General features: G+C 69.8%; 34 protein-coding genes and 3 pseudogenes (1 of these 37 running past the window's edge). 25 read left to right on the top strand and 12 right to left on the bottom strand.

The annotated features are described in order from the left end of the window. The 3 genes and pseudogenes from MOV08_RS00190 to MOV08_RS00180 form a co-directional block, all read right to left on the bottom strand. Nucleotides 1-520 carry the 5' portion of a thioesterase II family protein gene (locus tag MOV08_RS00190; RefSeq protein WP_039628514.1) on the bottom strand. Its footprint begins 269 nt before the window's first position, so the window shows 520 of its 789 coding nt (coding positions 1-520); its start codon is at nucleotides 518-520; its stop codon lies beyond the left edge, outside the window. 224 nt (nucleotides 521-744) lie between these two features. Next, a pseudogene (locus MOV08_RS00185) lies at nucleotides 745-924 on the bottom strand (3-oxoacyl-ACP synthase); the annotation flags it as partial. 25 nt (nucleotides 925-949) lie between these two features. Next, nucleotides 950-1771: a thioesterase II family protein gene (locus MOV08_RS00180; protein WP_039628510.1), complete on the bottom strand. Its 822-nt coding sequence runs from the start codon at nucleotides 1769-1771 to the stop codon at nucleotides 950-952. 113 nt (nucleotides 1772-1884) lie between these two features. Here MOV08_RS00180 and MOV08_RS00175 point away from each other — a divergent pair. Further along, nucleotides 1885-2218: pseudogene (locus MOV08_RS00175) on the top strand (helix-turn-helix domain-containing protein); the annotation flags it as partial. A gap of 158 nt (nucleotides 2219-2376) precedes the next feature. On the opposite strand, the gene MOV08_RS00170 reads toward MOV08_RS00175, so the two are convergent. The 7 genes from MOV08_RS00170 to ccrA form a co-directional block, all read right to left on the bottom strand. Continuing rightward, nucleotides 2377-2574, bottom strand: a complete 198-nt coding sequence (locus MOV08_RS00170) for a ferredoxin (protein WP_039628506.1) — start codon at nucleotides 2572-2574, stop codon at nucleotides 2377-2379. Between the two features lie 32 nt (nucleotides 2575-2606). Then, on the bottom strand, nucleotides 2607-3374 hold the full coding sequence (fabG, locus tag MOV08_RS00165; RefSeq protein WP_275305683.1) for a 3-oxoacyl-ACP reductase FabG: 768 nt from the start codon (nucleotides 3372-3374) through the stop codon (nucleotides 2607-2609). Next, nucleotides 3371-9121, bottom strand: coding sequence for a type I polyketide synthase (locus MOV08_RS00160; RefSeq protein WP_052287317.1), 5751 nt, complete (start codon nucleotides 9119-9121; stop codon nucleotides 3371-3373). Before MOV08_RS00160 ends, fabG begins: the two co-directional genes overlap by 4 nt. A gap of 5 nt (nucleotides 9122-9126) precedes the next feature. Continuing rightward, the gene (locus MOV08_RS00155; protein ID WP_275305682.1) at nucleotides 9127-12450 is read right to left on the bottom strand and encodes a non-ribosomal peptide synthetase; all 3324 of its coding nucleotides are present in this window, start codon (nucleotides 12448-12450) and stop codon (nucleotides 9127-9129) included. After that, nucleotides 12447-15719 carry a type I polyketide synthase gene (locus MOV08_RS00150; RefSeq protein WP_275305681.1) on the bottom strand — a complete coding sequence of 1091 codons (3273 nt, stop codon included), beginning with the start codon at nucleotides 15717-15719 and terminating at the stop codon, nucleotides 12447-12449. The genes MOV08_RS00155 and MOV08_RS00150 overlap by 4 nt, the downstream gene beginning before the upstream one ends. A gap of 23 nt (nucleotides 15720-15742) precedes the next feature. Continuing rightward, a complete protein-coding gene (locus MOV08_RS00145) occupies nucleotides 15743-16198 on the bottom strand; it encodes a hypothetical protein (protein ID WP_039628500.1) in 456 nt (151 codons plus the stop codon). Between the two features lie 393 nt (nucleotides 16199-16591). Next, the gene (gene ccrA, locus MOV08_RS00140) at nucleotides 16592-17935 is read right to left on the bottom strand and encodes a crotonyl-CoA carboxylase/reductase (RefSeq protein WP_275305680.1); all 1344 of its coding nucleotides are present in this window, start codon (nucleotides 17933-17935) and stop codon (nucleotides 16592-16594) included. Between the two features lie 1024 nt (nucleotides 17936-18959). Between ccrA and MOV08_RS00135 the strand changes: the two genes are divergently transcribed. The 13 genes from MOV08_RS00135 to MOV08_RS00075 all read left to right on the top strand — a co-directional run bounded on the left by MOV08_RS00135 (nucleotide 18960) and on the right by MOV08_RS00075 (nucleotide 42549). Continuing rightward, on the top strand, nucleotides 18960-19640 hold the full coding sequence (locus tag MOV08_RS00135; protein ID WP_052286352.1) for a hypothetical protein: 681 nt from the start codon (nucleotides 18960-18962) through the stop codon (nucleotides 19638-19640). A 503-nt stretch (nucleotides 19641-20143) separates the two neighbouring features. Then, nucleotides 20144-29458: a non-ribosomal peptide synthetase gene (locus MOV08_RS00130; RefSeq protein WP_275305679.1), complete on the top strand. Its 9315-nt coding sequence runs from the start codon at nucleotides 20144-20146 to the stop codon at nucleotides 29456-29458. 72 nt (nucleotides 29459-29530) lie between these two features. After that, on the top strand, nucleotides 29531-30721 hold the full coding sequence (locus tag MOV08_RS00125) for a cytochrome P450 (protein ID WP_039628494.1): 1191 nt from the start codon (nucleotides 29531-29533) through the stop codon (nucleotides 30719-30721). A 26-nt stretch (nucleotides 30722-30747) separates the two neighbouring features. Next, a complete protein-coding gene (locus MOV08_RS00120; protein WP_039639774.1) occupies nucleotides 30748-30951 on the top strand; it encodes an MbtH family protein in 204 nt (67 codons plus the stop codon). Beyond that, nucleotides 30948-32159 (top strand): MFS transporter, encoded by a 1212-nt coding sequence (locus MOV08_RS00115; protein ID WP_275305678.1) that lies wholly within the window; start codon nucleotides 30948-30950, stop codon nucleotides 32157-32159. Before MOV08_RS00120 ends, MOV08_RS00115 begins: the two co-directional genes overlap by 4 nt. A gap of 772 nt (nucleotides 32160-32931) precedes the next feature. Beyond that, the gene (locus MOV08_RS00110) at nucleotides 32932-33957 is read left to right on the top strand and encodes a ParB/RepB/Spo0J family partition protein (RefSeq protein WP_275305677.1); all 1026 of its coding nucleotides are present in this window, start codon (nucleotides 32932-32934) and stop codon (nucleotides 33955-33957) included. A gap of 393 nt (nucleotides 33958-34350) precedes the next feature. Further along, complete coding sequence (locus MOV08_RS00105; RefSeq protein ID WP_239009845.1) at nucleotides 34351-34638, top strand: hypothetical protein; 288 nt, start codon at nucleotides 34351-34353, stop codon at nucleotides 34636-34638. Between the two features lie 104 nt (nucleotides 34639-34742). Continuing rightward, nucleotides 34743-36524 carry an NAD(P)-binding protein gene (locus MOV08_RS00100; protein ID WP_338057112.1) on the top strand — a complete coding sequence of 594 codons (1782 nt, stop codon included), beginning with the start codon at nucleotides 34743-34745 and terminating at the stop codon, nucleotides 36522-36524. A gap of 896 nt (nucleotides 36525-37420) precedes the next feature. Next, the gene (locus MOV08_RS00095; protein WP_039628488.1) at nucleotides 37421-38410 is read left to right on the top strand and encodes an ABC transporter ATP-binding protein; all 990 of its coding nucleotides are present in this window, start codon (nucleotides 37421-37423) and stop codon (nucleotides 38408-38410) included. After that, complete coding sequence (locus tag MOV08_RS00090; protein WP_039628486.1) at nucleotides 38407-39180, top strand: ABC transporter permease; 774 nt, start codon at nucleotides 38407-38409, stop codon at nucleotides 39178-39180. Before MOV08_RS00095 ends, MOV08_RS00090 begins: the two co-directional genes overlap by 4 nt. Beyond that, nucleotides 39177-39968 carry an ABC transporter permease gene (locus MOV08_RS00085; protein WP_039628485.1) on the top strand — a complete coding sequence of 264 codons (792 nt, stop codon included), beginning with the start codon at nucleotides 39177-39179 and terminating at the stop codon, nucleotides 39966-39968. The genes MOV08_RS00090 and MOV08_RS00085 overlap by 4 nt, the downstream gene beginning before the upstream one ends. An 848-nt stretch (nucleotides 39969-40816) precedes the next feature. Continuing rightward, on the top strand, nucleotides 40817-41968 hold the full coding sequence (locus MOV08_RS00080; protein WP_039628483.1) for an NAD(P)/FAD-dependent oxidoreductase: 1152 nt from the start codon (nucleotides 40817-40819) through the stop codon (nucleotides 41966-41968). Between the two features lie 17 nt (nucleotides 41969-41985). Then, complete coding sequence (locus MOV08_RS00075) at nucleotides 41986-42549, top strand: hypothetical protein (protein WP_039628481.1); 564 nt, start codon at nucleotides 41986-41988, stop codon at nucleotides 42547-42549. Between the two features lie 401 nt (nucleotides 42550-42950). On the opposite strand, the gene MOV08_RS00070 is transcribed toward MOV08_RS00075, so the two are convergent. Together MOV08_RS00070 and wecB are read right to left on the bottom strand one after the other, a co-directional pair. Continuing rightward, the gene (locus MOV08_RS00070; RefSeq protein ID WP_275305675.1) at nucleotides 42951-43895 is read right to left on the bottom strand and encodes a TIGR03560 family F420-dependent LLM class oxidoreductase; all 945 of its coding nucleotides are present in this window, start codon (nucleotides 43893-43895) and stop codon (nucleotides 42951-42953) included. A 117-nt stretch (nucleotides 43896-44012) separates the two neighbouring features. Next, the gene (gene wecB, locus MOV08_RS00065) at nucleotides 44013-45167 is read right to left on the bottom strand and encodes a non-hydrolyzing UDP-N-acetylglucosamine 2-epimerase (protein WP_275305674.1); all 1155 of its coding nucleotides are present in this window, start codon (nucleotides 45165-45167) and stop codon (nucleotides 44013-44015) included. A 441-nt stretch (nucleotides 45168-45608) separates the two neighbouring features. On the opposite strand from wecB, the gene MOV08_RS00060 reads away from it, so the two are divergent. From MOV08_RS00060 to MOV08_RS00010, 11 genes and pseudogenes are all read left to right on the top strand, one after another. Next, a complete protein-coding gene (locus MOV08_RS00060; protein ID WP_078875233.1) occupies nucleotides 45609-46856 on the top strand; it encodes a DegT/DnrJ/EryC1/StrS family aminotransferase in 1248 nt (415 codons plus the stop codon). Further along, nucleotides 46853-48028: a glycosyltransferase family 4 protein gene (locus MOV08_RS00055; RefSeq protein WP_275305673.1), complete on the top strand. Its 1176-nt coding sequence runs from the start codon at nucleotides 46853-46855 to the stop codon at nucleotides 48026-48028. Before MOV08_RS00060 ends, MOV08_RS00055 begins: the two co-directional genes overlap by 4 nt. A gap of 50 nt (nucleotides 48029-48078) precedes the next feature. Then, nucleotides 48079-49179, top strand: a complete 1101-nt coding sequence (locus MOV08_RS00050) for a hypothetical protein (protein ID WP_275305672.1) — start codon at nucleotides 48079-48081, stop codon at nucleotides 49177-49179. Between the two features lie 26 nt (nucleotides 49180-49205). Next, entirely contained in the window at nucleotides 49206-50516 is a 1311-nt protein-coding gene (locus MOV08_RS00045) for an aminotransferase class III-fold pyridoxal phosphate-dependent enzyme (RefSeq protein ID WP_275305671.1), read from the top strand. Nucleotides 50517-50530: 14 nt separating this feature from the next. Beyond that, nucleotides 50531-51520, top strand: a complete 990-nt coding sequence (locus MOV08_RS00040; protein WP_039628469.1) for a dTDP-glucose 4,6-dehydratase — start codon at nucleotides 50531-50533, stop codon at nucleotides 51518-51520. Beyond that, on the top strand, nucleotides 51502-52155 hold the full coding sequence (locus tag MOV08_RS00035) for an HAD family hydrolase (protein ID WP_275305670.1): 654 nt from the start codon (nucleotides 51502-51504) through the stop codon (nucleotides 52153-52155). The genes MOV08_RS00040 and MOV08_RS00035 overlap by 19 nt, the downstream gene beginning before the upstream one ends. After that, a complete protein-coding gene (locus tag MOV08_RS00030) occupies nucleotides 52152-53486 on the top strand; it encodes a condensation domain-containing protein (RefSeq protein WP_275305669.1) in 1335 nt (444 codons plus the stop codon). The genes MOV08_RS00035 and MOV08_RS00030 overlap by 4 nt, the downstream gene beginning before the upstream one ends. Further along, nucleotides 53483-54199 carry a GNAT family N-acetyltransferase gene (locus tag MOV08_RS00025; protein WP_275305668.1) on the top strand — a complete coding sequence of 239 codons (717 nt, stop codon included), beginning with the start codon at nucleotides 53483-53485 and terminating at the stop codon, nucleotides 54197-54199. The genes MOV08_RS00030 and MOV08_RS00025 overlap by 4 nt, the downstream gene beginning before the upstream one ends. A gap of 76 nt (nucleotides 54200-54275) precedes the next feature. Continuing rightward, complete coding sequence (locus MOV08_RS00020; RefSeq protein ID WP_275305667.1) at nucleotides 54276-56123, top strand: HAD-IIIC family phosphatase; 1848 nt, start codon at nucleotides 54276-54278, stop codon at nucleotides 56121-56123. A 5-nt stretch (nucleotides 56124-56128) separates the two neighbouring features. After that, complete coding sequence (locus MOV08_RS00015; protein ID WP_275305666.1) at nucleotides 56129-56392, top strand: acyl carrier protein; 264 nt, start codon at nucleotides 56129-56131, stop codon at nucleotides 56390-56392. 42 nt (nucleotides 56393-56434) lie between these two features. Beyond that, nucleotides 56435-56506, top strand: a pseudogene (locus MOV08_RS00010) (hypothetical protein); the annotation flags it as partial. Between the last annotated feature and the right edge of the window lie 1165 nt (nucleotides 56507-57671).

Raw genomic sequence — 57671 nt, 5'->3', positions numbered from 1 at the left:
CCCGCAGCGCAGGTAGCACCATCGCCAACAGCTCCGGGTCCTCCAGCACCGACGCGGTGGTCCCCCCGAGCAGACGCACCGTTCTCAGCACGTCGGCGTCGCTGCGCATCCGGTCGTGCTTGCCCGGCACCCGCGCCGGGGCGTTCCTGCCGGAGAGGAACAGCCGTACGGGACCGGGCGCTCCTCGGGCTTCCAGCCGCCGTGCGACCTCGTACGCCAGGACCGCTCCCATACTGTGCCCGAAGAACGCGAAAGGCCCTTCGTCCACCTCGTGCACCTCATCGGCGAGTATGTCGGCCAGCCGGCCGATGTCCGAGAGGGGCTGCTCCCGCAGACGGTTCTGCCGACCGGGGTACTGCACAGCCAGGACCCGAACAGCCGGCGTGAGCACACGGGAGAGCGGTACGTACGCGCTCGCCGCACCACCCGCATGCGGGAAACAGACCAGCCGCGTGCTGCCCCCGTCGCGTGACGCCTCGTTGCCCACCGGGCCGAACGTGTAGAACCACTGGCTGCGCATGCCGCCCCCCCCCGATCGTCGTTCCTTGGCGCTCCCGCCCTGGACGGGATCCGAGGGCCATGGTGCGGGCCCTCACTCAAAACCCGTGCAAACCGTGGACAAAGTCCCCGCCCCCTGGTCAACGTCGCTGGTCAGGGAAGCTTGCCGTGTTCAACTGCCCATCAGATCGGGGCGAGGGGTGCCGGGCGCGCTGACCACCGCTGAGCGCGAGGAGCTGGTGCGGCGGCGGCGCCGATCGCCATATCGGCGACGCTCTCGTCCTCGGCGGCGATGTGGCGCGTGGCGATGCCGACGCGGGACCTGATCCATGCGTCGGAGGTGTCGACCAGGGCGGTGAGACCGTCGTTGCTGAGCAAGCGCGTCGGCTGGCGGTGGGCGATCGAGAGTATCTGGCTGCCGGGGATGGTGGCGGTCACAAGTCCTCCAGGGTCACGTTCCGGGAAGCGAAGGGCTACGGGGCGGGCCGACCGGTCGGGCCACGCCCCGATGCGCGTGGGGAAGGTCCTTAGGCGCCACCGCGACCAGGGCGTCAGCGATCGTCGCTATCACGTCGGCCACCGCTGAGTGCAGGAAGAAGTGCTCGCCGGGAAGGACGACCAGCCGCGAGGCAGCGCTGGTCTGCCGCAGCCACCGGTGCAGCTTCTCGCTCGCCACCAGGGCATCGGCGTTGCCGCCGAACACGGTCAAGGGCACCGTGAGCGGCGGTTGCGCGTGGTACTGGTAGGTCTCCAGCAGCGAGAAGTCCGCGCGCAGCGCGGGCAGTAGCAGCTCCATTAGCCCGGCGTCGTTCAAGAGCTCGGTCGGCGTGCCGCCGAGGAAGCGCAGTTCCTCGAGCACATCGACGTCCGGCGCCGCATGGATCGGCTGCCGAGTGCGCGGCAGGTCGGGGGCGGCCGAGCCGGAGACGAACAGGTGCACCGGCTGTGGCAGGCCCCGCCCGCGCAGGGTCCTGGTGAGTTCGAAGGCGATCAGGCCACCCATGCTGTGGCCGAACAGCGCGTAGGGCCGATCCAGGTGCCCCGCGAGGGCGTCGGCCAGCATGTCGGCTATCAACGGCAGCTTGCTGACCGGGGTTTCGCCCCAACGGGCGCCGCGGCCGGGAAGCTCCAGAGGGTGCACATGGACATGGTCGGGGGCCAGATCGCGCCAGGTCCGGTACGCCGACGCGCTGCCGCCCGCGTACGGGAGGCAGAAGAGGCGGACCCCGGCATCGTCCTGCGGCTCTGCCTGGTAAAACCATCGGTTGCGCATGGGGTGCTTCTCCTTCGTCTCACTGAGCTTCTTCAGTCTGGCCACTGATCGGGTTACGGCAGGTGGCCCCGTGACAGGCGAGGCTCCCGGACGGTTGAGCGAAATGGGTCATCATGCTCATCGCCACTCACGAGGATGACCGCCGCTGCAAACTCCGCCCCTCGGGGCGGGCCCTGGTTGCGCTGGTGTACCTGCGCGAGCACACCACCCTCGCGAAGACCGCTGCTGGTTTCCGGATCAGCGAGGCCACCGCCCATGCCTACGTACGCAGCGGGACCGCGCTCCTGGCCCCCAAGGCCCCTCGCTCACCCGCGCCCTGCGGGGCAGGCCAAGCCCGAGTACGTTCCGGTGGACGGCACCATCGCCGAGTGCGACCGGGTCGGTGACAGCGAAGGCGACTACTCCGGCAAGGCCCGACGGCACGGTGTGAACATCCAGGCCGTGACCGGTTCTGCACGCCGTTCAAGCGGCACTGCGGCGCATCTTCCGCCGAGCCCGCTGCAGTCCGAACTGCCTGACGGCAATGACCAAAGCCGTCCTCACCCTTGAACGTCACTGCTGAAGAAGCTCACTGTGGTTCGCCGAGACGCGGACGCCGCCGGCGGTCAGTCGGTCAGAGTCAGGGCACCCGACGGGCATGCCTCCACCGCTGCTCGCGCGGCTTCGGCAACCTCCTGCCCGCACACACCGGCCCGCAGTAGCACGACGGTGCCGTCGTGATCGGACTGGTCGAAGAGATCGGGTGCGGTCAGCGCGCACATGCCCGCGCCGATGCAGCGTTCCGTATCAGCCTGGATATGCAAGGACTTATCCCTGTGCCGTGATGTTCGCGGAGTCAGACGACCACGCCGCCGTCGATCTGGAAGGCCGTGCCGGTGATGTACGCGGCCCGGTCCGAGAGCAGGAACGAGACCAGGTCGGCGACCTCGTGCGGCTCGCCGAACCGCCCCAGCGGGATGCGCTCCTTGAACCGCTCCCGCACCTCGGCCGGCAGGTCCATGACGGGATCGGTGGCGACGAAGCCGGGCACGACCACGTTCGCTCGTATCCCGTACCGGCCGACCTCGCGGGCCAGGGACTTGGTGAACCCGATGATCCCGGCCTTGGACGCAGCGTAGTTGGTCTGCCCGGAGTTGCCGTACAGACCGGCTATGGAGGACATCGTCACGATCGCACCGCGCCTACGTTTGACCATGCCGTTGATGACGGTCCGGCAGACGTAGTACGTACCGTCGAGATTGACCCGCTGGACTTCGGTCCAGTCGTCATCCTCCATCGCCGCCAGCGGACCGTCGCGCAGCACGGCGGCCGAGGTGACCACCGCCGCGATCGGACCGAGGGTGTCCTCGATCCCGTCGACGAGTTCCTCCACCGCGACGCTGTCGCCGACATCGGTCCGGCGGATGTACACCCGCCGGCCCAGCGCGCCGATCTCCTTCTGCAGGCTCTGTGCGGCGGCCGTGTCGGAGACGTAGCACACTGCCACGTCGAAGCCGTCCTGTGCGAGCCGCAGCGCGATGGCGCGGCCGATCCCGCGTGAGCCGCCCGCCACCAGTGCCACCGGGGCGTCCTGGTCCGTGCGGGTCGGGTCGATACCGCTCATGCCATGTCCTCTTGGTCTTCGTCCGCTGAGAGCAGGCGGCGCAGCTCTGCTTCCACTGCCTCGTCGGACAGATCCGCGAGCAGATCCGGGTCGGCATCCGCCTCCGGTTCGTCGCGGCTGAGAACTTCGATGGTGTCCTCCGGGCGGTCTGCTGCGGGGCGGGGGCCCGCATCCAGCAAGTCCGCGGTGTGCGCGACGGTGGGGTGCTCGAAGAAGGCCCGCAGGTCGAGTGCCACTCCGAGGCGGTTCTTGAGGCGGGTGCCGATCTGAACCGCGGCCAGGGAGTGGCCGCCGAGGGCGAAGAAGTCGTCGTCGACGCCGACCCGGTCCAGGCCGAGGAACTCCTGCCAGACTTCGGTGACCTCCCGCTCGCGGGGGGTGCGTGCAGCGACGTACGGCGTGTCCAGTTCCGGGCGGGGGTGGCTGGCACCGGGCGGCGCGAGCTGGCCCATCTCCCGCTCGAGCAGCGCGGGGGTCACGGAGCGGGCCAGATCGCGTACGGCGGCGAAGTCGCGGTGGGAGACGATGAGATGACCGGGGAGACCGGGGGCGGTGAGAAGCCGGGCGAAGACGTCCTTGCCCTGCTGCTCGGTGATGCCTTCGGCGAGGGTGCGCAGGACTCCGCCGGCCGACTCGCGGGGACGGGCCGCGTCCGTCTCCGCGTCGGGCGCGGGCGGCTCGGCGGCGTGCGCTATCTGGTCGCGCAGGCTCCCCAGGTCGTTGATCCGCTTGATGGTGAAGTCGCCGATCCGGGCCAGGAGCCGTCCGTCCGGGTCGAGTATTTCGATGTCGCAGGTGCTGGTCTCGCCCGCGGAGTCCGCGGCCCCCTTCATCTCGACATAGGCGTGGACGGTGCCGGTCAGGCCGTGGAAGAAGCGCAGGCTGCCATAGCTGAACGGCAGGTAGTACGTGTCGGGTGAGTGCACCCGGGCGGTGCCGCCGGCCGCGTCGAGCAGTGCCGGGTGCAGCAGGTAGTGGTCGAGGTCGCCGTGGTACTCCTCGTCGAGCCGCAGGGTCGCCAGCACTCGCTTCGGGCCGACCTGGATCTCCCGCATGCACTCCCAGCGCGGCCCGAAGGAGAACTCGATCGGGCCGCCCTTCTCGAACCGGTCCAGACGGAGCCCGAGCTTGATCGACTCGTCGGTGTCGAGGACCTCCGTCACCGCGCAGCCGGCACGGAGTTCATCCAGGTTGCGCACCGTGTCCGGCTCCGGCTCGAAGAAGGCGACGGTGCCGCGCGCGTGGTCGGTCCAGGTCACGGCCCCCGGCGCACCGGCGCGGCTCTGCACGGCGAAGTGCCACCGGCCGTCACGTTCCTCGATGGTGGTGAAGACCTCGCGGGACTGCCCGTCGGGGACGACCACGGGAATCATGTACTGCACGTCACCGATCTCGATGTCCCGCCCGGCGGCCTGCTCGGCGACGGCGGCCCGGACCAGTTCGAGGTAGGCGGTGCCCGGGACGAGGCCGTGGCCCTGGATGCGGTGGTCGGCGACGATCCAGCTGTCGTCGGTGCTGAAGACCGTGGCGTATGTACAGGAGGTGGCGGTGGAGCGGACCAGGCGCCGCAGCAGGGGGTGGCCGTTGAGCGGGGTGCCTGCGTCGAGGCCGAACCGGGAGTCGAGGCCGGCGGCCATGCCGACGTCCTGCCAGGTGTCCCAGCCGACGGAGGTGACGGGCAGCCCGCTCTGGCGGCGCTTGTACTGCGCCCACGCGTCGAGGAAGGCGTTGGCGGCGGCGTAGTCGCTCTGGCCGGGGCCGCCGAGGACGGCGGTCACGGAGGAGCACAGCAGCATGAAGTCCAGGTCGTCCTCGCGGCAGGCCTGGTCGAGGATGAGCAGACCGTGGGTCTTGGCGGCGAGGACCTGGTCGGCGTCGGCCGGGGACTTGGTGACGATCAGGCCCTGGGAGGGCAGGCCGGCGGCATGGACGACGCCGTTGAGGGGGCCGGCCGCCGCCCGCAGGTCGCCGACGGCCCGCAGCATCTGCTCCGCGTCGGTGACATCGGCGCGCAGCAGGACGACGCGGGCACCGAGGGATTCGAGGTGCCGCAGCCGCCTGATACGGGTGCTGGTGGCGTCGGTGTCGTCGTGGGCGGCGAGATGGGCGTCCCAGTCGGCGGGCGGTGGGAACGTGGAACGGCCCAGCAGTCCGAGGACCGGTCGGTCGGTCGCGGACGCGATGTGCTCGGCGAAGGCAAGACCGAGGCCGCCGAGGCCGCCGGTGACGAGATAGACGCCGCCGTCCCGCAGCCCGGTGCGGTCGCCGTCACCGAGGATGGTCCGGTCGATCCAGTCCACCCGGTCGAAGCAGCGCGCCCACAAGTGACGGCCGCGCAGGGCGAGTTCGGTCCCGGCGTCGGTGCCGGTGAGGGCAGTGAGCACGGCGCGGACGGCGTCCTTGCCCGGGGCATCCGGGTCGGTGCCGGTGATGTCCAGGACTCGGCAGGCGGTGTCGGCGGTCTCCTGGGGGATCACCGTGGCCGCACCGAGCAGCAGGGCGTGCTCGGGCTGCAGCGGTTCGTCGCCGGTGACGTCGTACACGCCGCCGCAGAGTAGGTCGACAACGACCGGGGCAGGCAGCCGCTCGGCGCCCAGGGCCTGGGCGAGGGCGATCAGGCTGTCGAAGCCGGTGCGGCGCGCGGCGTCCAGCCGTTCATGGGTGGGCGCCGCGCCGTCCGCGGGACCCTCGGCGGCGCCCCATAGGTGGACGAAGCGGAAGCGCTGCCCCTCCCGGACCGCGAAGGGGGGCGCGGCCAGGGACGAGACGAGCGCGGACAGGTGGTCTCGGTCGGCAGGGTCCAGGATCCAAGAGCCCTCGCCGGTGCGTTCCATGGAGGTGCCCGCAGTGACGTGCACGACGCGGTCGCCGGCGGCCGCCAGGCGGTCGGCGAGGGTGTCGCCGAGGGCGAGTCCGGCGCCGAGGATCACCCATGTGTCGCCGGTGGCCGCGGCCGTGCTCCGGGCGGGCAGGGCGAGCCGCTGCCACCCGGGGGTGTAGAACCAGCCGTCCGCGGTGGTGGTGGCGGGCTCCGCGGCGCGGGGGAGGCCGGCGGGCTCGACCCAGTAGCGGCGCTGCTGAAAAGCGTAGCCGGGCAGCCGCACCGGGCGGTGTCGGTCCGGGCTCTGGATCGCGGCCCAGTCGACGGCGGCACCGGCGCTCCACACCGCGCCGAGGCCCGCCAGCAGGTGGGCGTCGTCGGGGGTGTGCTCGCCCGGGTGGCGAAGCGATCCGGCGATGGGGCGGCCCGGCGTCCAGGCCTGGTGAGCGCGGGCGAAGTTGGTGAGGTTCTGACCGGGGCCGACCTCCAGCGGGATGAGGACGGGGTCGGCGAGTAGCAAGTCGAGGGCGTCGCGGAACCGTACCGGCTGGCGCAGGTGGGTGCCCCAGTAATCGGGGCTGGTCGCCTGCTCGGTGGTGATCCAGGTGCCTGTGACGTTCGACAGGAACGGGATCGCTGGGGGGTGCAGGGCAACGGTGCGGACCTCGTCGGTGAACGCGGCGGCGGCAGCGTCCATGTCGGGCGAGTGGAAGGCGTGTGAGGTGTGCAGGCGGCGGCAGCCCACGCCCTCGTCCGTGAGCCGCTGCTCGAGGGCGTCGACGGCCTGCGGGGTGCCGGAGACCACGGTGAGCGCGGTGGAGTTGACAGCGGCCAGCGTCAGGCCGTCTCCGAGGCGGGCGATGGTCTCCTCCTCGGAGAGGAAGACGCTGAGCATGGCGCCGCCGGGCATCTCCTGGGCCAGCCTGCCGCGGGCGGCGACCAGGCGTACGGCATCCTCCAGACAGAACACGCCCGCCAGGCAGGCGGCGGCGTACTCGCCGACGCTGTGGCCCAGCATGGCGCGAGGCTGGACGCCCCAGGACTGCCACAGCCGGGCCAGGGCGTACTCCACGCAGAACAGCGCGGGCTGGGCGAGGCGGGTCTGCCGCAGCCGCTCGGCGGCCTGCGGGGTGTCCCCGTCGAGCACGAGGGCGTGCAGATCTTCTCCCAGATGGGGGGCGAGCAGCTGCGCGCAGCGGTCGAACTCGGCGGCGAAGACGGGTTCTTGGGCATACAGGCCGCGAGTCATCCCCGGGTACTGGGCGCCCTGCCCGGGGAAGAGGAACGCGACGGGGGCGTCGTCGGGCGCGGCAGCAACGGACGTGCTCTGCGCGAGCCGGCGCAGAGCGTCGACGGCTTCCTTAGTGGTGCGGGCGACGGCGGCGCCGCGGTGGGCGAACTCGGCCCGGCGGTGAGCCAGGGTGTGGGCGACGGCGTCGAGGGGGGTGCCGGGGTGGGCTGCGAGGTGGTCGGCCAGGCGCTCGGCGGCACCGGCGAGCGCGGGTGCGGACTTCGCGGACAGCGGCAGCAGCCGGGCCGCAGGCTCGCTCGTGGCCCTCTCCCGGTCGCTGGCGGCCGATGCATCCGACAGCCCGGCGGGGGCCTCCTCCAGGACGACGTGGACGTTTGTACCGCCGATGCCGAAGGAGCTGACGCCGGCCCGGCGCGGCTCGTCCGTGCGCGGCCAGGGCTGCAGTTCGGTGTTGACGTAGAACGGGCTGGTGTCCAGTTCGAGGCCGGGGTTGGGCCGCTCGTAGTGCAGGGTCGGCGGGATGGCCTCGTGCTTGAGGGCGAGGACGGCTTTGATCAGACCGGTGACGCCCGCGGCGGCATCGAGGTGGCCGACGTTGCTCTTGACCGACCCGATGGCGCAGGTGCCCCGGCCGTCCGTGCCGGCGCGGAAGGCGCGGGTGAGGGCGGCGATCTCGATGGGGTCGCCGAGGGGAGTGCCCGTGCCGTGGGTCTCCACGTACCCGACGGTGGCCGGGTCGACCTCGGCCAGGGCCAGGGCCTCGGCGACGACCTCGGCTTGGCCGTCGATGCTCGGCGCGGTGTAACCAGCCTTGAGGGAACCGTCGTTGTTGAGGGCGGTGGCGAGGATGACCGCTTCGACGGCGTCGTCGTCGGCCCGGGCGTCGGCGAGCCGACGCAGCACGACGATGCCGACGCCGTTGCCGGGTACGGTGCCGGCCGCGTCGGCGTCGAACGCACGGCAGGTGCCGTCGGGGGAGAGGATGCCGCCGGACTCGTACGGGTAGCCGTCGCGCAGCGGGGACGAGACGGAGACGCCGCCGGCCAGGGCGATGTCGCATTCGCCGTTGATGAGGCTCTGGGAGGCGAGGTGCACCGCCGTCAGCGACGTGGAACAGGCGGTCTGGACGGTCACCGCCGGGCCCTTCAGGTCCAGCTTGTAGGCGGCGCGGGTGGCCAGGAAGTCCTTGTCCGAGGAGAGCATCACCTGGTACATGCCGGACGCGTCCAGGACCCGCTGGTTGTTCATGAGGTTGAACAGCAGATAGCTGTTGAGCCCGGAGCCGGCGAAGACGCCGATACGGCCGTCGCAGCGGGCCGGGTCGATGCCGGCGGATTCCAGAGCGTGCCAGGCGCATTCGAGGAAGACCCGATGCTGGGGGTCGAGGAGCTCGGCCTCGCGGGGGCTGTAGCCGAAGAAGCCCGCGTCGAACAGGTCGGCACCGTCCAGCACGCCCTTGGCCTTGACGTAGTCGTCCTGGCGCAGGAGCGCCGGCGCGACGCCGGAGTCGGCCAGTTCCTCGTCGGAGAAGCGGGTGATGCCCTCGCGGCCGTGCTCGAGGTTGGCCCAGAAGGCATCCACGTCATCGGCGCCGGGGAAGCGGCCGGCCATGCCGATGACGGCGATGCGGTCGAGGCCCTGGTCCTGGCCCTGGTCCTGGTGTGGCTGTGACACTTCGATCACCTGTCTCGGCGGGAGGAAGCCCGGCGTTCGGCTGCTTGCTGCCGCCTGTTGCGGGATTGACGACGGTTCTGTGCGCGCTCCTTGGCGTCGCGCGCTGCGGTCTCGGTTCCGGTACGGGAGCCGCTGAGGTACGCGGCGAGCGCCCCGACGGTGGGGTGCTGGAACAGTTCGACCATGGTCAGTTCGTGGCCGAGGGTGGCCAGGCCGGTCCGGAACTCGGCCATGAGCAGGGAATGCCCGCCGAGGTCGAAGAAGTTGTCCCGCATCCCGACCCGCTCGACGCCCAGCAGGCTGCGCCACATGTCGGCGAGCGCGTGCTCCAGGCCGTCCTTGGGCGCGACGAACCGGATCCCCAGGTCGGGCCGGTCGGCGCGCGGCTCGGGCAGGGCCTTGCGATCGGTCTTGCCGCTGGGGGTCAGCGGCAGGGCGTCGAGCACCGTGAAGGAGGCCGGGACCATGTACTCCGGTAGGTGCTCGCGCAGATGGGTGGCGAGGGCCCCGGCCGCGGGCGCGGCGGCGCCCGCGGCGGTGACATAGGCGGCCAGACGGACGTCACCGGGGGAGTGCTCACGGGCGACCACGACGGCTTCGCGCACCGTGCCGTGCCGGGTCAGGACGGCCTCGATCTCCCCGAGTTCGAGGCGCTGGCCGCGGAGCTTGACCTGGTGGTCGAGGCGGCCGAGGAATTCCAGCGCGCCGTCGGCGCGGTGCCGGGCGAGGTCGCCGGTGCGGTAGATGCGGGCCCCGGGGACGAAGGGGTCGTCCATGAAGCGCTCGGCGGTCAGGTCCGGGCGGTTCAGATAGCCGCGGGCCAGGCCCCGGCCGCCGATGCACAGTTCGCCGGGGACACCGGCCGGGACCGGGCGGCCGTTGCGGTCCAGGACGTACACACGGATGTTGGCGATGGGGCGGCCGATGGGCACCGGGCGGGTGTCGTCCCCCGGGCGGCAGTGCCAGGCGGTGACGTCGATGGCGGCCTCGGTGGGCCCGTACAGGTTGTGCAGCTCGGCCCGGTGCAGGTCCAGGAAGCGGTCGTGCAGGTCGCGGGGCAGTTCCTCGCCGCTGCAGAAGACGCGGCGCAGACCGGCGGAGTGCTCGGCGGGTTCGGAGAGGAAGAGCTGCAGCATGGAGGGGACGAAGTGGAGGGTGGTGATCCGCTCGGCCGCGACCGTCGCGGCGAGGTAGGAGCTGTCGCGGTGCCCGCCGGGCCGGGCCATGACGAGGGCGGCGCCGGTCATCAGGGGCCAGAAGAATTCCCACACCGACACGTCGAAGGAGAACGGTGTCTTCTGCAGCACCCGGTCGGTGGCGTCCAGACCGTAGGCGTCCTGCATCCACAGCAGCCGATTACGCAGGGCGGCGTGGACGTTCATCACGCCCTTGGGCCGGCCCGTCGACCCGGAGGTGAAGATGACGTACGCCAGGTCCTCCCCGTCCACGACCACGCCGAGATCGTCCGGGCACTGCTCGGCCAGCTCGGCGGCGAGGTCCTCCATACGCAGCACGGGACAGTCGAGGGCGGGCAACTGGTCGGCCAGGTCGCCGTGGGTGAGCACCACGGGGGGCTGGGCGTCCTCGGCGATGGCGGTCAGCCGGGCGGGCGGCAGGCTGGTGTCCAGGGGGACGTACGCCCCGCCCGCCTTGAGGACGGCGAGGAGGGCGACGACGAGATCGAGAGAGCGCTCCATGGCGACGCCGACGAGGACGTCCCGGCCCACTCCGCGGCCGCGCAGCAGGTGGCCGAGGCGGTTTGCGCGCTCGTTCAGCTCGGTGTAGGTCAGGGAGGCGCCGGCATACCGGACGGCTTCGGCGCCGGGCGTGCGGCGCACCTGTTCCTCGATGCACTCGTGCACCAGGCCGTCGGGCCACTGCTGGTCGGTGGCGTTCCACTCGTCGACGACTCGGTGGCGTTCCGCTGCGTCGAGGAGGTCCAGGTCGCCGATGGGCGCGCTGGGGCGGGCGGTGACCTGCTCGACCAGGCGGCGGAAGTGGCCGGCGAGGCGGACGATGGTGGCCTCGTCGAACAGGTCGCGGTCGTACTCGAACCAGCCGGTGACACCGCCGTCGGTGTCGAACGCCTGGAGCTCCAGGTCGAAGCGGGCGCCTTCGCTCCTGACTGGGAGCCGGGTGAGGCGGGCGCCGGCCATGGCGAGCGTGGGCACTGGTTCCCGGCCGTAGCTGAAGCTGACCTGGTACACCGGGGGACGGCTGAGGTCACGGGTGGTGTTGAGGTCAGCGACGATCAGCTCAAAGGGGACATCCTGGTGGGCGTACGCGCCCAGGCAGGCGTCGCGGACGCGGGTGAGGACCGGCTCGAAGCCGGGGTTGCCGGACAGGTCGGCCCTGATGGGCAGGGTGTTGACGAAGTAGCCGATGAGCGGCTCGACCTCGGTGTGCCCGCGCAGGGCGGTAGGCACGCCGACGACGATGTCGTCCTGGCCGGTGTAGCGGTGCAGCAGGATCTGGAAGGCGGCGAGGAGCGCCATGTACGGGGTGGCGCCGTGCCGTCTGGCCAGCGCGGCCAGTTCGCCGATCAGGGCGGGCGGCAGGTCGATGGGGACAGAGCCGCCGTTGAAGCCCTGAACGGCCGGGCGGGGGCGGTCGGTGGGCAGGTCGAGGACGGAGGGGGCGCCGGCGAGGTGGTCGCGCCAGTACGCCAGGTCCTGCTGCCAGCCGCCGCTGTCGAGCTGCTGGTGCTGCCAGGAGGCGAAGTCGCCGTACTGGATGGCGAGTTCGGGCAGCGGTGCGGGCTGCCCTGCGGCGAAGGCCTCGTACAGCTCGGACAGTTCGTTCAGGAAGACCGCGATGGACCAGCGGTCGGAGACGAGGTGGTGCATCGCGACGGCGAGGACGGACCGCTCGGGACCGGTGCGCAGCAGCCGCACCCGCACGAGGGGGCCGGTGTCGATATCGAAGGGTTCGGTGAGGGCGTCGTCGATCCACTTCTGATGGTCGGTGCCGGTGTACTGCGGGCCGCTGAGGTCGGTTTCCGGGACATCCACCGTCACGTGGTGGTGGACGACCTGGACGGGGGCGCCGCCGCGTGGCTGGAAGGTGGTGCGCAGGGCCTCGTGGCGCTGGACGATCTCGGCTACGGCGGCGCGCAGCAGGCCGGTGTCGAGGGGGCCTTCGACGCCTATCGCGCCGGGCACGATGTAGCCGGGGTTGCGGGGCCGGAGTTGTTCGAGGAACCAGGTGCCCCGCTGCAGGACTGCCAGCGGGAAGGTGTCCTCGGCCGAGCGCTCGGCGAGCAGGGCGTCGAAACGGGCGCGCTCTTCGGGGGGGAGCGCGGCCAGCCGCTGGGCGAGGTCGTTGGTCACGAGCGTTCCTTGGGGCCGGGCACGGGTGCGCTGGAGTCGGTCAGTTCGTCGAGCAGCGCTTTGGCGGCGTCGATGGCACGGGGCATCCGCTGGATCGCAGGGGATGCCCCGGGGCTGTCGTGCCTGGTGCCGGTCAGGGAGGTGCCGCCGGTCGCAGCCAGCTCCTTGACTATGCTCCTCGTGACGCTGCTGATGGTCGCGCCGCCGAGGAAGTCGGTGATCTGCAGGGTGAGGCCGAGCCTGCTCTGGGCCTCGTTGCGCAGTTCGACGGCCATGAGGGAGTCCAGGCCGAAGTCGGTCAGCGGCTCGTCCATGCCGATGTGGGTGGAGGTGGAGCCGAGGACGTCCTTGACGCTGAGTACGAACTGGGCGGAGAGGGTGTCGAGGCGCTCGGACTCGGTCAGCTCCAGCAGTTCGGCGGCCGTGGGGATGCGGCTGGCGCGGCGCCGGTTGCGGGAGGAACGGCGACCGGAGCGGGCCGGTCGAGTGCGCGAGCCGTCCGCGGCATCGGAGGTGGCGCCTGCGTCGGCGTCTGCCGACGCGGTGCCGTCCCAGGGGCGCGGGGGTTGCCAGCAGCGGACCGGGTCGAAGGGGTACGTCGGCAGCGGCGCCTTGGAGCGGGTGTAGTCGCGGTCGAAGCCGGCCCAGTCGACGGAGGCGCCGGCCGCGTACAGTTCGGCGACCGTGGGCAGCACGACCTCCCAGTCGTCCTGCTTGGGCCGCAGGCTGGGCAGCAACAGGTCGTCGTGGCCGGGCGGCAGGGCGTCGTTTATGAGACCGAGCAGCGTGGGGGCGGGGCCGACCTCGACGAAGGTGTGGTAGCCCATGGACCGCAGGGTCTGGACGCCGTCGGTGAACCGTACGGTGCCGCGGACGTGTCGGCACCAGTAGTCGGGGTCCGGCGCCTGGTCCCACGGCCACAGTCCGCCGGTGACGTTGGAGACCAGGGGGATGCGCGGGGCGGTGAAGGTGAGCTTCTCCGCGGCCCGGCGCAGCGGCTCCAGGACGGGGTCCATCAGGGGGGAGTGCCCGGCGGAGGCGATGTGCAGCTGCTTGGCCTTGACTCCGCGGGCGGCGAAGGCGGCGCACACGGCCTCGACGAGGTCGCCGTCGCCGGAGATCGCGGTGCTCGCCGGGCCGTTGACCGCGGCGATGGCGATCCGGCCGGGGTGCTCAGCGAGTTCGGCGGCGACCTCCTGCTCGGATGCGAAGATCGCAGCCATGGTGCCGGGCAGCGAGTGCTCCTGGATGATGCGGGCGCGTTCCACCGCGAAGGTCAGGCCGTCCTGGAGGGACATTGCGCCCGCCACGCAGGCGGCGACGCATTCGCCGAAGCTGTGGCCGAGGACGGCCGCGGGGGTGATGCCCCAGGAGCGCCACAGCTGGACCATGGCGTACTCGACGGCAAACGTGGCGGGTTGGGCGTAGGCGGTGTCGTTGATCTGCAGGTCGTCAGGGTCGTCGGGGAATAGGACGGACAGCAGCGGCCTTTCGAGCAGCGGGCGCAGAATCTCGGCGCATTCGTCCACGGCACGCCGGAACGTGGGTTGTGAGTCGTACAGGGCGCGGGTCATCCCGGGGCGCTGGGCGCCCTGACCGGTGAACAGGAACACGACTTCGGGGCTGTCGGCCTCGCCCTGGACCAGGCCCGGAGCGCTCTCCCCGCGGGCGAAGGCAGCGAGTTGCCCGGCGACCTCCTCGCGGGTGGTGCCGACGGCGGCGAGGCGGTGGCGGAAGTGGGAGCGGCCGGTGCCCGCCGAGTGGCACAGGTCGGCCAGCGAGGCGTCGTCGTCACCGGCGAGCCTGGCGGCGTACCGGTCGGCGAGTGCGGCGAGTGCGGTCTCGCTGCGGGCGGAGAGTGCAAGGACGGAGGCGGGCCTGCGGTTGTCGTCGGCAGGGCGGGCAGGCGTGACGGGTGCCTGCTCCAAAATCATGTGGACGTTGGTGCCGCTCAGTCCGAAGCTGCTCACCGCCGCCGCCCGGGGACCGTCGGTGTCTGGCCACGGGGTCAGCCCGGTGGGCACCTGGAAGGTGGTGCCGTCGAAGGAGATGTTGGAGTTGAGCCGCGAGAAGTGCAGGTTCGGCGGGATCTCGGCGCGGTCCAGGCACATTGCGGCCTTGATGAGACCGGCGATGCCGGCGGCTGCTTCCAGGTGACCGATGTTGGTCTTGACGGCCCCGAGGTAGACCGGCGAGCCGCTCTCGCGGCCGTACACATCGGCGAGGGCATCGGCCTCGATGGGGTCACCGAGGCGGGTGCCGGTGCCGTGGGTCTCGACGTAGCCGACCTGGTCGGCCGCCACCCCGGCAGCGTCCAGGGCGCGCTGGAACACATCGCGCTGGGCAGCGCCGTTGGGCGCGGTGATGCCGGCGCTGCGGCCGTCCTGGTTGACCGCGCCGCCGCGCACCACAGCGAGGATGCGGTCCCCGTCGCGCTGGGCGTCGGACAGCCGTTTGAGGACGACGACGCCGCAGCCCTCGCCGCGCACATAACCGTCGGCGCTGTCGGAGAACGTCATGGCGCGGCCCTGCCGGGAGACCGAGCCGAACTGCGACTGGGAGATCATCAGGAGCGGCGAGAGGATCACGTTGACGCCGCCGGCCAGGGCCATGTCGCACTCGCCCAGGCGCAGGCTCTGGCACGCCTGGTGGACGGCCACGAGCGAGGCCGAACAGGCGGTGTCGATGGTCAGGTTGGGGCCGCGCAGATCGAGGAGGTAGGCGATGCGGGCCGGGATGAAGGACATCGCGGCGCCGGAGCTGGTGTAGGCGCTGACGTCGTCGGGGTGGCGCAGCTGCGCGGTGATGTAGTCCCACGAGGCCGTGCCCATGAACACCCCGGTGCGGCTGCCAGCCAAGTCCGACGGGGCCTGCCCGGCGTTCTCCAGCGCCTCCCAGCACACCTGCAGGCTCAGGCGTTGGGCCGGGTCCATCGCCACGGCCTCGCGCTGGGAGATGCCGAAGAAGTCGTGGTCGAAGTGCTCAAGGTCGTCGAGGAACGCACCGGCGCGGGTGTAGATCTTCCCTGGCTTGCCGGCCTCCTCGTCGTAGAAGGCATCGTGGTCCCACCGCTCGCTCGGTATCTCGCCCACGGCGTCGGTGCCGTCGGCCAACATCCGCCAGTACGAGGCGGTGTCCTTGACGCCGCCAGGGAAGCGGCAGCCGGTGCCCACGATGGCGATGGGCTCGGAGTGGGCACGCTCGTACTCGGCGACCTGGTGTTGGAGGCGCTCCATCGTCAGGTAGGCGCGCTTGAGTGCGTCAGCCACTGTCACGTCCGGTCCCGATGGCGTCATCGCTGAGCCCCCTCGTCGATCTGTGTGGTCTTGGCCGTCAGAAGTGCTTCGAGTTCCGCGGCGGACATCGCATCGAGGTCCGGCGGGCCGTCCGCGGCGGACGCGCCCGCGCGGTCGGGTGCCGCCTGCGGCGGCGCCGGCGCGGCGGCGGTGAGTCGCGGCCGGGTGCGTATGGGGAACGCCAGGTCCGCAGGGCAGGGCGGCACGGCGACGATGTCGGCGTACACGTACTCAAGCCCGGCCGGGCACATGATCAGGCCCCGTTCCCCAGAGGGGAAGCGGTCCTGCAGCGCCACGGCGATCGTGCGGGCCGGCAGGTCCAACTCGGCTTTGCCGAGGGCGTGTGGCTCACCCTCGCCGTCCACGAGGAACCAGAGGATCTGGTCCTCGGAGTGCTTGCTGAGGACCGTGCGGGAATGGTCGACAAGCGATCGTGTGTCCCGGCCCGGCATCCGACCGTCCTCTCAATATGCGTGACCGTGCGTGAAATTCCTTGCATGCGCGGGCCGCGCCGCGCATTCCTGTTGCGTTTTCAGTTCGCCTTCAGCCCGTCATCGGCGACGGTGGCCGGACGCCTATCACGAGCAACCGTGCGGATGCCGACCGTACTTGTCATGTGCCGTGTTCGGTGAAGAGGCCGGAGTGCGGCCGGGAGAATCGCGAAAAGGCGGTGCGCAGAGGTGGCCGGCAAGGGCGGTCGAGGCACCAACCAGAATTCTCCTGGGATTTACGCCATGCGCAGGGCAGCATCCATCACGTCCCGCCGACCCGTCAACAAGAGGCAGGGATAGAGTAGGCGGCGGACCCAGCGGAATCGCGGCCGCGCGAAGAGACACCCTGACACGTCACGCGCTCACCGGCTTTGTGCGGAACCTGTTGATGGCTGACACGTGCCGGGCCCGCACTGTCGAGTCGCGTACCCCGAGCCCGCCTTCGGGCGCCAGACACAGCACCCCGACCTTGCCCTGGTGCAGGTTGTGGTGCACGTCGTACACGGCCTGGGCGGCGCGTTCGAGCGGCACTGCCTCCGACAGCGTGGGGTGGATCTTCCCCTTGGCGATGAGTCGGTTGGCCTCCCACGCCTCGCGGTAGTTGGCGAAGTGGGTGCCGATGATCCGCTTGAGGTTCATCCACAGGTATCGGTTGTCGTAGGCGTGCTGGTATCCCGAGGTGGACGCGCAGGTCACGATGGTGCCGCCGCGGCGGGCCACGTACACGCTCGCGCCGAACGTCTCGCGGCCCGGGTGTTCGAAGACGATGTCCGGGTCGTCGCCTCCGGTCAGTTCCCTGATCCGGGCGCCGAACCGCCGCCATTCACGCGGGTCCTGCGTCTGCTCGTCCTTCCAGAACCGGTAGCCATCGGCGCTCCGGTCGATCACCAGCTCTGCGCCCATTCGCCGACACGCCTCGGCCTTCTGCGGGCTGGACACCACACACACCGGGATCGCCCCGCCGTTGAGCGCCAACTGCGTGGCGTACGAGCCGAGTCCACCGGATGCGCCCCAGATGAGCACGGTGTCGCCCTGCTTGACTCGGGCGCCGTTGGCGGAGACCAGTTGCCGGTACGCGGTGGAGTTCACCAGGCCCGAGGCGGCCGCCTCCTCCCAGGTGAGATGCCGCGGCTTGGGCATCAGCTGGTTGGCCTTGACCAGAGCCAGCTCGGCAAGCCCGCCGAAATTCGTCTCGAATCCCCAGATCCGCTGCTCCGGGTCGAGCATGGTGTCGGAGTGGCCGTCGGGGCGGTCCAGTTCCACCGACAGGCAGTGCGCGACGACCTCGTCGCCGGGCGACCAGCCCGCCACTCCTGCGCCGCAGCGCAGCACCACACCGGACAGGTCCGAGCCGAGGACGTGGTAGGGCAGATCGTGCCGGGCCGCCTGCGGCGAGGTCCGGCCGTAGCGGGACAGGAAACCGAACGTCGGTATCGGCTCGAAGATCGAGGACCACACCGTGTTGTGGTTGATCCCGCTGGCCATCACCGCCACCAACACCTCGCCCGCGGCCGGCTTCGGCGTTGCCACCTCGTCCAGGTGCAGTGATCGGCGCGGGTCCTTGTCCCGGCTCGCGAGGCCGTCGAACATCGTCGTCTCATCGGCGTGGAGAACCACCCCTCGGTAGAACTCGGGCACCGGCAGGTGGCCCACCTCGCCCAATTCGCCCGCGAGGATCGCATCGAGGATCTTTTGCATTGGTTCCGGACCTCTTTCCGGCTCGGTCTGCGAAGAACAGGGCGCGGTGTATTTGCATTCCCTCGGAAGAGGGGACGCAAATGGGAGTCGCCTGGTGTCTGTTCCACGGTCGCCTTGCCGAATTGTGGAGGCAAGTGCGAGATGAATGTTGACACTTGGCCGACGGTCGAGTCCAGCGGCCAGAGGTTCGCACGCGGTCTATCAAAGGGTGCTCAAAGGTGGGCTCACCTCAGGGCGATTGCAAAGTCCGTTGATCGTGCGTTGGCGCAGGTTGGTTGAGTCCGAGGAGGCCAGACGGTCTCGCGGCTCGGCCAGCGGACCCGTCGCGCGATGGTGACGGGTGGGCGACTTGGCCAGGCAGACGGTGGCGGACTGACGGCACATCGAGGCTCCGGTTCGGCACAGCGACTTGAAGAGGTCACCCGTTCCGACCGGAGCTTCGTTGTGCGGGCCACGGCCCCAGCCGGCACCCTCAAGCCGCCGTGGCCTGCCCACTCACCTGATCAACTCGACTTCGCAATCGCCCTGGCGCTCACCTGGGGGCGTTCAACTGGCCGAACCGAACAGTTGAACAGCCTGAGCGGGCTGAACAGGGGAAGTCCCGGAGTTTTGGGGGTACTGAACTCCGTCGGCGTGGATCTCCGATCGATCCCCAGTCGGTCTCCATGGGAGCAGCCGACGATCTGGAAAATCCCCCTTCACGTCAACCCCCGGGCCGACGTGTTCAACCGGCCGAATTGGTTGGTTGAACGTTCCCGAGCCGGTCGATGCGGGCCCGTCCAGCAACCGCGCAGGAGTTCGTAGGGGATCTCCCTGATACCGGATGGGGGTTTCCCCTGATGCCGGAGGACCTTCGTCCGGTTACGGTGAGCCAGGTTGGACTGAACAGGGCATCTCCGTGTCGCCTTGCACTGGCAGTCCATGCGAGAAGCACACCGTGCCCGGCGTTCGACACCCGGGTGACGAGACCGAGGAGGAATCTGTGACCGACAGGGGTGCCAAGGGGTTAGCGAAGGGGGCGAACATGCGCAGCACGTCGGCTGGTTGGACCACGGGACGCATCGTCGCCGTGGTGGTCGGTGCGGTCCTGTCCCTCGTGGCGTTGACGTTCGCCAGTCTGGGCGGTACCGCCCTGTACATGGCGACGGCGGACGACGGCTACATCGATCTGGGTACGGACCGGTACGCGCACCGCACCGAGACGTACGCCATGGCCAGCGACAGCTTCCGCGCCGACAAGGAGATGGCGGGTCTTTACAAGGACCTCCGGATCACCTTCACGCCGGACAAGGCGGGTGACCCGGTGTTCGTCGGCATCGCCGACAAGGCCGGGATGCAGCGGTATCTGGCCGGCGTACAGCATGTGACCATCCATGAGTCGAGTTCCAAGGGCGACACCCAGAGCAAACACTCGGGTGCTGCGCCCAAGACGCTGCCCGGTGAGGCCGACGTGTGGGGCGCCAAGGCCGGTGGTCAGGGTGCGCAGACGCTCAACTGGTCCGTGAAATCGGGCGATGTCGCGGCGGTCTTCATGAAGGCCGACGGGTCGCGCGGCCCCTCCGGCAAGGTGACCGTGGCGGCGAAGATCGCGTGGTTGCCCTGGATCGGCGCCGCGCTGCTGGCCGCGGGCCTGGTCATCCTGGCCGGATCGGTGGTGTACCTGATGGTCCGGCCGATCCGCCGGGCGCGGGGGCGCACCGCCTGACCCCTGTGTACGAAACCCACGGCGCAGGCACGGTCCGTCCGTGCCTGCGCTCTGTACTGTCCGGGCCTCGCCGGCCGCACTCTCGTCCACCCGCGCTGACTCGGCGTTCTGCGTGCGCAGTTGCCTCCGTCCGCCTCGAAGGGCGATGATCCTTGGCGCGGCTCGACCCTGTCGAGCGCAGGGCGTGTGACCAGTCGGCCGGCGGGTGTCGAACATGGACAGATCGATCACCGCTGGATAGACAAGCACGCGATGCTCCGGGCGGAGGGCCGATCGTGGCCGCACAGCGCAGGGGCTTGAACTCTTCTCAGGTACTCGTCCAGCCCAACCGACCGGCCATCAGGCCGTGTTGACACAGCTCGACGTGCCCGAACGCCGGTACCGCGGCCCCCACCAGGCGCGGCCGGTGAGTCGGGGACACCACAGACGCAGACCGACGCGAAGCCGGGAGCACACGTGCGGAAACCCCGCGCCGCCGAGACCGACGATCAGGAGACTGGCGCATGACTGACATCGACCTGACCAGCCTCACGCCGGAGCAGAAGCGCGCGCTGCTGGCAGAGCGGTTGCGGCGCAAGAACGGCCACCGGCCGGCGGCACGGGAGCGGCGCTTCGCCGCCTCGTTCCCCCAGCAGCGCATGTGGTTCCTGGACCAGCTCAACCCGGGCAGCGCCGCCTACAACATCCCGGCCGCGGTGCGCGTACACGGCCTGCTCGACGTGGAGCTCTGGCGCCGCAGCCTCGCTGAGATCGTCTGCAGGCACGAATCGCTGCGCACCACGTTCGAAGAGGCCGACGGCGAGCCCGTGCAGGTCGTCCACGAGACCGGTGAGCTGGAGCTGACCGTCGAGGAGTGTGCGCACCTGCGCGGCCCAGAGGGCGAGGAGGGCATCAAGGAGCTGGCGCACCGGGAGTTCGCCCGCCCCTTCGACCTGGGCACTGGGCCACTCATGCGGATGAGGTTTCTGCGCCTGGCCCCTGACGAGCACGTCCTGCTGCTCACCATGCATCACATCGTCGCCGACCTGTGGTCGACCTCGGTCCTGTTCGGCGAGCTGGTCACCCTCTACCAAGGCCACCTCACCGGCACCAAGGCCGAGTTGCCCGAGCTGTCCGTCCAGTACGCCGACTACGCGGCCTGGCAGCGCAAGCAGCTGACGGGTCCGCGCTTCGCGGACGAACTGGAGTACTGGAAGACGACCCTCGAAGGCGCCGCGCCCATCCTCGAACTGCCCACCGACCGGCCGCGGCCCGCGGTGCTTGGCTCGGCCGGCGGTTCACGGCCGTTCAGGCTGCCCGCCTCGGTGATGAGCGGCGTACGCGAACTGAGCCGGCGCACCGGCGCCACCCCGTTCATGACGCTGCTCGCCGCCTACATCGCCCTGCTGCACCGGTACAGCAGGCAGGACGACGTCGTCGTCGGCGTGCCCGTGGCCAACCGCGGGCAGTCCCAGGTCGAGCAGCTCATCGGCTACTTCGTCAACACGCTCGCGATCCGCAACGACGTGTCGGGCAACCCGACGTTCACGGAACTGCTCGGCCGGGTGCGCGGTGCGGCCCTCGGCGCCTTCGCCCACCAGGAGGTGCCGCTCGAGCGGCTGGTGGAGGAGCTGCGCCCGGAGCGCGATCTGTCGCGCTCGCCGATCTTCCAGGTGTCGTTCGTGTACCAGAACATCCCGGTGCCGGAGTTCGGCGTCGGCGGGCTGCGCCTGGAGCTGATGGACGTGGCGAGCTCCACCGCCCGGTTCGACCTGGAGCTCCAGGTGTTCGAGCAGGGCGACGAGCTCAGCGGCTGGTTCGAGTACAACGCCGAGCTGTTCGACGCGGCCACGATCGACCGCATGGCCAGCCACCTGAAGGTGCTCCTCGACAACCTCCTCGCCGACCCGGACCGGCCGATCCTGGACGTCGCGCTGTTGACCGAGGACGAGCAGCGCGCCCAGGGCCAGGAGCGGGCCGACAGTCGCAACGAATGGCCCGACGACCTCCTGACCCATCAGCGCATCGAGCGGCAGGCGGTGCTGCGGCCCGACGCCGAGGCGGTGTACTGCCAGGGTGAAACGCTCACGTACGCCCAACTTGACGCGTCCGCCAACCAGTTGGCGCACCGACTCAAGCGCCTTGGCGTCGGGCGTGATGTCATGGTCGGGATCTGCCTGGAGCGCTCGCTCGACATGGTCGTCGCGGTGCTCGCCGTCCTGAAGGCGGGCGGCGCCTACGTGCCGGTCGACCCGAAGCTGCCCAAGGACCGCATGGCGTTCATGATCGAGGACGCGGGCCTTCCCGTCCTGATCACCCAGAGCTCGGTGGTGCCGGGCCTGCCGGAGTCCGCGGCTACGACGTTGTGCGTGGACGAGCTGCGCGAGGATCTCGCCACCGAGTCCACCGAGGTCCTCGGCGAGCCGGTCGACGGTGCCGACCTCGCCTACGTCATCTACACATCGGGGTCGACCGGCCGCCCCAAGGGCGTCCAGCTGCCGCACCGCGCGCTGCGCAACCTCTTCTGGGCGATGAAGCAGTGGCCGGGCATCGACGCCGACGACAGCCTGATCGCGGTCACCACCCTGTCGTTTGACATCGCAACCCTCGAGCTGCTCCTTCCGCTCGTCGAGGGCGCCCGCGTGGTGCTCGCAACCCGCGAAGTAGCCACGGACGGAAGACTGTTGGCGGAAGAGATGGCCGCCACCGGCGCGACCATGATGCAGGCCACCCCGTCCACCTGGCGGATGCTGCTCGACGCCGGCTGGCCGGGCCGCCCGGGCCTGCGCGGCCTCATATGCGGCGAGGCCCTGCCCCCCGACCTGGCGCGGCGCCTGCTGGCCAAGGGCGTGGACCTGTGGAACATGTACGGCCCGAGCGAGACCACGATCTACTCCCTGGGCACCCGGATCGTGGACGACACGATCACCATCGGCCGGCCGATCGCCAACACCGAGGTCCACATCCTCGACCCCGAGGGCCGGCCCGTGCCGCCGGGCGTGCCCGGTGAACTGTGCATCGGCGGCAGCGGACTCGCCCGCGGCTACATCAACCGACCGGAGCTGACGGAGCAGCAGTTCATCCCTAACCCGTTCGCGTCCGACCTCGCCGACCGCCTGTACCGCACCGGCGACCTGGTGCGGCGCCGTGTCGACGGCACCGTCGACTACCTGGGCCGGCTCGACCACCAGGTCAAGCTGCGCGGCTACCGCATCGAACTCGGCGAGATCGAGTCGGTGCTGATGCGCCAGGACCCCGTCAAGGACTCGGTCGTCGTGACCCGCGAGGACCAGCCGGGCGACCAGCGCCTTGTCGCCTACGTGGTGCCGGACCCGGCGGTCGGCGGAACCGACGAGCTGCGCCGCCGGCTGCGGGCCGCCCTGGCCGAGAAGCTCCCCGACTACATGGTCCCGTCCGCGTTCGTGTTCCTCGACGCGCTGCCGCTGACCCCCAGCGGCAAGACCGACCGCGGCGCGCTGCCCGCGCCCGAAGGGCAGGAGACCCGCACGGCGGCGTACGTCGCGCCCCGCGACGCTGAGGAGCAGGCCCTGTGCGACCTGTTCGTGCAGGTCCTGAAGGTGCCTCAAGTAGGCATCGACGACGGCTTCTTCGCCCTCGGCGGGCACTCGCTCCTCGCCACCCGCCTGGTGGCACGGATCCGCGGCGCGCTCGGCGTCGAGGTGCCGGTGCGCGCCCTGTTCGAGAAGCAGACCGTGGCCGAGCTGGCCGAAATGCTGCGGCAGGGCGGCGGCGAGGCACGGCCCGCGCTGAGCCCGATGACCCGGCCCGACCCGCTGCCGCTGTCGTTCGCCCAGCGGCGCCTTTGGTTCCTGCACCAGATGGAAGGCCCCTCGCCCACCTACAACCTGCCGGTGGTGCTGCGCCTGACCGGTGCCCTCGACGTGGACTGTCTGCGGGCCGCCCTCGCCGACGTCGTCGCCCGGCACGAGGCGCTGCGGACAGTGTTCCCGGACACGGGCGCGGTGGCCTGCCAGCAGATACTCGCCCCCGAACAGGCGCGTCCCGCCCTGCCGGTCACCGAGGTCGACGAGGCAGGACTGGACGACGCGGTGACAGCGGGGGTCCGGTACTCGTTCGACCTGACCCGGGAGATCCCGCTGCATGCGGAGCTGTTCTCGCTCGGCGCCGAGGAGCACGTCCTGGCCGTCGTCATCCACCACATCGCGGCGGACGGCTGGTCCCTCGCCCCGCTGCGGCTCGACCTGGCGGTCGCCTACCGGGCACGCCTGGCGGGGCAGGCCCCCGACTGGCCGCCGCTTCCCGTGCAGTACGCCGACTACGCCCTGTGGCAGCGGCAGTACCTCGGTGCGCAGGACGAGGCCGACAGCACCTGGTCGCGCCAACTCGACTACTGGCGCGGCGCTTTGGACGGCCTGCCCGAGCGGATCGCCTTGCCGATCGACCGCCCGCACCCGGCCGAGGCCTCCCACGACGGCGACACGCTCACCTTCCAGTGGGACGCGGAGCTGCACGAGGGCCTGGCCCGACTGGCCCGCGGCTGCGATGTCAGCATGTTCATGGTCCTCGACGCGGCCATGGCGGTGCTGCTCGGCCGCCTCGGCGCCGGCACGGACATCCCGATCGGCGTTGCCACCGCAGGCCGTGACGACCAGGCCACCGAGAACCTGATCGGCTTCTTCGCCAACACCCTTGTGCTGCGTACACGGATTGAGGAACGGCAAACGTTCCGGGAACTGCTCGCCGCCGTGAGGGATCGCACCCTCGACGCGCTCGCGCACCGGGACATTCCGTTCGAGTCCCTCGTGGACAGTCTGCGCCCGACCCGGTCGATGTCCCACCACCCCCTCATCCAGGTCATGTTGTCCTGGCAGAGCGTGACCGACGAGACCTTGGACCTGCCCGGCGTCGAGGCGACGCCTGTGGTGCGGAGCACCGGAACGGCGCGCATGGACCTCGTTCTGCTTGTGCACGAGCACCTCGCGGGCGACGGCACACCGCGTGGCATCGACGGCGGCATCGAGTACAACGCTGACGTCTTCGACCCGGACACCATACGCACCATGCTGCGCAGGCTGCGCCAGGTGGTCCTGGCGATGATCAGCGACCCGGACCAGGCGGTCGGCGACGTCGACTTGCTCACCCCGGCCGAGCGGCATCGCGTACTCGAGGAGTGGAACGGCACGGGTGGCCAGCAGCCGGTGGCCGGGCTGCCAGGCCTGTTCGAGGCGCAGGCGGCCCGCACCCCGGACGCCGTCGCGGTCAGCTGCGGCGACGAGCGGCTCACCTACCGCGAACTCTCCACCACCGCCGACCGGCTCGCCGCGCGGCTGCGTGCCCTGGGGATAGGCGCCGACGGCGCCGAGGACGCGGTGTGCCTGCTGATGGAGCGCTCGGTGAGGGTGCCCGTGGCGATCCTGGCCGTGCTCAAGGCCGGCGGTGTGTATGTGCCGCTCGACCCCCGCTACCCCGAGTCCCGCATGCGTCTGGTCATGGCCGACACCGGGGCGAGCGTGCTCCTCGTGGACGGCGACAGGCCGGCGCACCCCACCGTCGACGGGGTCCGCGTACTCGATGTGACGGCCGAACTGTCCGCCACGGAAAGCGAGTCGGGCGGCGCCGCCGTCCCTCGGGCCGCGGACGGGCCCGACCGGGCGGCGTACGTCATGTACACATCCGGCTCCACCGGGCAACCCAAGGGCGTGACGGTCACCCACCGCAACGTGGCGAGCCTCGCCGCCGACCACGTGTGGCACGACGAGAACCACACCCGGGTGCTCATGCACGCCCCGACCGCGTTCGACGCCTCCACCTACGAGCTGTGGGTGCCGCTGCTCTCCGGCGGCGAGGTGGTGGTCGCACCGGCCGGTGAGCTCGACCCGGACCTGCTGGTGCGAACCATCCGCGAGCGCGGTGTGACCTCGGCGTTTTTCACGGCCGCCCTCTTCAATCTGCTGGTCGAACGCGACCCCGGGGCCCTGGCCGGGATGCGCGAGGTGCTCGCCGGCGGTGAGGCGCTCTCGCCGCCTGTGGCCGCCAAGGCGCTGGCCGCATGGCCGAAGACCGTCCTCACCAACGGATACGGTCCGACGGAGACGACGACGTTCGCGTCGCTGCACAGAACTCGCGAGGTGGTCGACGGCACCGTGCCGATCGGCACACCGATGGACGACACCCGCGCCTACGTCCTCGACGAGCGGCTGCGCCCGGTGCCGGTCGGCGTGCCCGGCGAGCTCTACCTCGCCGGAGCGGGCCTGGCCCGCGGCTACTTCGACAAGCCGGGCCTGACCGCCCAGAGATTCGTCGCCTGCCCGTACGGCGCTCCGGGTGAACGCATGTACCGCACCGGCGACTTGGTGCGCTGGCGCGCCGACGGCACGATCGAGTACCTCGGCCGCACCGACGACCAAGTCAAGATCCGCGGCTTCCGCATCGAACCCGGCGAGATCGAGAACGCGCTCGCCACCCATCCGGCCGTAGCGGACGCCGCCGTCGTGGTGCACCAGAAGCCCACCGACGGCAAGAACCTCGTCGGCTATGTTGTCCTCGCCGACGGCGCGCACGCCGAGCCCACCGAGCTGCGGTCGTACGTGGGTGAACGGCTGCCGCAGTACATGGTGCCCGTCGTCGTGATGGTCCTCGACGCTTTCCCGATGACCGGCAACGGCAAGCTTGACCGCCGCGCGCTGCCCGCCCCCGCCCTCGGCGCGGGCACCGAGTCCCGGGCCGCACAGACGCCGGTCGAGCAGACCCTGTGCGCCGTGTTCGCCGAGGTGCTCGGGCTGTCGGAAGTCGGCGCCGAGGTCGGCTTCTTCGACCTGGGCGGGGACAGCATCCAGGCCACCCAACTGGTCGCGCAGTCCCGGACGGCGGGCCTGGTGTTCACCGTCCGCGACGTGTTCACCCAGCAGACGGTGGCGGGCATCGCCCGGGTGGCCAAGGCCGCCGACGCGGACACCACGGTGACCGTCACCGACATCGGCACCGGCGAGATCCGCCTGCTGCCCGTCATGGAACGCCAGCGGCACCTGGGCGGCTCGGTTGTCGGCTTCGACCTGTCTGCGACCGTCGGCCTTCCGACCAACGTGGACGAGGCCCGTCTGGTCACCACGCTCCAAGCGGTGGTCGACCAACACGACGCCCTGCGTACGCGGTTGGAGATCGGGCCCGACGGGCAGTGGTCGCTGCACGCGGACGAGCCGGGCACGGTCCGGGTCGCCGACATCCTGCGCCGCGTGGACATCAGCGGACTCGCCGACGCCGACGCGCGGACGCTGATCGCCGAGGAGACGGCCGCAGCCAAGCGGCGGCTCGACCCGGCCGAGGGCGTGATGCTGCAGCCGGTGTGGTTCGACACCGGGGCAGACCGCCCGGGCAGGCTGCTGCTCGCTGTGCACCACTTCGCCGTCGACGGTGTGTCATGGCGGATCTTGCTGTCCGACATCTCCGTCGCCTGGGACGCGGTCGCCGCGGGCCGCAAGCCGGTCCTCGCGCCGGTGGCGACGTCACTGCGCGGCTGGGCCGACCGGGTGGCCGGCGGCGTGGGCATCGCCCGACACCGCGCCGAACTGCCGGTGTGGCAGGACGTCCTGCGCGACGCCGAGCCGCTGGTGGCCGGGAAGCTGGACGCGGACCGCGATGTCACCGGCACCGAGGGACGCCTTTCGCTGACCCTGTCGGCCGAGGACACCGCTCCGCTGTTCGGGCAGGTGCCTGCGGTGTTCCGGCGCGGCATCCAGGACATACTCCTGACCGCCTTCGGGCTCGCCGTCGGACGGTGGCGCGCCGGCCGGTCCGGCCAAGGAGGTGCCCCGGTGGTGCTCGACGTGGAGAGCCACGGCAGGCACGATCATCTGGTCGACGGCGTCGATCTGTCCCGCACGGTGGGCTGGTTCACCAGTGTCCACCCAGTCCGCCTCGACTGCGGCGCGCTGCCGTGGGAGGACGTGACCGGTGCGGGCGGCGAGCTGGCGGCTGCGGTCGCCCGCACCGGCAAGCAGCTGCGGGCGATACCGGAGAACGGCCTCGGCTACGGCCTCCTGCGCCACCTGGACCCGGAGACCGCGCCGCTGCTCGCGGCACTGCCCGAGCCGCAGGTGCTGTTCAACTACCTCGGCCGTGTGCCCGTCACCGACGAGGAGACGCCCTGGCTGCCACTGCGGGACGACACCGCGCCCGGCACCACCGGCACCCGGCCGCTGTCCCACCCGCTCGAGATCAACGCCGTCACCCAGGACGGGCCCGACGGCCCGCAGCTGGTGGCCAATTGGAGCTGGGCCGGCTCGCTGCTCACCGAGGACGAGGTCCGCGAACTCGCGGACGCCTGGTTCGACGGGCTGCGCGCCGTCGCCCGCTGCGCGGCCGCCGTCGAGAACGGCACGGTCGCGTTGGCCCGCGACGACCACGAGCACACCGCGACCGTCGGCGCGGCCGACCCGCTGACCGCCCCGATCCCCACAGCCGACCGCAGCGACGGCGCCGGACTGTCCTTCGGGCAACTGGAGTTCCTGCTCCAGCCGGTCGGCCCCAACCACGCGCACCACGCCGTCATCACCGCGTTCCGGGTGACCGGCGCACTCGACACCCTCGCCCTGCGCCGCGCCCTGGACGACCTGGTGCGCCGCCACGACATCCTGCGCACCCGCTACGTCCAGCGCGGCTCGGCCACCTTGCAGTTCGCCGACGGCCGTCCCGAGTGGCCGATCGAGACGGTCGACCTGCGCACCTACCAGGGGGAGGCACAGCGTGAGCAGCTGCGCGAGCTGCTCACCAAGGAGACCAAGCACACGTTCCGCATCGAGGACGGCAACTTGGTCCGCGGCCAACTCATACAACTCTCCGACCGTGAACACGCGCTGGTCCTCGTGGCGCACCACATCCTGGTGGACCACTGGGGGATCGGTGTGGTCACCGACGAGCTGTCGGAGCTGTACGCGGCCCACACGGCGGCGCGCCGGCCGGAGCTGCCGGACGTGATGGTCCAGCACCTGGACTACGCGGCGTGGGAGCAGGGGCTGCTTGCCGGCGGCGCACTCGACGAGCACGTCGCGCACTGGCGTAAGGAGCTGACAGGTGCGGCGCGCAGGCTCGACTTCGAGGCGCCCGAGCACCAACTCGACGATTTCATCGAGGGCTTCAGCCACACCGTCGTGGTTGACGCCGCGGTCATGTCGGCGGTGAAGGAGGCCGCACGCCGCGAGGGCGTGACCCTGTTCATGATGCTGATGGCGGCGTTCCACGTGCTGCTGCACAGCTACACGGGCGCGACGGACATCGCGGTCAGCCACCCGCTGGCCGGCCGCGAACGACCGGAGACCAAGTCGATGGTCGGCCCGTTCATCAACATGATCCTCAACCGCTCGCGGATGGCCGACGACCCGACCTTCCACGAACTGGTCCAACAGGTCCTGCAGGGCGAACTCGACGCGTACGTGCACCAGAACGTGCCGGTGCGCGCCCTGGTGCACGACGGCGTCGTCGGGGACGGCAACCAGCTGCCGCTGCGGGTGATACTCAACCTGCTCGGTGTGCCGGCCAAGTCGCTGACCCTGGACGGGCTCGAGGTGGCGCCCCTGGACGTGCGCATCGGCGACGAGACCCCGCTCCCGGAGCTGATCGCCGCCATCGAGCCGCACAACCTCGACCTCTACCTGGTGGCCCGTGACGTTGAGGGCGAGCTGCGCGGCCTGTGGGTGTACGACCCGGACTCCATCGAGCCGCCGGTCATGGGCGCGCTGGTACGCCAATGGCCGCGGGTCCTCGAACTCGTCTCACGGCAGCCTGAGCTGACGGTCTCGCAGCTGCGCGAACTGGTATGGGCAGGGCAGGACCACACCACGGACGACCGACGCGACCGTTGACCGCCGCCCCGACCAGGGCGCATCCACCACCAGACCAGCCGTTGTCCCGATCGACGGCGGAATGCAGGGAACATGACCGACACCATCACAGCCATCACCAATGGCCTGCCGACGCTCCGGGAACGGCCGCTCGACCCGCCCGGGACGCTGCGTGCCGGGGGCGCGATCCGCCGGATGACCTTTCCCGACGGCTACCAGGGCTGGCTCGTCACCGGGTACCAGCAGGGCCGGCAGATCCTGTCCGACAAGCGCTTCAGCTCGCATGCCTCACACAAGCACCTGGCATTCCCCTCCAACCGCCCGTCGGACCTCGAGGCGGACATCCCGGGCCTGTTCGAGCATTTGGACCCGCCGGACCACACCCGCTTCCGGAAGCGGCTGGCCGGCCAGTTCACCCTGCGCCGGATGCGTCTGCTCGCCACCCGCATCGAGGAGATCACCGCGCAGTACGCCGACGCGATGCTGCGCACGGGGCCGCCCGCGGACCTGGTCACGGACTACTCGGTGCCGGTGTCCTCGCAGGTGATCTGCGAGCTGCTCGGGGTGCCGGTCGCCGAGCGCGACCGGTTCGTGGGCAACTCGGAGAACCTCCTTCGCCTGGACATCGAGCCGCAGGAGGTGCAGGCCTCCCTGAAGGACCTCGTCGACCTCATCGGCGAGCTCCTCATGCGCAAGAAGTCCGACCCCGCGGACGACGTCCTGAGCGTCCTGGTGACCGGCGACGACATCACGATCGAGGAGTCCGTCGGCGCCACCTTGCTGCTCCTGGTCGCCGGGCACGAGACCACGGCCAACATGCTCTCGCTCGGCACGTACGCACTCCTGAACAACCCCGACCAGATGGCGCTGTTGCGTGCGAACGAGGCACTGATCGAGAGCGCGGTCGAGGAGCTGCTCCGCTTCCTCACCATCGTGCACGTGGGCGTACAGCGCACCCCAACCGAGGACGTCGAGATCGACGGCGTGACCCTGGGCAAGGGGGAGACGGTGCTGATCCACCTTCCCACCGCGAACCGCGACCGCGAGCAGTTCACCGACCCCGACCGGCTCGACATCACCCGAGGCGGGCACAGCCACCTCACCTTCAGCCACGGCATCCACCAGTGCCTCGGGCAGCAACTGGCCCGCCTGGAGCTGCGCATCGGCTACACCGCGCTGCTGCGCCGCTTCCCGGACCTGCGCATCGTCGGGAACCCGGACGAGATTCCGATGCGCTCCGACATGACCGTCTACGGCGTGCACCGGCTGCCGGTGACGTGGTGACCAGCTGCGGCGACAAGGAGAGCACCATGACGCATCCCTTCGACGACCCCGACGGCGTCTACCAGGTTCTCGTCAACGAGGAACAGCAGCAAAGCCTTTGGCCGCGCGACGTCCGCGCGCCCGCCGGCTGGTCGCCGGTGTTCGGCCCGGACACGCGGGACGCCTGCGTCGACTACGTCGAGTCCCACTGGCTCGACCTGCGCCCGGCCTCGACGCGGGCGGCTCGGTGACGACCGCGACGGCGGTGCGGTCACCCCTGCGCAGCCCGCAGTTCCGCAGGGTCATCGCCGCAGAGTTCATCTCGTCCGTCGGTACCCAGATGACAACGCTCGCGCTGCCCTGGTTCGTCCTGATGACCAGCGGCTCACCGGCCCGCATGGGCCTGGTGTTCCTCGCCCAGATCCTGCCGGTGCCGCTGCTCAGCATGCCCGCCGGGCTGCTCGTGGCTCGCTGGGGCGCCCGCCGCGTCACGATCGTCGGCGACCTGTGCAGCGCGACCCTGGCCGCGACTGTACCCGTCCTGTACGTCGCGGACCTGCTGCCGTTCTGGGCGCTTTTGCTGATCGTGGCCGGCATTGGCTGTGTCGCGTCGGCCTACCTGTCCGCGCAACGCATGCTGCTCACCGAGACCATCGACCTGGACGAGGGTGTCGTCACCGCGGGCAACGCCCTGTTCGAGACGGCGACTTCGACCGCGCGCCTGGTCGGCCCGGCCATCGCCGGCTTCTTCATCGCCCAGTTCGGCGCGCTCAATGTGCTGTGGATCGACGCGGCGTCGTTCGTGGTGTCGGCCGCACTCCTGACCGGGCTTCCGCGCCGTGCGACGACACCGCAGGCGTCGTCGGCGCACAACATGACCGAAGGCGTGCGCTATCTGTTCAAGGACCCGGTGCTGCGCACGATGTCGCTCGCCGCGCTCGGGTACGGCACGCTCATGCCGGTTGTGCTGCTCGCGCTGCCCGTCATCGCCAAGAGCCGCTACGACGCCGACCCCCATGCGGCCGGCTGGCTCTTGGCCGCGTGGGGCGGCGGCACCGCGTTGGGCACCGTCGTGGTCGCCCGGCTCGCCCGCAAGATCTCACCGCCCCGGTTGGCGGCGGCGGGCGGTGTCGGCGCTGCGGTCGTGCTGTGGCTGCTGCCCTGGGACCAGCCGGTCACGACGCTGATGCTGACCGTGGCGGCCAGCTGCATGTTCCTGCCCGGGGTGACCGCGCCCGCCGTCTCGTTGATGATGCTGCGCCCACCGGAGCACCTGCGGCCGCACGTGTTTCCGGTGTTCGGCGCCGCCGTCTTCGTCGCGAGCCCGATCGCTTACGGGGTGGCGGGCGTACTGTTCGAGCACCTCTCGGTCGGCACGGTGCTCACGGCGGTCGCCGTGGGGGCGAGCCTGTGCGCCCTGGTGCTGCTGAACCTGGTGCGCCGCCCGGGCCGGCCCTGAGGATCGATCCGGTTGCCGGGATCGATCCCCAACCGATCTGGCCGAGCCACAGCGGAATCCACGCAGTGGAACCGCACCCTGACCGACGCACCACCCAACCCGCCAGCGGCCCACTTCGTCGGGCACCGGGCGCCTGGCTAGGGCGGTGCGCGTCGTGCGGAACGCACGTCCGTCGAAGTCATCGACGTGCTGATCCCTGATGGTGCGCGAGACGGGGAATGAAGGCCGCGGTGCGGCGGACGAGAGGCCGCCGTCACGCAGGTCGAAGCGCGAGGGGCTCGGGCGAGTGGACGGCGCGGTCCGGGACGACGCGCTCTGCTCCCGGCAACTGCTGGCGCACTGACGCGAGCGGGAACGCCGGCCACTGATCCGTTCGTTGATGGCGAGACCTGTAGTCCGCGGCACCATTCTCAAATCAACGCCACAAGCCCGGGGCTGCCTCGGCGCAGCAGCCCCGCCGAGTCTCCGCACACGCTTCTGTTTACCGTCCAGGCCCCTACTCACACCCAATGCTCAACCGTCACCACCTACGGAACGACACTGTCGACCCGCTCCGTGCTCTCCTCGGAGAGGATAGTTGATCTCGTGTCATGGCTGATCCTTTGCTGTGTTATTCGCTGTTGTTGACGAGGAAGTTGTTGCCCAACGTAGGCTGCGTGAATCCGATAGCCGCTTGAGCGGAGAGTGACTCGGATCGGATCGGTAAGGCTCTGTTCCGCTTCGCCGTGACGGGGCTGGCAAGCAACCAGATCGTTGACCGAGAGGCTGCCTAGTGACCGAGACAGTTCACGCCGATGTGCCCGTGAAGAACAGCCACCGAAACTTTTCCGCACCTGAAGTCGAGAGCGGCGGTCTCGCTGTCGGGCAATGGACCACTCGGGTAGATATCAGGTCGCTTTTGCCGGCCGACTCTCCCCGTGCCGCTGGAGAGAACATCAAGCACACCCGCTTGCTGGCCGAATCCGGAGCGCGGCTGCCGCCCATCGTCGTGCAGCGCTCGACCATGCGCGTCATTGACGGGATGCACCGGCTGCGGGCAGCCGTACTCCGCGGTGAGACCGAGATCGAGGTGCGGTTCTTCGACGGAGCGGAAGAGGATTGCTTCCCCCTCGCGGTCAGGTCCAACACCGCGCACGGACTGCCGCTGTCACTGGAGGAGCGCGCGGCGGCCGCCAAACGCATCATCCGCTCCCACGCCCAGTGGTCGAACCAGGCGATCGGCGAGGTTACGGGGCTGCACGCGAAGACGATTGCGGCGTTGCGGCGGTCCACCGAGGGTGTGCCTCAGGTGGCTGCCCGGATCGGCAGGGACGGGCGGGTCCGGCCCCTCGACGGGGCGCAAGGGCGCATGCTGGCCGGCGAATTGCTGGCCGAGCGCCCCGACGCCCCGCTGCGCCAGATCGCCCGTGCGGCAGGGGTGTCGCTGGGCACCGCCTCCGACGTGCGCCGGCGGATCCGCAGTGGCCAGGACCCGGTCCCGACCGGACGGCGGACGGCCGTTCCGTCGTCACCGGCCGGGGGCGCGGCGCCGGGCAGTCGGCGCGGTGCGGCTGATCCGAAGGCCATGACGCAGAACCGGCGCGTCATGCTGTGGAAACTGCGCAAGGATCCCTCACTGCGGTGCAACGAGGTCGGGCGCGCCCTGCTGCGTTGGCTGGAGGTCCAGGCAGTGGAGGGCGAGGAATGGGAGCGGCTGCTGGACAGCGTGCCGAGGCACTGTACGGCAGCCATCGCCGAACTGGCGCGGGGCTGTTCGGGGGCCTGGCAGGAATTCGCCGCACAACTGGAGCGGCGCTGACCGGCCAGTGCGTGACATGCGCGAAGCGGAACGAGGCGCCGCGGTGTCGCCGAACCGGTTCTCGGCGGTTCCCTTACGAGCTCTCTTGTAAACCAGGAGGAATGGCGATAGGAATTCGGCACAGACCTTGTCCGTGCCGGTCAGCCGTCACGTTCGGCCGACCCCCGACTGCGAGTAGGTGCGGGGATGACCAGAATTCCAGCCCCCCGGCGGGGCGAGGGCACACTACCGCGAAGATTCGGTCAGCGTCTCAACCAGCTGATTTCTGCCATCTATCCCGACGAACATACGCGTCCCGGATGCGCCCGGTTGGCCAGAGAAGTCCGGCAAGCCACCGGAGGGACTATTTCCGGGACGTATCTGTGGGAACTTACAACCGGGAAAAAGGGGAATGTGACGCTCGATCAACTCGCTGTACTGGCCGAGTTCTTCGGAGTTCCCCCGGAGTATTTCCTCAACGATGAAGCGGCCGACCGAGTCGACTCCCAACTCGCGCCGGCGGAGGAACTGCGCGACGCCAAGGTCCGCAGTCTCGCGCTGCGTGCGGAAGGGCTTTCCATGGCAAACCTGGACGCGCTGCTCATCATGGTGGACGAGGTACGCAGGGTCCAGCGCCTCTCCAGCGCCGGAGATGCCGCGAGGGCAACGGGTCCGAAGGGCGATGTCGCAGAACACGGCTGAAGCCGCGCGAGGTTGCTCCGCCATACCACCGGGCGGCAGAGCAACCTCGTGACCCCGTCACAGGAGGTGGTGTTCAACCCGGGAAATTCCCTGGTTGAACACGAGTGGCGCGGGCGGGTGCGACGCTGACGTACACGGGGCCCGTACGTGGACGGACGCGAGGGTTGGGCGTCAGTAGACGAGGGGCGATTCCCGTGGGATGTCCCGGAGCGGCCGCATACCGGTTTCGGGGCCCGCACGGGACACGTCCAAATTGGCAATCAGGGGCGCGTGGCGACCTATTCCGCCCTGCTGAGCAAGGCATACACAACACCGAGACCGAGAAGGGACCGCCTCGGTCCGTCGAAAGCCGATGTCGGTGCAGCCCGACTTTCGACCTTGCCCGCACTCAGGTGAGTGCTCGACACTTCTTGACGCTCTCGCTCGTCACACGAGGTTCCCACCTGTGGAGATGCGGAACGAGAAAATCCTTCACAGGTGCAACGGCGCTACAGCGGTACAGCGGTACACCAGAAGTGTCTTCAACAAGGGAAAGAGGTCGAACTGTGCTGGATACGGCGGTAATCGGGGCTGGTATGGCCGGGGCGGCGGTGGCAGCGCAATTGGAACGAGCGGGTCGCGACTACATGGTGTTGGAGGCGGGCCCAAATCGCGGACGCGAGCACATCGCCGCAGACGAGGACTCCGCTCACCTGGCCGACCCAGCGCAGGATCCGTCCTTCGCTCCGTTCCTCGCGCAGCCCGGTGCGCTGTACGGCCCGTTATCCGGGTATCGGCGGCGCGTCGGCGGGCGGAGCCTGTACTGGCGCGGGATCTGCCTGCGTGTCGAGGACGACGTGTTGCGCGAGTGGCCGGTTGAGGTACGGCGCGCTTTGCTGGGAACCGGTGACGATCCGGGGCTCTACGCGCGAACCGAGGCGGCCCTTCGGACGTGGTGCGGCGGAATCCAGCTGACACAGGCCCGCACCGCGACGGAGCAGGCGATGGTGAAGGAACTGGCCGGGCTCGGATACCCGGCTGTGCCAACTCCCCGGGCGATACGGACGTTGGGACAGGGGCGTTGGGAGGCGTACTCCCCGGTCGCCGACCTGCCGTCGGAGCGCATCCTCACGGGGCACCGTGTCAGTGGCGTGCGGAAGCGAGCCGGTGGCGGCTACTCGCTGGTCCTCGACGACGGTGACGGGTCCACACTCGATGCCCGGCATGTCGTCCTGTGCGCGGGCACCGTCGGCAACATCGAGCTCGCCGACGGTCTGCTTCACGGCCGTAGCGGGGAACCGCGGCGGTACTCCCTCGTCGACCACGTGGCCTGCGGGATGCTCGTCGTGCACTCCGACGGTCAGCATGAGGCGATGGAGTCCTCGGTGCACGCGGGGTTCGACGCGCCGTCCCGCTCCAATCTGATCGTTGAACGCCAACGGCACGGCGAGGGGGTCCTCCTGGACGCCTGGACCATGGGGGAGCAACCGCCGAAGGCGACGTCCACCGTCCTGGTCGGCGACGCGACGAGCATCGTCCTGGAGCCCTCGGCCCGTGCCGCTCTCGACGCGGTACGCCGGGAACAGCGCAATCTGCTGGGGGAACTGGCCAGGCGCACCGGGCTCACCGCGCGCTTCCGTGAGGAATACGTCTCGTTCGACGAAGCCCTGGCCCAGGCTGAGGCGCGTCCGGGCACCGCCGTGGTCTACGACGCGGGGATCGGGGAACTCGACCATGAGAGCGGAGGGTTGGCGCTGGACGGGGAGCACGTGGACGTCAGCGGACAACTGCGGGAAGCCCCTGGTGTGGCTGTCGCCGGTCCGTGCCTCTTCCCCCGGGCAGGAGCGGCCAATCCGAGCCTCACCACGCTGGCTCTGGCGCAGTACGTCGTCCAGCGCATGCACTGACGCCGTGCGCTGCGCGCTCCAGGGCGGCCTTCGCGGGAACGGGCCGCCGCCGGTCTCGTGCCCCGGGTGAACCCAACTGGTAGGTCCAGCCGATTCTCGCAAAACCGAAGGCATTCCTCCCCATCGTGTGGCGAATTCTGCGCCGCTCGGCCTTCAGCGTCCGTTGAGGGAATCGCCGCCGTCGCGTTGGCGTGCTCTTCGGGACGAAGGGCTTTTTTCGAAGTACCGCATGGCCGGTAGCGCGTGGATGACGCCAATGAGGCGCCGATCGAGCCGCTTTGCCGCACGGTCCCATGAGGTCAAATCTGTCTGGTACAACTTTGGTTGGGACGGTAGGGTCGGCGACGATCACAGGAAGGCCACTTCATCGGCCAGGTGTCCCGAAAACCCTTACCGGCAGCTATGAGGCACTGCTTGGGAAAGTTCCGGCAGCGTGGCAGTCGCTCATCGGCTGCTTCCGCTATGAGTGCGTGGGGGATTATGCAGAAGGGCACGTCGGGTGACTCCGAAATCTCCTGGGATGGCGGCGATCGAGTCCGTGAACCCGATGCAACCGTCTGTGCGGCCGGACGCTTTCCAGGTTCCGTGGACATCCGGGATTTCCGGAGGAACACCGTTGGTGGGCAGGCCGACTTCCGGGCCGGCTCCTCCGGCACGACCGCGCGGGCAGCGATGCCGGGTGGTCCGCGGCCCCGGCCGGGCCACCGGTGACCGCGGAGCCCCGAGGGGCCGGGAGATGCCGGGGTGCCCCCGACCACCCGTGTGGGAGGCAGGCGTTGTGCTCGACGTCGTCTGCCGGACGGCGCCCCGGTCGCGATGGCCAAGGCGTTGCGGACCCCGGTTCGGACGCTGATGAGCGAACGGCCCACCATGACACCGAGCAAGGAGCCAAGCGCATGATCGAGGTCACCGGCCTCGGCCGAGTCTTCGTCAAAAGGGGGCGGAAGGCGAAACGCGACAAGCAGAGCGGATCGGCGGCGCGCAACAGCCGTATCGTCGCGCTGGACGGCGTGGACCTTTCCGTTCCCGAGGGCGAGACCCACGGCATCCTCGGGCCCAACGGGGCGGGTAAGACCACCCTCGTGAAGATTCTCAGCACCATGCTCCTGCCGACCTCCGGCCGGGCGCTGGTCGCGGGACACGATGTGACAGCGGAGGCGGACCGGGTCCGCCGCCGCATCGGGATCGTCTTCGGTGGCGATCACGGCCTTTACACACGGATCACCGCCCGCCAGAACCTGGCGTTCTGGGCGACGATGTACCGCGTCGACGCGAGTGTGGTGAAGCGACGCAGCCAGGAACTGCTGGAACGGGTGGGGCTCGCCGACCGGGCCGATGAGCCCGTGGAGGGCTTCTCCCGCGGCATGCGACAGCGGCTGCACCTGGCGCGGGGCCTGATCGGTGACCCGGCCGTGTTGTTCCTCGACGAGCCCACCATGGGCATGGACCCCCTCGCCACCCGTGACTTCCGGGACCTGGTCCACGAGCTGAAGGCCGAGGGACGCACCATCTTGCTCACCACACATGACATGTCCGAGGCGGAGGCGCTGTGCGACCGGGTGTCCCTCGTCGACCACGGAACGGTTCTCGTGACCGAGCCGACCGCCACCATCGGACAGATGCTCTCCGGACACGACCGCATCGACATCACCCTGCGGGAGGACCAGTCGCATCTGCTGGCCGAACTCGCCGGCCTGTCCCAGGTGGAGCGGGTCGACAAGCTGTCGGAACCGGGAACCGCACGGATCCACACCACATCGGCCGACGCCAACCCCGCCGTACTGCGCTGGTTGCTGGACGCGGGCGTCGACACCCTGCGGACGGGGCGGCCCACTTTGGAAGAGGTCTACGTCCATCTCGTGGGGAACCGGGGGCTGACTGTATGAGCCTGCGTGTCATGGCGGCGGCGGCCAAGGTGCAGTGGAACACCAGCCGGCGGGCTCCCGAGCACATGTCGATCCTCATCACGGCGCCGGTGATGTCCGTGATCTTCCTGTCCATCGTTCGGTACAACGACCGCGACGACCTCGTGGCCAACGCCGTCATCGGTACCGGGCTGTTCGGCATCTGGTTCGTGGCGGTGGACGTTGCCGGCGGCGTCATCCAGAACGAGCGGTGGATGTCCACGTTGGATCTCGTCCTCGCGGCGCCGCGGGCCTTCGCTCTGGTCGTCTGCGGACGCATCCTGCCGGTGATGCTGATCGGCGCCTTCACCCTTATGGAGTCCTGGCTGGTGGCCACAGCGGGCTTCGGGGCCCACCTGTCCGTGCGGCACCCCGGTATCGCGCTGGCCGCCCTGATCGTGACGTTGCTCGCCACCGCGTGCACGGCCACGATGCTGGCGACGTTCTTCGTGATCAGCCGCGACACGACGATCTACCAGAACGCGCTGAGCTATCCCTTCTACATCCTCGGCGGCGTGGTGTTTCCGCTCTCCGTGCTGCCGGACTGGATCCAGCCCGTGGGGCGGGTGGTCTTCCTGTCCTGGTCGGCCGACCTGTTGCGCGACAGCCTGTCCGGTGACGAAGTCCATGATGTGGTGCCGCGCCTGGGGGCGGTCGCGGGCCTGGGAGCCGTCGCGCTTCTCCTCGGCATCGTCCTCATCCGCAAGGCAGCGGACCGTGCCCGGCGCACCGGGATGGTGAGCCTGGCATGACGGTGAAGCAGGTCATCGGCCATGCCGCCTTCGTGGGCTTCGCCGAGTTCAAGCATGTGTACACCCTCAAGACCTGGCTGACGGGATGGATGCTGCGCCTGGTCAGTCAGGTGGTCTTCTTCGGCCTGGTGGGCAAGATGGCCGGCGACCACATCACCGCCGAGTACGTCCTGTTGGGCAACGCGGTGACGGTGATCGCGATCGAGGCCACGCTCGTGATCACCACGGCGACGCTGGAGCGGTTCCAAGGGACCTACCCCATGCTCATCGTCTCGCCCACGAACATGGGGCTGGTGTACCTCGGCCGCGGTCTGCACTGGGTCGTGGCCGGGCTGGGCAGTTCCGTCCTGGTTTTCGCGCTGGTGTGGGGCCTGTTCCGGCCCGACTGGAACTGGCGGGCCGCGGTGGCCGCCCTGCCGTGCCTGGCACTGATCGGGATCAGCGCCTATGCGTACGGGACGTTCCTGGCCGCGTGTTCGCTGCGCCATCACAAGTTCCGTTGGCTGTACCTCAACTTCGGCTTCACGCTCCTGATGACCTTCTGCGGTGCGAACGTTCCGCGGTCGTTCTGGCCCGCGCCGATCGAGTGGGCCACAGAGGTACTGCCCCTTACGCACGGACTCACCGCCATGCGCACCCTGGCGGCTGCCGGTCCGTTCTCCGATGTCGTCGGCCAACTAGGGCTTGAGGTCTGCGTCGCAGGTCTGTGGGCGGCGCTGACGTTGGTGTTCTTCGAACGCATCGCGGGCAAGGGCCGGCGGGACGGGTCGCTGAACTTCACGTCGTGACGGTTCCGGTGTGACGTCGGGGGAGCGGGCCAGGCACCGGGGGCATGCGCCGGGCGGGAGGGCGCCGTGATGCCAGCCGTCCCTATCGGGCGGCCCGATCGCATCGGGCCGCCCGAAGCCGTGTGCGGCCCGCTCCGACCTCTGCCGGCACCGAGGGCCTCGGTGAGTGCGCTGAAATCTCCTCCTCGGGCGTCCCGCCGAAATCGATTCCGCCCATGGCAAGGATCTCGGTCACACACCCGACCATTCACCGTAAGGGTCGGCGGCACTTCTTTTTATCCGCCAACACCGCCCATCGGCATACGGTTTTCGCCGCACACCCCAGCCAGTGTTTTCCTTGAGCGGAATTACCGAATGAGAGGAATGCGGTGTACTCTCGCCTAGAGTCCTCTCCATGGAGGCATCATGAATGGTTCGCCGACCGTGATGGTTCCACCGCTCGTCGGGGAAATCGCCGCGCCCAGCGGACGCGAACGACGCCGAGGCTTACGTCAGGTCTTCTGGCTTCCACAATCGCGGTCCAGAGGGACATCTCATCTCTTCGGTGATTTCCTATTCCCAGGCAGGGAGCCGGAGTTCCCGGATCCTGCCGCCGGGCCCCGCTCTTTGAGGTCGGGTCTTTTCCTCTTCGCCTTCGGCACCGGAATGCCGTCGACACCGTCGTGGCACGCCCGTTGGGAAAGGCGGGGACCGGCGAGCACCCCGCCTGACGGTTCGGTGCCCTCGACGCCGACATGTGCGGCACGCACGAGCCATGACGCACGGACCGTCACCAAGAGCACCGGGCAGCGGTCGTTCCCCGTGGTATCTCCATCCGACCAGCACTCCCCTGAAAGGAAGACGGCCCGATGAGCCGCAACATCCGTGTGGACGTGGCAGTGGTGGGCGATGGCCTGATCGGCATGTCGACCGCCCTTCATCTGCGTCGCAGGTATCTGTCCGTCGCGGTCATCGGGGGGACGACGCAGGGGCGCGCGTCCACCGCGGCCGCGGGGATGCTCACCCCGGCGTGCGAGTACGACCCCTGGATGCCGCAGGACTTCTACGAGTTACTGCACGAGGGGCTCGACTACTACCCCCACTTCCTGTCCGCTTTTGGCCTCGCCCCCGAGTCGGTTGGCTACCGCTCCACCGACTTCACACTGCTGGACCTCGTGGAACGCCCGGACAGCCTCCAGTCCCGCACGGAGTGGATGGACAAGTACGGCATCGAGAACAGATGGCTCAGCGCCGCGGAAGTCTGCGACGTGGAGCCGCAGTTGTCCCCCCGAGCCTTTCGCGGGGCCATCCGCATCAAGGGCGAAGCGGTGGTCAATCCGAGGGCCCTGCTCCAAGCGATGACGGATTGGGCGTCCGAGGAGGGCTGCCAGGTGTTCGGCGGTGGCCTGGCCGGGGCCGGTGACGAGCAGGACCGGCTGCGCCTGACCACGGGTGAGGGCGACACGATCGTCGCCGACCAGGTGGTCATCGCGGCGGGTTCGTGGAGCGGGCAGGTGGGCCGCGCCTTCGGCCTGGACATCCCGGTCTGCCCGGTGAAGGGGCAGATCGTACGGCTGGCCGGCCCGCCCGGACTCCTGCGCAGCGTGGTGTTCATGCCCAGCGGTGGCTGCGGATCGATCGTCTCGCGGTCGCCCGGCGAATACATCGTGGGCACGAGCGAGGAGTACCTACGGCCGGAGGCGGACAACACGGCCGGCGTGGTCGGTGCCGTCCTCGGCCGGCTGTGCGCCGTCGTCCCCGAGGCGGCGGAGTGGCGCATCGACGAGATGTGGAGCGGGTTCCGCCCCATGACCTCGGACGAACTTCCCATCCTCGCCCGGGCCGACGACCCCAGGATCGTGGTGGCAACGGGACATCACCGCAACGGGGTGCTGCTGACCCCCGTCACGGGCCGGCTCGTGGCGGCACTGGTCGACGACGAGGCCCCCGGCCTGAGCCTGGACCGCTACCGCTACGGGCGCCCGCTGCGTCCGCACACCCGATTCGCCACCAAGTACTGACGGGCCCGGAGATCTCCATGAATTCCTTCACCATCCATGCGGCGCGGCCGCACGCGGACGAGACGACGGCCCTCCTCGACTGGAGCGGCAACCGCCTCGACGAGCTGGAACGCTGGGCGATCCGTCGCCAGGTGAGTATCCCGGGGCCGATCCTGGCCGGCATCCGGCGCCGGTACGCCGAGGACGATGGCGGGGCACCGGCTTCTGTGTCTCCCGTCTGGGACCGGAAGCCGGACTCCGTGCCCGCCGGGCAGGTCCCGGAAGCCGCCCTGCTGTCCGCGCTCGAACGTGATCTGCTGATGTACGCGGCGTCCTTGGCCGAGGGAGGCATCGACGATCTGACGGTGACGACGATGACGGGTATCCCCGCGGCGTTCTACGCTCCGGAGAGCCGTCGGTTGTTCCTGCCCGACTGGCTGGTGGGGACGGTGTCCGACCGTCTCTTCGCGCCGACGGCACTGTTCCCCGAGCCACCGTCGTCCACCGTCTCGTGGCTGTTCTTCCAGAGCCTGGTCCTGACGCCGCCGTCCGTACCGTCCGGCCCTGCAGCGCACGTCCTGGGCATCCGGGAGTCGGACTGAGGGCGGGCCCGCCACGCGACTGTCGTGGCGGGCGAGGCGGTCGCCCCTTCCCACAGCGCCCGGAAGGCTTCCGGTCCCGGCACCGCCGTGAGCGGTTGTCGATCGTCTGCCGGGCGTTGAGCCGCTGAGGCGTCAGCCCGCCACCGGCTACCGGTGCGGAGAGCGCTGGACCGCCTCCTCGCGTCGCACGTTGGTCTCGATGCCTTCCCTCCGGCGCACTTCGCCCCGGCTCCTCTCCGCGACGCCCGAGCGCTCGGGCGTCGCGGAGAGGAGCCGGGGCGAAGTGCGTGTGTGCAGGAGGGAGGTGAAGGAGAACAACCCGGCCGCCCGACATGGCGGTCCCGAAGGACCGTTCCCTCACGATCCGAGGAGGGGAGTCCCGTGGCGGTCGGCGTCGCCGGTCAGCCGGGGAGGTGCAGGCCCGCCAGTTTGGCCACCTCGGCCAGCTCGTCGAGCAGTTCCAGGTCGAGGGGATTGTTGATCTGCGCGTAGCAGCGGACGGCGCCGGCGTCGCGGTAGGCACGCAGGACCTCGGCCACCTGCTCCGGTGACCCCACGGCGCCGAAGTCGGCGATGTCCGCGGCGGGTTCACCGGTGTCCGCCACCCGTCGCGTCACCGTGGCCTGGTCGCGTCCGGGGCACAGGACGACAGACGCGGACACCGTGATGTCCCCGGGATCGCGCCCGGCCTCCTCGCTGGCGATCGCCACCCGCCGGGCGGCCGCTCGCACCTGCGCGGGGGTGGTGAACGGAGCGTTGAACTCATCGGCGTAGCGCGCCGCGAGACGTGGTGTCCACCGCTTGCCCAGACCACCGACCACGAGCGGGGGGTGCGGTGTCTGATACGGCCCGGGCAGCGCCGGGCAACGGTCGAGGCGGATGTGCCGCCCCTGGTAGGAGACTTCCGCTCCGGGGTCGGCCGTCCACAGTCGCCGGATCACCTCCAGCGTCTCTTCAAGCCGGGAGAACCGCTCCGTGACGGAGGGGAAAGGGATGCCGTACGCCTGGTGCTCGCGTTCGAACCAGGCCGCTCCCACCCCCAGGTCGAGGCGGCCGCCGCTCATCGCGTCCACCTGTGCGGCCATCAACGCGAGGACGGGCGCGTGGTGGAACGTGACGGCGGACATCATCGTGCCCAGCCGCATGCGCTGCGTGTCCCGGGCCAGGCCGGCCAGCAGGGTCCAGGCGTGCAGCGGACCGGGACCGGGGGACCCGTCGCCGATGCGGACCAGGTGGTCGCTGGTCATGAGGGCCTCGAAGCCGAGGTTCTCGGCCCGTTGCGCGAACGTGCTCACCGCGTCGTAGGTGGTGCCCTGTTGGGGCTCGACGAGTAGACGGAGGGTCATGGCGTCCTTGCCTTTCCTGGTGGCTGGTCTGGGTCGTGCGCGAGAGAGGGGCGTCCGGTGGTTGCCGCGCGCGGCGTCGTGGGCGGTGCCGTGTGCACGGTTTGGGGGTGGGCGCCCTCACCGGCACGTCCGGAGGCCGGCCGGCTCGTCGGGGGAGGGAAGCCAGCGCTCGCGCAGTGCCTCCAGACACCGTGCGGCGGCGTCGCCACCGCCGTAGCAGACGATGCCCGGGCGCCGCATCGCCTCGTGCGCCTGGGGGTCGTCGAGCAGTCGGCCGACCTCTTTGACGATGAGTGCCGGATCGGTGCCCACCAGCCGGGCGCAGCCCGCGGCGACGCCCTCGGGGCGCTCCGTGCGGTCCCGCAGGACCAGCACGGGCGTCCCCAGCGTCGGTGCCTCTTCCTGTACCCCGCCGCTGTCGGTCAGGACCAGCACGGCTCGGTGCATCAGCTTGATGAACTCGGAATAGCGCAGCGGCTCGCAGAGCAACACCTGCGCGAAGGAGGAGAGGTGACTCTGGAAAACGCGACGGACTTCCGGATTGGGGTGGAGCGGGATGACGAAACGCAACCCCGGCCGGGCGCGGCACAGTTCCGCCACCGCTGCGGCGACCCCGGCCATGGGATTCCCCCAGGACTCTCTGCGGTGCATGGTCAAAAGGATGGTCGGGTGATCGTTGGCGAAGGCGCCGAGCTCGCGGCTCATGGCGTCGTCGGGACGGTCCAGCACGATGTGCAGGGCGTCGATCACCGTGTTCCCCGTGACGTACACGTCGTCGGAACGCACCCCTTCGGCGAGCAGGTTTCCCGCGGCGTCGGCGGTCGGGGCGAAGTGCAGATCGGCGAGTTGGGTGATCAGCCTCCGGTTGATCTCCTCGGGGAATGGCTCGAATCTTTCTCCCGTGCGCAGACCGGCCTCTACGTGGGCGACGGGTATGCGCTCGCATGCCGCTGCATAGGCGGCGGCGAACGCGGTGGTGGTGTCTCCCTGTACCACGGCGACGTCGACGAGTTCGTCGAGCAGTGGCTCCCCCAGTTCGTGGATGACGCGGCTCGCCATGGCGTTGAGCCGCTGGCCGGGACGCATGATGTCGAGGTTGTGCTGCGGACGGAGGCCAAAGAGCTCGTTGATCTCGTCGAGCATGTCCCGGTGCTGGCCGGTGGTGATGACGACGGGCTCGAAGCCGGGGGCGGCGTCGAGCGCGAGCACCAACGGCGCGAGTTTGATGGCTTCGGGGCGAGTTCCGTAGACGATCCCCACGCGCAGGGCCATGTGTTCCTTCTCTCGGGCGCCGAACAGCGAAGAATTGAACGGGAAGTCGGCTCTCAGTTCACTGACTTCGACCTGAAACGACCTGCAAACAATGCCCTGGACTCCCCGTTACGCGGCTGATTCCTCTTGACCAATAAGGGGGAACCGAACGGGTGATGGCGCGATACGGCCAATAGCTGCGCCGACGTGCGCCTGCCTTATCCCGCAATGGCCGGCAGGTTTCGACAGAGTAGCCTTACACACGCTCAGTGTCCGGTCAACGATCTTTGAGATGCCTCGATCCATCGCCCTTGCGCGACTATCTGTTTGCTGTGCTAGCGTGCGGCGCAGTCCGGCTGGGGTACACGAGTCGATATCAGCTGGCGAGCGATTAGCGAACGGCACTTTCTTTCTCACGTCTGTCATGACTGTCCGACATGCACGCCGAATCCGTGTGCGCGCATGAATAGTCTCGGAAAAGGGAGATCGGGGGCCCGTGTGAACCATGCCATGCACATCGTTCCGGCTGCCGGAGGCGATGCGCTTCTGTCGTTTGGCCGCCCTGCTTATGACGAACGCGAAGTTGCGGCGGTCGTATCCGCCCTCCGTTCCGGGGACTTGGCCACTGGGGCGATCACCAGGGAATTCGAGGCTGAATTCGCTGAGTCCTTCGGCTTTGCGCACGCACTCGCGGTGACGTCCGGCAGTACCGCGAATCTCCTGGCCGTCGCGGCCATGCTCCAACTCGGTCGGGCCGAGCGGGGCGACCGGGTCGTAGTGTCCGGCGCGACCTTCGTCAGTGCGGTCACTCCGGTCGTCCAACTCGGTCTGATACCCGTGTTCGTCGACGTGGCCGCCGGTGACGTCAACATCGATCTCGACCTGGTCGAGCAGGCCGTCGCCGAACACGGCGCGCGCGGTGTTCTGCTGCCGCACACCCTCGGCCAGGCACTGCCGATGGACCGTCTCGCCGAGATCAAGCGCCGCCACGGTGTCTTCGTCATCGAGGACTGCTGCGAATCGTTAGGGGCCGCCGACGGCTCCACCCCGGTGGGCTCCGTCGCCGACGTGGCGACCTTCAGCTTCTACGCCGGCCATCACCTCACCATGGGCGAGGGCGGCGTGGCGGCCAGCCACTCCAAGGAGACCGACTCCGTCCTGCGCGGCCTCCGTGCCTTCGGCCGGAACGCCGACTACCAACTCGGGCGCTTCGAGCACCCAGTTGACGACCGTCCACTGGCTCCGGAAGAGCGGTACATCCACCTCACGCTAGGGTACAACGCCAAAATCACCGACTTCCAGGCCGCATTCGGCCGCGTGCAGCTCACACGGCACGTGGAGCTCGCCCAACAGCGGCGACAGCTCGCCGCTGAAATGGCGGTTGTGCTCCGGGAGTTCGGGTGGACGGTGCTGGGAGACCCGGTCGCGCCGGGCGCCTCCCCCTTCGCGGTAGCGGTCCTCCTACCAGAGGGCTTGCCGCTCACCCGCGCCGTCCATGTCTTGCTGGAGCACGGGATCGATCCACGCGGCTTCCTCGGCGCCTCCCAGCCGCATCAGCCCTGTTTCGACGGCGTGACCAAGGTCGTCCACGAGCCGTACGTCCACACGCGCACGCTGGCCAAGCGCGGGCTGCTGCTGGGCTGCCCGCCCCGGACCGACCGCGCCGCCGCCCTCAAGGCCCTGCGCGGAGCCCTGGAGTCGCTGTCATGAAGATCCTGCTCGTGGCGGAGAAGTATCCCCCCATCGTCGGCGGCGGCGAGACGCACCTCCACCAACTGGCCGAGGGGCTGGTGGCTCGTGGCCACGAGGTGACGGTGGCTACCGAGGCCGTCCCCGACGGCCCGGAGCGTCGGCTCTACCGCGAGGGGGCGGTGCGCATCCGCGAACTCACCGGGCTGATGGACGCCTGCCAGCGCCTGGACGCCAAGGCGGCGGTGGCGAACCTGCACTCCGTGTTCACCACCAGCGACGCCGACGTCATCCATGTCTTCAACTACGTGCCGGCGCTCCTGACCAGCTGGCTCCGGCCGGTGATCGGTGCCAAGCTGGCCGTCTCGCTGTTCGAGACGCACATGCCGGGGCAGCGCGTCTTCGACCTCTGGGGCGACTACCCGCTGGAGCGGTCCCTGCAACGCGGGCTCGTCGACAACCTACGGGCCGATGTGATGGTGAGCGGTTCTCAGGCGTACCGGCGCTGGGCACTCGACGCCGGCTTCGCGGACCAGGACATCCACGTCGTGGAGTTCGGCACCGACCTGGACCGCTTCCGTGAGGACGGTGCCGCCCGCGCCCGCTGGCGTACCCGCCACGGCGTCGCCGACGACGAGACGGTCTTCCTGATTCCCGCACGGCCCGTGCCACGAAAGTGCATCGAGGACGCGGTGACGGCGCTGGCCCGGCTGGCCGCGCGGCATCCGCGCACCCGCCTGGTCCTGACCACCCCGACCGCGCGCACGCTCGACTCCTACGCCGGGAAGCTACGGGCCCTGGCGGACGAACTCGGCGTCGCGGACCGGGTGATCTGGGAGCAGGGGCTCTCCTGGCACGACATGCCGACGCTGTTCTCCGGCGCCGACGCGGTGGTACTGCCCTCCTCCCACGAGGGGTTCGGCATCGCCCTCGTGGAAGGGATGGCCAGCCGGCGTCCCGTGATCACCTCGAACGTCGAGGGCCACGACGAGGTCATCGACCACGGGCGCACCGGGTTCCTCTACCCGGCGCGCGATGTCGAGGCACTGGCCCAGTGCATGGAGCGCGTCGTCACCTCGGATCTGGAGGACCTCGTGACGGCGGCACACGCCGAAGCGGAGCGCCGCTTCTCGTCCGCGGCGGTCGCCGCCGGGCACGAACGGGCCTACGAAGCGGCGTGTGCCCAGCGGTGACCGCCCGACACACGGAGCACCAGTCAACCCCCGAGACCGAAGAGCGGGATATGAGCGCACAACATGCCCTGGCCCACCAGGTGTCGCAGGTACTCCCCGAACGCGCGTGCCAGTTGGCGGAGGCCCTGTCCGCCTGGCTCCGAGGCGGCGGAACCCAGCAGCCCGACGGCGCCTTCTGCGGATGGCAGGAGCCTGACGGCCGCCTTTCCTATCCGTATCCGGAAATCACCGGATACATCCTGACCTTCTTCGCCCACGAGACACTGGCCGCGCCCGAGCGGAAAAGGGCGGACGCGGCGGCCGCGTGGCTGGCCGACCGCATCGATGGTGGAGACTACTCGTGCCGCCCCGATCACGGCGACGGCAGAGTCTTCCTCTTCGACATCGGCATGATCACCCACGGCCTGCTGTCCTACGGCCGGCGCGCCGGTGACCAGCGCCTGCTCGCCTCGGGACGCACCGCCGCGCGGTTCCTTCTCGACCACCTGCCGGCCACCGGGCACCCCCACCCCTTGGCCTCCGGGAAACGGCCCACCGGAGCCGAGCCGACCTGGTCGAACTCCGGCAGCGCCCACCTGCTCAAGCTGCTGCAAGCGCTGGTCAGCGCGGACGACGCGGGCGTCACGGGAGCTGCCGAAGCCGCCGGGCGGCTGGTGGACGCCATGCTCGCCGAGCCCTGCCCACCAGCCGCGGCGCCCGTCGTGACCTGCCCCGGCAGCGATCTGATCAGCCTGCACGCCGCGTGCTACGCCGCCGAGGGCCTGTGGATCTGGGACACGGCCCGTCACCGGCCGGAGGCCCGGGAACGCGCGGTACGGATCACCGAGTGGGTGTGGCAACAACAACTCGCCGAGGGCGGTTTCACCACCTACGCACACCGCACGCGCGGCCCTGCCTCCGACCGGACGCAGTCCGACGTGCTGGCTCAGGCGATCCGTCTGGCCAAGCTGCTGGACCTGCGGCCCGACGGGTTCGACGCGGCGGTCTCGACGCTGGCCGGCAGCCTCCACACAGGTGACGGCAAGGCAGCGGTCCTCTACTGGCCCCAGGTCGCGGAACCGCACCGCAACTGCTGGGGCTCCATGTTCGCCTGCCAGGCCCTGCGCCTGTGCGGCGGCAAGGCCGGTCTGGCCTGGCACGAACTGATCTAGTCGCGCCACTGCGAAAGGCTCACGACATGAGTGACTCGGTCCTGCTGTCGGCGCGTCAGCCACTGCCGCCGATCGACTACAGCCATGCGGCGGGAGCATGGATCCACACCGCCGACGGCGACCGTCTGCTGGACGCCGCCAGCGGTCTGATCTGCGTCAACATCGGCCACGCCCACCCGCACGTGGTCGAACGGATCGCCCGCCAGGCACGCACCGCCACGTTCGCATCCCCCGGGGCCCTCCTCCCGTACGTGCAGGAAGAGCTGGCCGTACGGCTTACCGAAGCCGTCAACAGGCCGGGGGACGGAGTCAGTCTCTCCTGCTCCGGAACCTCCGCGGTGGAGCTGGCCATCTCCTACGCCCGACTCATCCAACGCTCGCGCGGCCAGGACGGCAGGCATCACATCCTCACCGCCCGGCTCGGCTATCACGGCAACAGTGCGCTGACCCTGGGACTTTCCGGACACCGCCGCCGGCGCCCGCACCCCGACGACGCCCTGGGCCTGGCGCCTGCCTTCGACCCGCCCTACCCGGGACACCACCACAACTGCCCCTACGACCGGTGCCAGGCAAGCTGCGCCGACTCCGTGGCCGAGGCCATCGACCGCCTGGGGGCCGAGTCCGTCGCGGCCGTGCTCATCGAACCGGTCAACGGCACGACCGGCGGCGCCTACGTCCCACCCCCCGGCTACCTGGCGGCGCTGCGCCGGGCCTGCCACGACCTCGGCGTGCTGGTCATCCACGACGAGGTCCTGACCGGCCTGGGCCGGACCGGCCTGCCACTCGGCGCGGACCACTGCGCGGACGCCGCGGCGGACATCGTGGTGCTCTCCAAGGGCCTGTCCGCCGGATACGTTCCGCTGTCGGCGGTGCTCGTGAATCCCGCCGGCGTGGACCAACTCCACTCCTCCCCAAGACCGTTGCCGCTGATGGGCACCATGTCGGCGACACCCCTCCAGGCCGTGGCGGGGCTCGCGGTACTCGACGTGCTCGGCGAGCTGGGCGCACTGGACCCCACTCGCGTCCGGGGCGAGGACGTCACCGCCGCGGTACGAGCGGTGGAGGGGCTGCCCGTGGTGCGGGAGACCCGCGGAGTGGGCTACTTCCACGCTGTGGAGCTGGAGCCGGGCACGCAGGCCGCCGCCCTCGCGGCCGCCCGCGAGGAGCGGCTGCTGCTGTACCCCTTCAACGGATTCCACGCCGACGGCACGGGCGAGGGGCTGATCGTCGCTCCCCCACTGAACTCCTCCCCGTCCGAAGTCGACTTTCTGGCACACGGCCTGCGCCGTTCGCTGGAGCGCGCGTTCACCCGGTCCGAAGACCGTTCCCACCGCTGAAAGGCACCAACGTGATGTCACCCACGACCACGCACTGGGCGGGACGCCCGGTGCTCGTCACGGGAGCCGACGGATTCATCGGTTCACACCTCACCGAAACCCTGGTGAGCCGCGGGGCCAGGGTCACCGCGGTCGTCCGACGCGTCTCGGCCGCGCAGGTGACGAACCGGTTCCGCAATCTCCCCGCCGCGACGGTCGATGCCCTGGAGCGGGTCGTGCACGTGGACCTCGCGGGGCCGTCGGCGGTCGACGTGCTCAGCCGGGTGGCGGCCGACACCTGGTTCCACCTGGCCGCGGATGCCTACGTACCGGCGTCGCTGGACCAGCCGGCCGACGTGGTGCGCACCAATGTGACATCCACACTCAACGTCCTCCAGGCAGCCCAGTCGAGGCAACCCGCACACCTCCTGGTGACGAGTTCGAGTGAGGTCTACGGCAGCCAGAAGGACGCGATCACCGAGGGGCATCCGCTGGAACCGGCCACGCCCTACGCGGCGTCCAAGGTGGCCTGCGACCGCCTGGCCTGGTCCTGGCACCACACCTACGGGCTGCCGCTCACCATCGTCCGACCGTTCAACTGCTACGGGCCCCGCCACGTCTATGACGCGGTACCGCTCTTCCTGGCCAAAGCGCTGCGGGGAGAACCGATCACCATCAACGGCAGCGGTGAGCAGACGCGGGACCTCACCTTCGTGGCGGACACCGTCGCGGGGTTCCTGGCCCTGGCGGAGCTGCCGGCCGCGGGCGAGGCGTACAACATCGGCACCGGCACGGACCACCGCATCATCGACGTGGCACGCACCATCGTGGAACTGACCGGATCGCGCAGCGACATCGTCCACGGTCCGGCGCGCTCCGGCGAAGTGCTCAAGCTCCAGGCCGACCCCTCGAAGCTCACCCAGACCACCGGCTGGCGTGCCGAGTACGACCTGGCCAAGGGCCTGGCGGTCAACCTGGAGTGGATGCGGGCGCACGTGGAGGCGGTATGGCCGACACGATCCTGATGGACGCCGGCGGCGTCCTCTTCAACAACGTCACCGAAGAGACGGACTTCCTGGACCGCCTGGCCGCCCGTCACGGCGCCGACACCCACCGGCTGCGGAGGGAGATCGACGCGCGCGACGCCGCGTACGAGACCGGGCGCGCCCATGTCCACGACGTCCTGCGGGACGCCCTCGCCGCCGCCGGGGCCTCGGCCGACGTTGCGGTGGACGCCCAGTGGTTGGACGACCTGTACGGGGACTGCCTGGCAGTCCACCCGGAGGCGTTCACGGCGATTGACGCCATCCGGCGGCATCGCCCGGATGTGCTGCTGGTACTGACGAACAACGAGGCCGCCCACTGGGACCGGGTCAAGGACGACCGGTACGGGCACCTCGGGCGTTTCGACGTCATCGCCTCGTCGTGGCAGGTGCGCGAGGTCAAGCCCACCAGGGAGTTCTTCGCGGCAGTGGCCCGGCGGTGCAGCCAACCCCTAGACGACGCCGTGCTGTTGGACGACAACCCGGACGTGCTCGCCGAGGCCGGACGTCAGGGTCTGCGTACGCTGCACGTCGAGTCGCCCAGTACGCTGCCCGAGGCGGTCGCCAACCTCCTCCACTTCACCCTGACCGTGGCTGATACGAAGGACCGAACATGAACGAGCCCTCCTCTGAAGACCTCGCGGCTGCGCAGGCCACGCCCCTTCTGCCGGAACAGCGCCGCTTCCTCACCCGCAACCTCCCCGACGAGCACCACTGGAACCAGGTGGCGCTGCTCAAGGCCCCACCGGAGTTGACTGCGCACCACGTTCAAGAGGCCGCCCGGACGGTCGTCAACCTCCACGACGGGCTTCGGCTGTGTCTCTTAAGCAAGGAACGCGGGCCGGCCGGCCTCCAAGGGCGGCCGTTGGATGAGATGCCGATCGAGACCTTCGACCTGCGGGACCGGGACGCCGCGACTGCCGAGGAGGCGATCACCCGCGAGTGCACCCGGATCCAGGCATCGATGCGCATGCACCAGTCCCCGCTCGTCCGGCTGGCGTACTTCACCCTGGCCGGTGACGAACGGCGGGTGCTGCTGGTCGTCCACCACTTCGTATGTGACGGACTCTCGTTCGGGATCGTTCTCGCCGACCTCGAACGCGCCTGCCGGTCCCTGTTGGTCTCCCGTCCCGTGTCCCTCGTCCCGCCGAGCACCACCAGCGCGGATTTCGCACGGTGGCTCACTGAGCGCGCCGCCGAGCCCCGGCTGCGCGAACAGGTACCACTCTGGCTGGACTTGGGACGCCCCGCCGAGCCCGTACCCTTGGACCGGGACAAGGAGAACACCATGGCGACCACGGACACCGTGGCCGCGCGACTGGGCCGGACCGAGACCGCCCGGCTCATGGACGAGGTGCTGCCGGGCACCGGTCTGGGCATGGTCGATGTCTTTCTCACCGCCGCGATTCCCACACTTCAGGGCGAGGGCGGGCGCCGCGGAGTGCGTTCCAACCTCATCGGCCACGGTCGCCGGGGCCTGCCGGGCCAGCCCAACGTGGCCCGCACCGTGAGCTGGCTCTCCACCCGATACCCCGTCTCCGTCGAGGTGGACACGTCCGAGAGTTTTGCCGCACAGCTGCAGACGGTGTCCGGCCGCCTGGCCAACATCCCCATGGACGGCGCCGGTTACGGCATCCTCGCCCACCTGGGAGACGAGGCGACGCGCGAGGCGCTCGCGGCCCAGGGCGAGCCCGACATCACCGTCAACTACCTGGGCAAGGTAGGCGGAGGCTCCGCCGCCAAGATGCTGCCCCGGGCCTCGGAGGACCCCGGCCCCGACGAGACGGAGACCGGGTTGCGTGAGCACGTGCACGGCATCGACGTGCTGGTCACCGACGGGGAGTTGGAGGTCGTCTGGTACTACAGCACCAACCAGTTCGACCGCGCCACGGTCGAGGGCTACGCCTCCGAGCTGATCGACCGGGTGCGGGGCGGGCTGCTGCGATGACAACCGCCCCCGACTCAACGGAGAACCTGGCGGCGCTCCAGGCACGGACGCTGTTCGTGATCCGGGACGGCAGGCTCACCGCTATCAACGACGTCGGCCACCCCGCCCCGCCCCGCTGCTTCCTCTCCTACACGGCCTCGGCCGTGGAGGCGTGGACCAGCACCGCCGTGCCGGCAGACATGGCCGACGAGCTGCACCGATGGGCCGCCGATCAGCCGCCGGCCGCCCTGGCCGACGTCGTCAGCCCGCCGGCCGAGGCGGCCCGGCTGTTGGCACGGCACGCCCCGGTGACACAGAGCTTCGTGGGCCCGGCCTTCGTCGTGCCCGACTCCACTGGCGAGCCGGCCCTGCCGGGCATCACCCTGCGGGACTGCGGTCCATCGACGGCGTCCCTCTTCCGCGAGACGTTTCCCGAGGTGGCCGACTCCATCGCCGAACGGCAGCCGACCGTCGCGGCATTCGACGGCGACCTGGTGGTCGCCGTCTGCTGCGCGGCCCGCAACAGCGGCGCGGCCTATGAGGCAGGTACGGAAACGCTGCCGACCCACCGCGGTCGCGGCCTCGCCCCGGCGCTGGTGACCCGCTGGGCCCGACAGGTGCGAGCACGGGGCGCCAGACCGCTCTACAGCACTGAATGGGACAACCTCGCCTCCTTGTCCGTGGCGAGGCGACTGGGCATGGACCAGTACGCCGTCAACGTCAACCTCTACTGACGTTCCTGACCACCACTGACCTGCTGCCGGCCGCGCACTCCGTGGACGCGGCCGTCGGCGGAAAGGCCACAACCCGGTGTCGGAAAACGAGAAGGCCCGAGATCTGCTGCGCCGCGCCCAGGAAGCCGTCCGGGACGACGCTCATACCACACTCCGACAGCTCGTCGGCGCACTGGTCGACAGGGGTAACACCGGCGAGATCCTCTCCCTCAGCCGCATCCTCGACGCCGGGGGTCCACTTCCCGGCGCACCCCGCGTCAGAGTGGCGCTGATCGGCAGCTTCACCGCCGACCTCCTCGGCAGAGTCCTGCGCGTCACCCTGCGCCGGTGCGGGATCGAGGCCGTGGTGGACGTCTACGGCATCGGACAGTACGGCAGCCTCGCCGCGGACCCAGACAGCGACCTCTACCGCAGCGACCCCGACTTCGTCGTGCTGGCGGTGCACCACGACGAACTAGGCCTGCCCGGCCACTCCACGGCTCCCGAGAAGGACGTCGAGGCGGAGGTCCGACGCTGGCGCTCACTGTGGCGGACGCTCCGGACCAACAGCCGTGCACGCGTGGTGCATTGGCTCTTCGCGCTGCCCGACGACCTGGTGGTCAACGCCCTGGACGTGCGCCTGCCCGGATCCCGCTACAGCATGGCGGTCCGCGTCAACACCATGCTGGCGGAAGCGGCGGGCAAGGACGTCCTGGTCGTGGACTGCGACCGGTTGGCGGGGGCGGCCGGAAAGCTCGCCTGGTTCGACGACCGGTCCTGGCGGATGGCGAAACAGCCCTTCGCTTCCGACGTGCTGCCGCTGCCGGCTCGGGAGACCGCCAGCCTGATCGCTGCGGACCTGGGGCGGGCCAAGAAGTGCCTCGTCCTGGACCTGGACAACACCCTGTGGGGCGGGGTGATCGGCGAAGCGGGGGTGCACGGCATCGTCCTGGGCGGTGACGCGGGTGAGGGTTTCGTGCGCTTTCAGCGGTACGTCCGCGTGCTCAAGGAACGCGGGCTCATTCTCGCTGTCTGCTCCAAGAACAACCCCGCGGACGCGAAGTCCCCCTTCCAGGAACACCCGGACATGCTGCTGCGGCTCTCCGACATCAGCTGCTTCAGCGCGTCCTGGGAGCCCAAGCCAGAACAGCTGCGCCGCATCGCCGAACACCTCGGCATCGGCCTCGACTCCCTCATCCTGGTCGACGACGACCCGGTGGAGCGCGCCCAGGTCCGCGCGCTGCTCCCCGAAGTTGAGGTCATCGACCTCCCGGAGAGCTCCTGGGAGTACGTCCGGACCGTGCGTGCCCACCCCCTGTTGCAGCAGGCATGGGCGACCGAGGAGGACGCCGCCCGCGCGGATTCGTACCGGGCCCGGGCCCAGGCCAAGCAGTACGAGGAGGAGAGCGAGACCCTGGAGGACTTCTACCGTGGCCTTGAGATGTCCGCCCGGTTCGCGCCGGTGGACGCGGGCACGCTCCCGCGCGTGGCGCAAATGGTCGTCAAGACGAATCAGTTCAACGTCCTGAGCCGTCGCCACTCGGCGGCCGAGCTGGCCGAACTCGTCGCCGGGCCGGGAGCCCTCCACCTCACCGCCCGGCTGCGCGACCGGTTCACCGATCACGGGGTGGTCGGATTTTTCCTGGCACGGACGCACGGCGACACCGCCGAAGTGGACTCGTGGCTGCTGAGCTGTCGCGTCATCGGCCGTGACCTGGAGCGGTCGATGTTCGGCGTCTTCGCCCGGCAGGCCGCGGCGACCGGAGTGCGACGACTGGTGGGGGAGTACGCCCCGACACAGAAGAACCACATGGTGGCTGATCTCTACAAGCGGCTCGGATTCGGGCTCGTGCGGGAGGCACCGGACGGCGTCACACGATGGCAGTACGACCTGGTTCAGCAGGGTCTCCCTGCGCTCAGTCCGTTCATCGAGGAGGAGAGCTGATGCCCATGACACACGACGAGCTGGTCGCCGTCATCGCACAGGAGGTCGAGGACCTGCGCTTCGGCGAGATCCCCGCCGCGGACATCACGGAGGAGACGCTGCTCTGGTCCGTCGCCGCGGACACCAAGAGCCTCGGGCTGGAGTCCCTGGAGCTCTTCGAGTTGGTCTACCGGGTGGAGACACGCACCCAGCTGAAGTTCCCCGATAATTTCGAACTGGTCTCCATCACCTCGGTGGCAGACTTCGCGCGGCGTCTGAGGTCATCGTGACAGCGACCTCCGCCGGCTGAGAACGCCCCTGGCGTACACCAGATGCGATTGAGCCCGTTTCACTTGAAGCTGTCCGAGCTGCGCGAATCCGGCGCGATCGAGAACGACGCGGACGTCATCGTGCTGCTGCACCGCGAGGACGCCTACGACCGAAACGCCACGGTGATCGTCGCGGTGGGCCCGTGCCGGTGCTTGGCCACGATCAGCTCCGCCTCGCCGGCGGGGGGAGGTGAAGCGGGCCGCGCACCGCGCACCCTCCGGGTCCACCTGGCCAAGCTGGTCGTCGAGTACGAGCACCTCGCCCCGGACGGACGGACCCCGCTGCGGACCACCGCCCGAGCCATGCGCCGAGTTGACGCCTTGCCAGTGGGCAACAGCCCTGGAACTCGACTGCCGCGCCTGCCTTCGGATCATGACCGTGGTGGCGGAACTCGCGGACCGGGCTTGGATCACACGCGAAGCCACCCAGGCCGAGCTGGCGCACCACGCCGACATGAGCCCGCGCACCTTCGGCCGCCACCTCCGGCTGCACCTCGCGGACGGACCATGGCTGGAGCGCGGACGCACAGCCCTGCTGCGCCGAGAACCAGCACCCTGCATGCAGCCCCACGCCCGAAACAAACAATGCTGGGACGGCAGCGAAGCCGACTGCTCACCCATTCATGGCTGCCGCATTGAAGAACCGATAGCCGCCGCTTTCATCCTGATGTTTCGTCGGCGCGCTCGCCGAGTTTCAGTGAGTCGCTCACGGTCAATTGTGATGATGGCAGTGGGACCAAATCCGGTGTCATATCGGGCCGCCAAGAAGGGCTTTGAGGTACAGAAATGCGATCTCGGAATGACGGTTTTCACTTTTGGGGTGATGGTGTGTTTTCCCAGTTTCACCCCGGGCTGTCTCGTGATGCATCGGTACGTGGGTGTGGTGTTTTCCGGAGGGTGTGCGGTACGCTCGGAGGCGAGCGGCTCGGGTCGTTCTCAACGGCCGGTCGGCGGAATGTGGGTGACCGTCGGTCAGTCTCTGAGGCCGGAGCAGCGACTTGGGGCCCGGAGGACAGGATCCCAGATCAGCCAAGGGAGCCCCGCCCCGTAGCCAGCTGCGCACCCGGAACCACGGATGGTCCGCCAGACGCCACACAAGGCGAGCCACAGTGAATGCAGTGCGGAATTCCGGAGGAATTCCCCAGCTATTCCGAAGGAATAGCAAGCCCCGAAGGGGCTGGTAATTCCCGGAGGGGAATAGCATTTGACGCCCCGTAGGGCGTGCGTCGTTCCTCCGGAG

The organism is Streptomyces yunnanensis (assembly GCF_029011865.1).
GTDB classification, from domain to species: domain Bacteria; phylum Actinomycetota; class Actinomycetes; order Streptomycetales; family Streptomycetaceae; genus Streptomyces; species Streptomyces yunnanensis.
The sequence above is the reverse complement of the archived record's forward strand: the minus strand, read 5'-3'. Positions and strand labels throughout refer to the sequence as shown.

What these genes read in the sequence shown, in the direction of transcription:
- MOV08_RS00180 (WP_039628510.1), bottom strand. Translation starts at nt 1,771, where the DNA reads ATGCGCAACCGATGGTTTTACCAGGCAGAGCCGCAGGACGATGCCGGG.
- fabG (WP_275305683.1), bottom strand. Translation starts at nt 3,374, where the DNA reads ATGAGCGGTATCGACCCGACCCGCACGGACCAGGACGCCCCGGTGGCA.
- MOV08_RS00145 (WP_039628500.1), bottom strand. Translation starts at nt 16,198, where the DNA reads ATGCCGGGCCGGGACACACGATCGCTTGTCGACCATTCCCGCACGGTC.
- ccrA (WP_275305680.1), bottom strand. Translation starts at nt 17,935, where the DNA reads ATGCAAAAGATCCTCGATGCGATCCTCGCGGGCGAATTGGGCGAGGTG.
- MOV08_RS00135 (WP_052286352.1), top strand. Translation starts at nt 18,960, where the DNA reads ATGCGCAGCACGTCGGCTGGTTGGACCACGGGACGCATCGTCGCCGTG.
- MOV08_RS00130 (WP_275305679.1), top strand. Translation starts at nt 20,144, where the DNA reads ATGACTGACATCGACCTGACCAGCCTCACGCCGGAGCAGAAGCGCGCG.
- MOV08_RS00125 (WP_039628494.1), top strand. Translation starts at nt 29,531, where the DNA reads ATGACCGACACCATCACAGCCATCACCAATGGCCTGCCGACGCTCCGG.
- MOV08_RS00120 (WP_039639774.1), top strand. Translation starts at nt 30,748, where the DNA reads ATGACGCATCCCTTCGACGACCCCGACGGCGTCTACCAGGTTCTCGTC.
- MOV08_RS00095 (WP_039628488.1), top strand. Translation starts at nt 37,421, where the DNA reads ATGATCGAGGTCACCGGCCTCGGCCGAGTCTTCGTCAAAAGGGGGCGG.
- MOV08_RS00090 (WP_039628486.1), top strand. Translation starts at nt 38,407, where the DNA reads ATGAGCCTGCGTGTCATGGCGGCGGCGGCCAAGGTGCAGTGGAACACC.
- MOV08_RS00085 (WP_039628485.1), top strand. Translation starts at nt 39,177, where the DNA reads ATGACGGTGAAGCAGGTCATCGGCCATGCCGCCTTCGTGGGCTTCGCC.
- MOV08_RS00080 (WP_039628483.1), top strand. Translation starts at nt 40,817, where the DNA reads ATGAGCCGCAACATCCGTGTGGACGTGGCAGTGGTGGGCGATGGCCTG.
- MOV08_RS00075 (WP_039628481.1), top strand. Translation starts at nt 41,986, where the DNA reads ATGAATTCCTTCACCATCCATGCGGCGCGGCCGCACGCGGACGAGACG.
- MOV08_RS00070 (WP_275305675.1), bottom strand. Translation starts at nt 43,895, where the DNA reads ATGACCCTCCGTCTACTCGTCGAGCCCCAACAGGGCACCACCTACGAC.
- wecB (WP_275305674.1), bottom strand. Translation starts at nt 45,167, where the DNA reads ATGGCCCTGCGCGTGGGGATCGTCTACGGAACTCGCCCCGAAGCCATC.
- MOV08_RS00060 (WP_078875233.1), top strand. Translation starts at nt 45,609, where the DNA reads ATGAATAGTCTCGGAAAAGGGAGATCGGGGGCCCGTGTGAACCATGCC.
- MOV08_RS00055 (WP_275305673.1), top strand. Translation starts at nt 46,853, where the DNA reads ATGAAGATCCTGCTCGTGGCGGAGAAGTATCCCCCCATCGTCGGCGGC.
- MOV08_RS00050 (WP_275305672.1), top strand. Translation starts at nt 48,079, where the DNA reads ATGAGCGCACAACATGCCCTGGCCCACCAGGTGTCGCAGGTACTCCCC.
- MOV08_RS00045 (WP_275305671.1), top strand. Translation starts at nt 49,206, where the DNA reads ATGAGTGACTCGGTCCTGCTGTCGGCGCGTCAGCCACTGCCGCCGATC.
- MOV08_RS00040 (WP_039628469.1), top strand. Translation starts at nt 50,531, where the DNA reads ATGTCACCCACGACCACGCACTGGGCGGGACGCCCGGTGCTCGTCACG.
- MOV08_RS00035 (WP_275305670.1), top strand. Translation starts at nt 51,502, where the DNA reads ATGGCCGACACGATCCTGATGGACGCCGGCGGCGTCCTCTTCAACAAC.
- MOV08_RS00030 (WP_275305669.1), top strand. Translation starts at nt 52,152, where the DNA reads ATGAACGAGCCCTCCTCTGAAGACCTCGCGGCTGCGCAGGCCACGCCC.
- MOV08_RS00025 (WP_275305668.1), top strand. Translation starts at nt 53,483, where the DNA reads ATGACAACCGCCCCCGACTCAACGGAGAACCTGGCGGCGCTCCAGGCA.
- MOV08_RS00015 (WP_275305666.1), top strand. Translation starts at nt 56,129, where the DNA reads ATGACACACGACGAGCTGGTCGCCGTCATCGCACAGGAGGTCGAGGAC.